The 55,443-nt window shown below is 65.5% G+C and carries 53 protein-coding genes and 1 riboswitch (2 of these 54 running past the window's edge); of the genes, 31 read left to right on the forward strand and 22 right to left on the reverse strand.

From position 1 onward, the window contains the following. The 7 genes from CAG11_RS02710 to gshB all read right to left on the reverse strand — a co-directional run. On the reverse strand, positions 1-1,253 hold the 5' portion of the coding sequence (locus tag CAG11_RS02710; RefSeq protein WP_085594463.1) for a dihydroorotase. 19 nt of this gene lie to the left of the window's left edge; 1,253 of the gene's 1,272 nt are visible here — the first part of the coding sequence; its start codon is at positions 1,251-1,253; its stop codon lies off the left edge, out of view. Next, positions 1,250-2,254 (reverse strand): aspartate carbamoyltransferase catalytic subunit, encoded by a 1,005-nt coding sequence (locus CAG11_RS02715; protein ID WP_022641617.1) that lies wholly within the window; start codon positions 2,252-2,254, stop codon positions 1,250-1,252. The genes CAG11_RS02710 and CAG11_RS02715 overlap by 4 nt, the downstream gene beginning before the upstream one ends. A gap of 27 nt (positions 2,255-2,281) precedes the next feature. Continuing rightward, entirely contained in the window at positions 2,282-2,788 is a 507-nt protein-coding gene (gene pyrR, locus CAG11_RS02720) for a bifunctional pyr operon transcriptional regulator/uracil phosphoribosyltransferase PyrR (protein ID WP_085594466.1), read from the reverse strand. A gap of 260 nt (positions 2,789-3,048) precedes the next feature. Next, on the reverse strand, positions 3,049-3,486 hold the full coding sequence (gene ruvX, locus CAG11_RS02725; protein ID WP_022641615.1) for a Holliday junction resolvase RuvX: 438 nt from the start codon (positions 3,484-3,486) through the stop codon (positions 3,049-3,051). After that, positions 3,486-4,055 carry a YqgE/AlgH family protein gene (locus tag CAG11_RS02730; protein ID WP_085594468.1) on the reverse strand — a complete coding sequence of 190 codons (570 nt, stop codon included), beginning with the start codon at positions 4,053-4,055 and terminating at the stop codon, positions 3,486-3,488. Before CAG11_RS02730 ends, ruvX begins: the two co-directional genes overlap by 1 nt. Positions 4,056-4,136: 81 nt before the next feature. After that, positions 4,137-5,036 (reverse strand): energy transducer TonB, encoded by a 900-nt coding sequence (locus tag CAG11_RS02735; protein WP_085594470.1) that lies wholly within the window; start codon positions 5,034-5,036, stop codon positions 4,137-4,139. A 129-nt stretch (positions 5,037-5,165) separates the two neighbouring features. Continuing rightward, positions 5,166-6,137, reverse strand: a complete 972-nt coding sequence (gene gshB / locus CAG11_RS02740) for a glutathione synthase (RefSeq protein ID WP_053133966.1) — start codon at positions 6,135-6,137, stop codon at positions 5,166-5,168. Between the two features lie 292 nt (positions 6,138-6,429). Here gshB and pilG point away from each other — a divergent pair, with 292 nt between their 5' ends. From pilG to CAG11_RS02770, 6 genes are all read left to right on the forward strand, one after another. Then, positions 6,430-6,834: a twitching motility response regulator PilG gene (pilG, locus tag CAG11_RS02745; protein WP_022641612.1), complete on the forward strand. Its 405-nt coding sequence runs from the start codon at positions 6,430-6,432 to the stop codon at positions 6,832-6,834. Positions 6,835-6,891: 57 nt separating this feature from the next. Next, positions 6,892-7,257 carry a twitching motility response regulator PilH gene (pilH, locus tag CAG11_RS02750; RefSeq protein WP_022641611.1) on the forward strand — a complete coding sequence of 122 codons (366 nt, stop codon included), beginning with the start codon at positions 6,892-6,894 and terminating at the stop codon, positions 7,255-7,257. Positions 7,258-7,268: 11 nt separating this feature from the next. Next, entirely contained in the window at positions 7,269-7,808 is a 540-nt protein-coding gene (locus CAG11_RS02755; protein WP_085594472.1) for a chemotaxis protein CheW, read from the forward strand. A 131-nt stretch (positions 7,809-7,939) separates the two neighbouring features. Beyond that, on the forward strand, positions 7,940-10,003 hold the full coding sequence (locus tag CAG11_RS02760; protein WP_053133969.1) for a methyl-accepting chemotaxis protein: 2,064 nt from the start codon (positions 7,940-7,942) through the stop codon (positions 10,001-10,003). A gap of 28 nt (positions 10,004-10,031) precedes the next feature. Then, the gene (locus CAG11_RS02765) at positions 10,032-15,911 is read left to right on the forward strand and encodes an Hpt domain-containing protein (RefSeq protein WP_085594474.1); all 5,880 of its coding nucleotides are present in this window, start codon (positions 10,032-10,034) and stop codon (positions 15,909-15,911) included. Beyond that, positions 15,904-16,362, forward strand: coding sequence for a chemotaxis protein CheW (locus tag CAG11_RS02770; protein ID WP_022641607.1), 459 nt, complete (start codon positions 15,904-15,906; stop codon positions 16,360-16,362). The genes CAG11_RS02765 and CAG11_RS02770 overlap by 8 nt, the downstream gene beginning before the upstream one ends. On the opposite strand, the gene CAG11_RS02775 is transcribed toward CAG11_RS02770, so the two are convergent. Beyond that, a complete protein-coding gene (locus tag CAG11_RS02775; protein WP_085594476.1) occupies positions 16,359-16,925 on the reverse strand; it encodes an NADAR family protein in 567 nt (188 codons plus the stop codon). The genes CAG11_RS02770 and CAG11_RS02775 overlap by 4 nt on opposite strands. A gap of 246 nt (positions 16,926-17,171) precedes the next feature. Here CAG11_RS02775 and mdcA point away from each other — a divergent pair, with 246 nt between their 5' ends. The 9 genes from mdcA (at position 17,172) to madM (ending at position 24,456) form a co-directional block, all read left to right on the forward strand. Then, complete coding sequence (gene mdcA, locus CAG11_RS02780) at positions 17,172-18,848, forward strand: malonate decarboxylase subunit alpha (protein ID WP_085594478.1); 1,677 nt, start codon at positions 17,172-17,174, stop codon at positions 18,846-18,848. Continuing rightward, positions 18,848-19,717, forward strand: a complete 870-nt coding sequence (locus CAG11_RS02785) for a triphosphoribosyl-dephospho-CoA synthase (protein WP_085594481.1) — start codon at positions 18,848-18,850, stop codon at positions 19,715-19,717. Before mdcA ends, CAG11_RS02785 begins: the two co-directional genes overlap by 1 nt. Continuing rightward, on the forward strand, positions 19,717-20,016 hold the full coding sequence (locus tag CAG11_RS02790; protein ID WP_022641603.1) for a malonate decarboxylase subunit delta: 300 nt from the start codon (positions 19,717-19,719) through the stop codon (positions 20,014-20,016). The genes CAG11_RS02785 and CAG11_RS02790 overlap by 1 nt, the downstream gene beginning before the upstream one ends. Beyond that, complete coding sequence (locus CAG11_RS02795; protein WP_085594483.1) at positions 20,009-20,860, forward strand: biotin-independent malonate decarboxylase subunit beta; 852 nt, start codon at positions 20,009-20,011, stop codon at positions 20,858-20,860. The genes CAG11_RS02790 and CAG11_RS02795 overlap by 8 nt, the downstream gene beginning before the upstream one ends. Next, positions 20,857-21,660, forward strand: a complete 804-nt coding sequence (mdcE, locus tag CAG11_RS02800; protein ID WP_085594485.1) for a biotin-independent malonate decarboxylase subunit gamma — start codon at positions 20,857-20,859, stop codon at positions 21,658-21,660. Before CAG11_RS02795 ends, mdcE begins: the two co-directional genes overlap by 4 nt. Continuing rightward, entirely contained in the window at positions 21,657-22,283 is a 627-nt protein-coding gene (locus CAG11_RS02805) for a malonate decarboxylase holo-ACP synthase (protein WP_085594621.1), read from the forward strand. The genes mdcE and CAG11_RS02805 overlap by 4 nt, the downstream gene beginning before the upstream one ends. Next, complete coding sequence (mdcH, locus tag CAG11_RS02810) at positions 22,280-23,215, forward strand: malonate decarboxylase subunit epsilon (protein ID WP_085594487.1); 936 nt, start codon at positions 22,280-22,282, stop codon at positions 23,213-23,215. The genes CAG11_RS02805 and mdcH overlap by 4 nt, the downstream gene beginning before the upstream one ends. A gap of 67 nt (positions 23,216-23,282) precedes the next feature. Then, positions 23,283-23,690, forward strand: coding sequence for a malonate transporter subunit MadL (gene madL / locus CAG11_RS02815; RefSeq protein ID WP_085594489.1), 408 nt, complete (start codon positions 23,283-23,285; stop codon positions 23,688-23,690). Position 23,691: 1 nt separating this feature from the next. After that, positions 23,692-24,456, forward strand: a complete 765-nt coding sequence (gene madM, locus CAG11_RS02820; RefSeq protein ID WP_022641596.1) for a malonate transporter subunit MadM — start codon at positions 23,692-23,694, stop codon at positions 24,454-24,456. 55 nt (positions 24,457-24,511) lie between these two features. Here madM and CAG11_RS02825 read toward each other — a convergent pair whose 3' ends face one another. Further along, on the reverse strand, positions 24,512-25,423 hold the full coding sequence (locus tag CAG11_RS02825) for a LysR substrate-binding domain-containing protein (RefSeq protein ID WP_022641595.1): 912 nt from the start codon (positions 25,421-25,423) through the stop codon (positions 24,512-24,514). A gap of 199 nt (positions 25,424-25,622) precedes the next feature. On the opposite strand from CAG11_RS02825, the gene CAG11_RS02830 reads away from it, so the two are divergent. Next, a complete protein-coding gene (locus CAG11_RS02830; protein WP_031320660.1) occupies positions 25,623-26,240 on the forward strand; it encodes a hemolysin III family protein in 618 nt (205 codons plus the stop codon). Positions 26,241-26,345: 105 nt separating this feature from the next. Here CAG11_RS02830 and CAG11_RS02835 read toward each other — a convergent pair whose 3' ends face one another. Then, positions 26,346-27,260, reverse strand: coding sequence for a LysR family transcriptional regulator (locus CAG11_RS02835; protein ID WP_085594492.1), 915 nt, complete (start codon positions 27,258-27,260; stop codon positions 26,346-26,348). Positions 27,261-27,366: 106 nt separating this feature from the next. Here CAG11_RS02835 and CAG11_RS02840 point away from each other — a divergent pair, with 106 nt between their 5' ends. From CAG11_RS02840 to CAG11_RS02850, 3 genes are read left to right on the forward strand one after another with little or no spacing between them, the layout of a single operon-like run. Next, entirely contained in the window at positions 27,367-28,608 is a 1,242-nt protein-coding gene (locus CAG11_RS02840) for a D-amino acid dehydrogenase (RefSeq protein ID WP_085594493.1), read from the forward strand. 22 nt (positions 28,609-28,630) lie between these two features. Continuing rightward, positions 28,631-28,981 carry a RidA family protein gene (locus CAG11_RS02845; RefSeq protein WP_085594495.1) on the forward strand — a complete coding sequence of 117 codons (351 nt, stop codon included), beginning with the start codon at positions 28,631-28,633 and terminating at the stop codon, positions 28,979-28,981. Between the two features lie 29 nt (positions 28,982-29,010). Further along, positions 29,011-29,913, forward strand: coding sequence for a transporter substrate-binding domain-containing protein (locus CAG11_RS02850; protein WP_085594497.1), 903 nt, complete (start codon positions 29,011-29,013; stop codon positions 29,911-29,913). Between the two features lie 87 nt (positions 29,914-30,000). Here the strand turns inward: CAG11_RS02850 and CAG11_RS02855 are convergent, their stop codons facing one another. Both CAG11_RS02855 and CAG11_RS02860 read right to left on the reverse strand, forming a co-directional pair. Further along, the gene (locus CAG11_RS02855; RefSeq protein WP_085594499.1) at positions 30,001-30,720 is read right to left on the reverse strand and encodes a 16S rRNA (uracil(1498)-N(3))-methyltransferase; all 720 of its coding nucleotides are present in this window, start codon (positions 30,718-30,720) and stop codon (positions 30,001-30,003) included. Between the two features lie 73 nt (positions 30,721-30,793). Next, the gene (locus CAG11_RS02860; protein WP_085594501.1) at positions 30,794-32,200 is read right to left on the reverse strand and encodes an adenosylmethionine--8-amino-7-oxononanoate transaminase; all 1,407 of its coding nucleotides are present in this window, start codon (positions 32,198-32,200) and stop codon (positions 30,794-30,796) included. A gap of 321 nt (positions 32,201-32,521) precedes the next feature. On the opposite strand from CAG11_RS02860, the gene CAG11_RS02865 reads away from it, so the two are divergent. Both CAG11_RS02865 and CAG11_RS02870 read left to right on the forward strand, forming a co-directional pair. Further along, positions 32,522-33,073, forward strand: a complete 552-nt coding sequence (locus CAG11_RS02865) for a cytochrome b (RefSeq protein ID WP_085594503.1) — start codon at positions 32,522-32,524, stop codon at positions 33,071-33,073. A 32-nt stretch (positions 33,074-33,105) separates the two neighbouring features. Beyond that, the gene (locus CAG11_RS02870; protein WP_031320659.1) at positions 33,106-33,702 is read left to right on the forward strand and encodes a YceI family protein; all 597 of its coding nucleotides are present in this window, start codon (positions 33,106-33,108) and stop codon (positions 33,700-33,702) included. Positions 33,703-33,875: 173 nt separating this feature from the next. Here the strand turns inward: CAG11_RS02870 and CAG11_RS02875 are convergent, their stop codons facing one another. The 4 genes from CAG11_RS02875 to ahcY all read right to left on the reverse strand — a co-directional run bounded on the left by CAG11_RS02875 (position 33,876) and on the right by ahcY (position 39,348). Next, complete coding sequence (locus CAG11_RS02875) at positions 33,876-35,744, reverse strand: DEAD/DEAH box helicase (RefSeq protein WP_085594505.1); 1,869 nt, start codon at positions 35,742-35,744, stop codon at positions 33,876-33,878. 223 nt (positions 35,745-35,967) lie between these two features. Next, positions 35,968-36,783, reverse strand: a complete 816-nt coding sequence (locus CAG11_RS02880; protein WP_085594507.1) for an ABC transporter substrate-binding protein — start codon at positions 36,781-36,783, stop codon at positions 35,968-35,970. 119 nt (positions 36,784-36,902) lie between these two features. After that, complete coding sequence (metF, locus tag CAG11_RS02885; protein WP_085594509.1) at positions 36,903-37,748, reverse strand: methylenetetrahydrofolate reductase [NAD(P)H]; 846 nt, start codon at positions 37,746-37,748, stop codon at positions 36,903-36,905. 190 nt (positions 37,749-37,938) lie between these two features. Further along, a complete protein-coding gene (ahcY, locus tag CAG11_RS02890; protein ID WP_085594511.1) occupies positions 37,939-39,348 on the reverse strand; it encodes an adenosylhomocysteinase in 1,410 nt (469 codons plus the stop codon). Positions 39,349-39,369: 21 nt separating this feature from the next. Further along, positions 39,370-39,476: riboswitch (S-adenosyl-L-homocysteine riboswitch) on the reverse strand. A 199-nt stretch (positions 39,477-39,675) separates the two neighbouring features. Here ahcY and CAG11_RS02895 point away from each other — a divergent pair. After that, positions 39,676-40,080 carry an acyl-CoA thioesterase gene (locus CAG11_RS02895; protein WP_085594513.1) on the forward strand — a complete coding sequence of 135 codons (405 nt, stop codon included), beginning with the start codon at positions 39,676-39,678 and terminating at the stop codon, positions 40,078-40,080. A 57-nt stretch (positions 40,081-40,137) separates the two neighbouring features. Here the strand turns inward: CAG11_RS02895 and CAG11_RS02900 are convergent, their stop codons facing one another. After that, a complete protein-coding gene (locus CAG11_RS02900) occupies positions 40,138-41,397 on the reverse strand; it encodes a sodium:proton antiporter (protein ID WP_085594515.1) in 1,260 nt (419 codons plus the stop codon). A gap of 304 nt (positions 41,398-41,701) precedes the next feature. Between CAG11_RS02900 and CAG11_RS02905 the strand changes: the two genes are divergently transcribed. Together CAG11_RS02905 and CAG11_RS02910 are read left to right on the forward strand one after the other, a co-directional pair. Next, positions 41,702-42,535 carry an EamA family transporter gene (locus CAG11_RS02905; RefSeq protein WP_085594517.1) on the forward strand — a complete coding sequence of 278 codons (834 nt, stop codon included), beginning with the start codon at positions 41,702-41,704 and terminating at the stop codon, positions 42,533-42,535. Between the two features lie 34 nt (positions 42,536-42,569). After that, the gene (locus CAG11_RS02910; protein ID WP_053133995.1) at positions 42,570-42,953 is read left to right on the forward strand and encodes an MAPEG family protein; all 384 of its coding nucleotides are present in this window, start codon (positions 42,570-42,572) and stop codon (positions 42,951-42,953) included. Between the two features lie 54 nt (positions 42,954-43,007). Here the strand turns inward: CAG11_RS02910 and CAG11_RS02915 are convergent, their stop codons facing one another. After that, positions 43,008-44,192 (reverse strand): murein transglycosylase A, encoded by a 1,185-nt coding sequence (locus tag CAG11_RS02915; protein WP_085594519.1) that lies wholly within the window; start codon positions 44,190-44,192, stop codon positions 43,008-43,010. A gap of 130 nt (positions 44,193-44,322) precedes the next feature. On the opposite strand from CAG11_RS02915, the gene CAG11_RS02920 reads away from it, so the two are divergent. Continuing rightward, positions 44,323-44,772, forward strand: coding sequence for a cytochrome c (locus CAG11_RS02920; protein ID WP_085594520.1), 450 nt, complete (start codon positions 44,323-44,325; stop codon positions 44,770-44,772). Positions 44,773-44,838: 66 nt separating this feature from the next. Here the strand turns inward: CAG11_RS02920 and CAG11_RS02925 are convergent, their stop codons facing one another. The 4 genes from CAG11_RS02925 to CAG11_RS02940 form a co-directional block, all read right to left on the reverse strand. After that, positions 44,839-45,234, reverse strand: coding sequence for a DUF1090 domain-containing protein (locus tag CAG11_RS02925; protein WP_085594522.1), 396 nt, complete (start codon positions 45,232-45,234; stop codon positions 44,839-44,841). Positions 45,235-45,354: 120 nt separating this feature from the next. Continuing rightward, a complete protein-coding gene (gene ligB, locus CAG11_RS02930) occupies positions 45,355-47,025 on the reverse strand; it encodes an NAD-dependent DNA ligase LigB (protein ID WP_085594524.1) in 1,671 nt (556 codons plus the stop codon). A 223-nt stretch (positions 47,026-47,248) separates the two neighbouring features. Next, the gene (metK, locus tag CAG11_RS02935) at positions 47,249-48,439 is read right to left on the reverse strand and encodes a methionine adenosyltransferase (protein ID WP_085594526.1); all 1,191 of its coding nucleotides are present in this window, start codon (positions 48,437-48,439) and stop codon (positions 47,249-47,251) included. An 18-nt stretch (positions 48,440-48,457) separates the two neighbouring features. Then, positions 48,458-49,453: a metalloregulator ArsR/SmtB family transcription factor gene (locus CAG11_RS02940; RefSeq protein WP_085594528.1), complete on the reverse strand. Its 996-nt coding sequence runs from the start codon at positions 49,451-49,453 to the stop codon at positions 48,458-48,460. Positions 49,454-49,711: 258 nt separating this feature from the next. Between CAG11_RS02940 and tkt the strand changes: the two genes are divergently transcribed. The 6 genes from tkt to fba all read left to right on the forward strand — a co-directional run. Beyond that, a complete protein-coding gene (gene tkt / locus CAG11_RS02945; protein WP_085594530.1) occupies positions 49,712-51,709 on the forward strand; it encodes a transketolase in 1,998 nt (665 codons plus the stop codon). Positions 51,710-51,820: 111 nt separating this feature from the next. After that, the gene (gene epd / locus CAG11_RS02950) at positions 51,821-52,885 is read left to right on the forward strand and encodes an erythrose-4-phosphate dehydrogenase (protein WP_031320656.1); all 1,065 of its coding nucleotides are present in this window, start codon (positions 51,821-51,823) and stop codon (positions 52,883-52,885) included. A 17-nt stretch (positions 52,886-52,902) separates the two neighbouring features. After that, on the forward strand, positions 52,903-54,066 hold the full coding sequence (locus tag CAG11_RS02955) for a phosphoglycerate kinase (protein ID WP_022641553.1): 1,164 nt from the start codon (positions 52,903-52,905) through the stop codon (positions 54,064-54,066). Positions 54,067-54,098: 32 nt separating this feature from the next. Continuing rightward, positions 54,099-54,320 (forward strand): hypothetical protein, encoded by a 222-nt coding sequence (locus tag CAG11_RS02960; RefSeq protein ID WP_022641552.1) that lies wholly within the window; start codon positions 54,099-54,101, stop codon positions 54,318-54,320. A 57-nt stretch (positions 54,321-54,377) separates the two neighbouring features. Beyond that, complete coding sequence (locus tag CAG11_RS02965) at positions 54,378-54,707, forward strand: MliC family protein (protein ID WP_085594532.1); 330 nt, start codon at positions 54,378-54,380, stop codon at positions 54,705-54,707. Between the two features lie 252 nt (positions 54,708-54,959). Next, a protein-coding gene (fba, locus tag CAG11_RS02970) for a class II fructose-bisphosphate aldolase (RefSeq protein WP_022641550.1) crosses the window boundary here: on the forward strand, positions 54,960-55,443 show its 5' end (the start). The gene runs 581 nt beyond the window's last position; 484 of the gene's 1,065 nt are visible here — the first part of the coding sequence; it begins with the start codon at positions 54,960-54,962; the stop codon falls past the right edge of the window.

Below are 55,443 nucleotides of genomic sequence, written 5' to 3' on the forward strand. Positions count from 1 at the left end.
TGGCCATCCACCAGGGTGTAGCGCACTGCGCCCGGCAGGCTGTGGCCAAGGAACGGGCAGTTCTCGCCACGGGACAGCCAGCGCTCGCCGGCCACGGTGGAGCTGGCCGGGTCGAACAGCACCAGGTCGGCCGGGCCACCCACCGTCAGTTTGCCGGCCGGCAGGCGCAGGGCGTCGGCCGGGCCGGCGCTCAGGCGGGCCATCAGGGTCGGCAGGTCCAGCAGGCCGTCCTGCACCAGGGTCAGGGCCAGCGGCAGCAGCAGCTCGACGCTGCTGATACCTGGCTCGGTAGCGCCGAACGGAGCCAGCTTGGCATCGCGCTCATGGGGCTGGTGATGGCTGGCGATGGCTTGTACCACACCGGATTTAACTGCTGCGCGCAGGGCCTCGCGGTCGGCGTGCGAACGCAGGGGCGGCTGGACGTGATACAGGCTGGAGAAGTCGATCAGCGCCTCATCGGTCAGGATCAGCTGATACAGGGCGACATCGGCGGTGACCGGCAGGCCGCGGGCCTGGGCCTGGGCGATCAGTTCCACGCCGCGGGCGCTGGTCAGCTGGCTGAAGTGCGCGCGCACCCCGCTTTGTTCCACCAGCAGCAGATCCCGGGCCAGGGCCACGGTCTCGGCGCTTTCGGGAATCCCCGGCAGGCCGAGGAAGCTGGCGGTGGCGCCTTCATGGGCCAGGCCGCCTTCGGCCAGATCGCGGTCCTGGGAATGGAAGATCACCGTCAGGTCGAAGGTGGCGGCGTATTCCAGGGCGCGGCACAGGGTGCGGGTGCTGCGAAAACCCTCCAGGCCGTTGCCGAAGGCCACGCAACCAGCATCGCGCAGGGCGATCAGCTCGGCCAGTTGCTCGCCGTCCAGGCCCTTGCTCAGGGCGCCGATCGGGAACACCTTGCTGTTGCCGGCTTCGCGCGCGCGGTCGAGGATCAACTCGGCCACCGCCGAGGTGTCCAGCACCGGCTTGGTGCGTGGCGGGCAGCACAGGCTGGTGACGCCACCGGCAGCGGCGGCGCGGGTTTCGCTGGCGATGCTGCCCTTGCGGCTGTAGCCCGGCTCGCGCAGGGCGACGTTCAGGTCCACCAGGCCGGGGGCGGCCACCAGGCCCTTGCCGTCGATCACGGTGACGGCGTTGAAACCTTCCGGGGCGGCGCCGATGGTGGCGATCTTGCCGGCTTCAAGGTGCAGATCGGTAACTTGATCCAGGCCGCTGCTTGGATCGATGACGCGGGCGCCGAGAATGCTGAGCTTCACTGGGCGTTCTCCTGCTCGAATTGTCGCTGGGCGGTCTGCCCGCTCATGGCCATGGACAGTACGGCCATGCGCACTGCGATGCCGTAGGTCACCTGGTTGAGGATCACCGAGTGCGGACCGTCGGCCACCGCCGACTCGATCTCCACGCCACGGTTGATCGGGCCCGGGTGCATGACGATGGCGTCGGGCTTGGCGCCGGCCAGGCGCGCGGTGGTCAGGCCGAACAGGCGGTAGAACTCGCCCTCGCTGGGCAGCAGGCCGCCCTGCATGCGCTCGCGCTGCAGGCGCAGCATGATCACCACATCGACGTCTTTCAGGCCTTCGGCCATGTCGGTGTAGACCTTCACCCCGTACTGCTCGATGCCGATGGGCAGCAAGGTCTTGGGCGCGATCACGCGGATATCCGGGCAGCCCAGGGTCTTGAGCGCCAGCATGTTGGAGCGCGCGACCCGCGAGTGCAGGATGTCGCCGACGATGGCCACCGAGAGGTTCTCGAAGCCGCCCTTGTGCCGGCGGATGGTCAGCATGTCGAGCATGCCCTGGGTCGGGTGGGCGTGGCGGCCGTCGCCGCCGTTGATGATCGCCACCTGCGGGCACACGTGTTCGGCGATGAAGTGCGCGGCGCCGGAATCGCCGTGGCGCACCACGAACATGTCGGCGGCCATGGCCTCGAGGTTGCGCAGGGTGTCGAGCAGGGTCTCGCCCTTGCTCGCCGAGGAGGTGGACACGTTCAGGGTGATCACGTCCGCCGACAGTCGCTGGGCAGCCAGTTCGAAGGTGGTGCGGGTGCGGGTGGAGTTCTCGAAGAACACGTTGCACACGGTCTTGCCGCGTAGCAGCGGGACTTTCTTCACCGCCCGGGCGCCGACTTCGAGGAAGGAGTCGGCAGTGTCGAGGATTTCCGTCAGCAGCTCGCGGTTCAGGCCGTCGAGGGAGAGGAAGTGGCGCAGCTGGCCCTGATCGTTGAGCTGCAGCGGGCGCTTGGCGTCTAGAGGCGTCATCGCAATGGACTCTTTAAAAGGGCAGGTTTAGAGGGCGAGGTCTTGGAGCTCGAGTTGAAGCGGCGCAGGACCGGACAATTTTACCCGCTCGTGGGTCGCCAGCGACAGGGTCGCACCTACCACATTCGGCCGGATCGGCAGTTCGGCGGCGTTCAGGTCCAGCAGGCAGACCAGGGTCACGCTGGCCGGGCGGCCGTAGTCGAACAGCTCGTTGAGGGCGGCGCGGACGGTCCGGCCGCTCATCAGCACATCGTCGATCAGCACCAGGTGCTGGCCTTCGATCTCGAACGGCAGCTCGGACGGGCGCACTTGAGGATGCAGGCCGTTCTGGCTGAAGTCATCGCGGTAGAAGGAAACGTCCAGGGTACCCAGGGGCGCGTCGCTGCCCAGGGCTTCCAGCAGCGCCTGGGCGACCCAGACACCGCCGGTACGGATACCGATGAAGCGAGGCTCGTTGATGGCGCGCTGGGCCAGGTGGGCTTTGAGATCGATGGCCATCTGGCTGATCAGGGCGGCGGGATTGGGCAGGCTCATGGTGGCTCCTTCGTGGGCTCGCGCCTTGTTGTCCGGTAGCGGGGCGCGGTGACTTGGAACCTGCCCGGGATCTGCTGCGCTTGGCTCGTGGGGCGTTGCAAATGGCTTCGAAATGCTCATTTAGATGCCTAAACTCCGCTTTCTGCGCCATTCCTGACTCGCCCGAGCATCGCTCGCTGGATCGTTGGCAGGTTCTTGTGGCTGGTGTCGGGCCAGGAGGCGCGCAGCCGCAGGCCGCGCATCCTCAGGATTCGGGGTTGCTAGGTATTGAGCAGCGTGGCGTTCTCGTCAAGCCAGCCCTGCAGCAGCAGGGCGGCGGCAATGGCGTCCACCGGATTGTCGCGGTAGCTGCCTTTCTGGCCGCCGCGGGCCAGGCGTTCGCCCTTGGCCTCGAAGGTGGTCAGGCGCTCATCGTGGGTATAGAAGGGCACGTTGAAGCGGCCGTTCAGGCGCCGGGCGAACTTCTCGGCGCGCTGGCACATCTCGCTCGGGGTGCCGTCCATGTTCAGGGGCAGGCCCACCACCACCGCATCGGGTTGCCATTCCTTGAACAGGGCCTCGACCTGGTTCCAGTCCGGCACGCCGTTCTGGGCCTTCAAGGTGCACAGCTCGCGGGCCTGGCCAGTGATGGCCTGGCCCACGGCAACGCCGATTTGCCGGGTGCCGTAGTCGAAGCCCAGGATCAGTCGCAAGGCCATCAGGCGTGGCCCGCCTGGCTGGTGAGCAGGCTGAGGTTGACCCCCAGGTGGCGGGCGGCCGCTTCCAGGCGCAGTTCGCTGCTGGTGTTGAACAGGATGTCGGCGTCGAACGGGCAGGTCAGCCAGGCGTTGTCGGCCAGCTCGGCTTCCAGTTGCCCGGCTTCCCAGCCGGCGTAGCCCAGGGCGATCAGGCTCTTGCTCGGACCCACGCCGTCGGCGATGGCGAACAAGACATCCTGGGAGGTCGACAGCGAGACGCCATCGAGCTCCACCGTGGCCTGGTAGATCGGGCCGCTGGGGTGCAGGACGAAGCCGCGATCGGTCTGCACCGGGCCACCGCTGAAGATCGGCACGTGCTGGCACAGCAGCGACGCGTCTTCGTCAGGGCGCAGTTGCTCCAGGATATCGGCCAGGCTCAGGTCCTGCGGGCGGTTTATCACCAGCCCCATGGCGCCATTGGCGTTGTGCTCGACGATGTAGGTCAAGGTCTGGGCAAAGTTCGGGTCGGCCATGTGCGGCATGGCGATCAGGAAATGATGCTTGAGGTAGCTGGGGCTGACGTTTTTCATGAGCGCTAGTGTGGCGGCGGCGGGCCCGGCTGACAAGCTGGCGATGCGCCCGCAAGCAGGGGCGTGGTGCTGGCCGGACGGTCAGTTGCTGGACAGCTTGTCGCCCCGGGCGAAGCGCCAGGTGCGGATGATTTCCAGGCGGTCGATGTCCGACAGGTCGCCGGTGAAGGGGGCGAATGGCGCGGCCAGGCGCACGATGCGCTGGGCGGCCTGGTCCAGCAGTGGCTGGCCGGAAGACTCCAGTACCAGCACTTCATACAGCGAACCGTCGCGGTTGATCGACACCATCAACCGCAGGTTGCCGTAGATCTGTTTGCGCCGGGCTTCCTCGGGGTAGTTGAGGTTGCCGATGCGCTCGACCTTCTTGCGCCATTCGTCCTTGTACCAGGCGCCCTTGTCGCGCATGGTCGAGGCCGCGCTCAGGCGGTGGATCCGTGGGCGCTTGGCATACAGCTGCTGTTCGTTGGCCAGTTCGGCCTCCAGGCTGGAGATCTCGCTGGACAGCTGCGAGCTGTCGAACGATGGCGCGTCGGCCTTGGGCGTCGGTTCGCGCTTGACCTCTTCGCGTTGGGTCACGGTCTTCTTCGGCTTGGGCGCGGTGGTGGCCACGGCCGCCTTGGGCGCGGCCTCCTTGACTTGCGGCTTGACCGACGGTGGCGGCACGACCTTTTTCACCGAGTTGTCCTGGAAGGGCGCTACCTCGGTGGTCTTGGGAATGGCCTTCTTGTCCAGGGTGCCGCTGCCCTGCTGGTGGTCCTGGGCCAGGAAGTCGGCCTTCTTGGGCTTGGTCTCGCTCTTGAAGGTGGCCAGGGTGATTTCCAGGGTCTTGCTGATCTGCTGGGGCTCGGCGAAGGAAAAGCTCAGGCCGAGGATCAGCACCAGGTGCAGGAGCGCCGCGAGGAACAGGGTGAATCCCAGGCGATCGGCCGCGCGGACGCCACCATGGGCCAGCTCGGGTGGCAGGTCGGACGTAAGGCTCATTGGCAGTTCGACATCACAGCAGGCATTGCACAACCAACATCACGGTTTCACAGGCGGCGCATGATAACGCAATGTTGGTTTCAAGCTGTAAGCCTCAAGCTTCAAGCGACAAGCTGCATGTGACGTACGTCAAGCTTGTGGCTTGTTGCTTGCGGCTTGCAGTTTCTGCTCGATGGCATCCATCAGCATCGCGCCGATGTTGGTGCCGAAGGCGTTGTCGATTTCGCGGATGCAGGTCGGGCTGGTGACGTTGATTTCCGTCAGGTGCTCGCCGATCACGTCGAGGCCGACGAACAGCAAGCCCTTGGCCCGCAGGGTCGGGCCGACCTGGGCGGCGATCCAGCGATCCTTGTCGCTCAGCGGGCGGGCTTCGCCACGACCGCCGGCGGCCAGGTTGCCCCGGGTTTCGCCGGCAGCCGGAATCCGCGCCAGGCAATAGGGTACCGGCTCGCCGTCGATCATCAGGATGCGCTTGTCGCCGTCCTTGATCGCCGGCAGGTAGGCCTGGGCCATGATCTGCTGGCTGCCCAGCACGGTCAGGGTCTCCAGGATCACCGACAGGTTCGGGTCGCCCGCGCGGTGGCGGAAGATCGAGGTGCCGCCCATGCCGTCCAGGGGCTTGAGGATCACGTCGCCATGCTGGGCGGCGAACTCGCGCAGGACGTCGGCGCGGCGGCTGACCACCGTGGGCGGGGTGCACTGCGGGAACAGCGTGGCGAACAGCTTTTCATTGCAGTCGCGCAGGCTCTGGGGCTTGTTGACCACCAGCACGCCGGCGCTCTCGGCCTGCTCCAGCAGGTAGGTGGAGTAGACGAACTCCATGTCGAAGGGCGGATCCTTGCGCATCAGGATCACGTCCAGGTCGCTCAGCGGGCTGTCGATCTCGTCTTCCAGCGCGAACCATTTCTGTGGGTCGGCGAAGACCTGCAATGGGCGCATGCGGGCCCGGGCCACGCCGGCGCCCTGGTAGAGATCGCGCTGCTCCATATAGAAGAGGCTCCAGCCGCGTTCCTGGGCGGCCAGCAACATGGCCAGCGAGCTGTCCTTTTTATAGGAGATGCTGGCGATAGGGTCCATGACAATCCCGACGCGAACGCTCATGGGGCGGATTCCTTCAATCAAATGGGTGGAAGCAGGCTGGGGTCGGTCGCTGTCCGGTGACGGGCCGGCGTTGCCGGGCAACGGGAACAGCTCCTGGAAGTGGCGTCAGAGTGGCGCTGACAGAGACCTGGGTCAAGGAAAAACCACAGCCCTGCGTAGTCCATGGATTGCAGGGGGGAGAGTGTGCTAAAAAGGCTCGCATGCCGGGCCGGGGCCTTGAAGTTCAAGGGTTTGGGGCATTGGCCAGCGGTACCCGATCAAATCGATTCGCTGGGGCGACGGTAGAGCAGACATGGAACAGCAATCCAACGCCTTGAAGGTGATGGTGATCGACGACTCGAAGACGATTCGCCGCACGGCCGAGATGCTGCTGAAGAACGTCGGCTGCGAGGTCATCACCGCGGTGGATGGCTTCGAAGCCCTGGCCAAGATCGTCGACCACCACCCCGGGATCATCTTCGTCGACATCATGATGCCGCGCCTCGACGGTTATCAGACCTGTGCGCTGGTCAAGAACAACAGCGCGTTCAAGTCCACTCCCGTGATCATGCTGTCCTCCAAGGACGGGCTGTTCGACAAGGCCAAGGGCCGCATCGTCGGCTCCGACCAGTTTTTGACCAAACCCTTCAGCAAGGAAGAACTGCTCAGCGCGATCAGGGCCCATGTCCCGGACTTCGTCGCGCTTGCGCCACAGTAGACACGCACAGCGGCGCCCGGTCAGTGGACCGCGCGCCTATACCGTATGGGGAAGACCATGGCTCGTATCCTGATCGTCGATGACTCGCCGACCGAAATGTACAAACTCACCGGCATGCTGGAGAAGCACGGCCACGAAGTGCTCAAGGCCGAGAATGGCGCCGACGGCGTGGCCCTGGCCCGGGAAGAGAAGCCCGATGCTGTGCTGATGGACATCGTCATGCCTGGCCTCAACGGCTTCCAGGCCACCCGCCAGTTGACCAAGGATGCCGAGACCAGCCACATCCCGGTGATCATCATCACCACCAAGGATCAGGAAACCGACAAGGTCTGGGGCACCCGCCAGGGTGCCAGGGACTACCTGACCAAGCCGGTGGAAGAAGAGACCCTGATCAAGACCCTGAACAACGTCCTGGCCGGCTGATCGCCCGCGCCATGAGCGAATCCCGGACCGCCTTCGAGCTGCTGCTGGAGATCGACCAGCGCTGCCGCCTGCTGGCCGCCGACCTGCCATCCCAGGAAACCCGCCAGCACAGCTGGAGCGGCATCGGTTTTCGCCTGGGCAGCCGCTGGTACGTGGCGGCCATGGGCGAGGTCAGCGAAGTCCTGCACGAGCCGCGCCATACCCTGTTGCCGGGGGTCAAGCCCTGGGTCCGGGGCGTGGCCAACCTGCGCGGGCGGCTGCTGCCGATCATTGACCTGTGCGCGTTCCTCGGCCACGAGCTGTCGCCCCTGCGCCTGCAGCGGCGGGTGCTGGTGGTGGAATACAAGGAACTGTTCGTCGGCCTTCTGGTGGATGAAGTGGCGGGCCTCAAGCATTTTGCCCAGGACACCCTGGAGCCTGGCGTCGGCGATTTTGCCGACACCGCGATCAATCCCTACCTGCAGGGGCAGTTTCGCCGCGAGCAGATCTGGCAAGTGTTCAGCCCCTTCGCCCTGGCTCGCTCGCCGGGATTCCTGGAGGTGGCGGCGTGAACGGCGCCCCGGCGCCTGCATTACCCGTTCGCAGTACCACGGGAGGCCCAGGCCTTCCTGGATCAATCCACGCCGCCTGGCTGTCCCGGGCGACCGAATGCGGGAACACCCGCTCGCCACAGGCCTGACCGATGACCAAAGCCAAACCCGGCAAGCCCCAGGAAGGCTCCCGCAGCCGCTCGCAGATCATCGTGCTGTTCATCGCGCTGATCGTGTTCATCATGTTGCTGTTCGCCAACTTCGCCTACCTCAATACCCAGGCCACCTACGACAAGCAGTACATCGGCCATGCCGGCGAGCTGCGGGTGCTGTCCCAGCGCATCGCCAAGAACGCCACCGAGGCCGCGGCCGGCAAGGCGGCCGCGTTCAAGCTGCTGGGCGATGCACGCAATGATTTTGCCCAGCGCTGGGGTTACCTGAAGAAGGGCGACCCGGCCACCGGCCTGCCGGGCGCCCCGGTGGCGCTGCGCCAGGAGATGCACGCGGTGCAGCTGGACTGGGAAAAGCTGCTGAAGAACGCCGACGCGATCCTCGCCAGCGAGCAGACGGTGCTGTCGTTGCACCAGGTGGCCGCGACCCTGGCCGAGACCGTGCCGCAGTTGCAGGTGGAATACGAGAAGGTGGTGGAGATCCTCCTCCAGCGCGGCGCCCCGGCCAGCCAGGTGGCCATGGCCCAGCGCCAGTCGTTGCTGGCCGAGCGGATCCTCGGCGCGGTCAACACCGTGCTGGCCGGGGACGAGAATGCCGTGCAGGCCGCCGATGCCTTCGGCCGCGACGCCGCCCGCTTCGGCCAGGTGCTCAACGGCATGCTGCAAGGCAACCCGGGATTGAAGATCAGCCAGGTCGAGGACCCTGATGCCAGGGCTCGGCTGACGGAGATTTCCGAGCTGTTCGAGTTCGTCTCCGGCTCCGTGGACGAAATCCTCGAGACCTCCCCCGAGCTGTTCCAGGTGCGTGAGTCGGCGAGCAATATCTTCAGCCTGTCCCAGACCCTGCTGGACGAAGCCTCGCGCCTGGCCATCGGTTTCGAGAACCTGGCCGGCAGCCGCAAGCTGGACACCATCGGCGGTTATGTCCTGGGCCTGCTGGCCCTGGCCTCGGTCATCCTCATCGGCCTGGTGATGGTTCGCGAGACCAACCGCCAGCTGCGCGAGACCGCAGAGAAGAACGAGCGCAACCAGAACGCGATCATGCGCCTGCTGGACGAGATCGAGGACCTGGCCGACGGCGACCTGACGGTGACCGCCTCGGTGACCGAGGACTTCACCGGGACCATCGCCGACTCCATCAACTATTCCGTCGACCAGCTGCGCGACCTGGTGGCCACCATCAACCTCACCGCCGGCCAGGTGGCGGGCGCGGTGCAGGAAACCCAGACCACCGCCATGCAGTTGGCCGAAGCCTCCGAGCACCAGGCGCAGCAGATTTCCGAAGCCTCCACGGCGATCAACGAAATGGCCCAATCCATCGACCAGGTATCGGCCAACGCCGCCGAATCCTCGGCGGTGGCCGAGCGTTCGGTGGAGATCGCCAACAAAGGCAACGAGGTGGTGCACAACACCATCCACGGCATGGACAACATCCGCGAGCAGATCCAGGACACCGCCAAGCGGATCAAGCGTCTTGGCGAGTCCTCCCAGGAGATCGGCGATATCGTCAGCCTGATCGACGATATTGCCGATCAGACCAACATCCTGGCCTTGAATGCGGCCATCCAGGCGTCCATGGCCGGTGATGCCGGTCGCGGTTTTGCCGTGGTGGCCGACGAGGTACAGCGGCTGGCGGAACGTTCCTCGGCGGCGACCCGGCAGATCGAGACCCTGGTCCGGGCGATCCAGACCGATACCAACGAAGCGGTGATCTCCATGGAGCAGACCACCACCGAAGTGGTGCGCGGGGCACGCCTGGCGCAGGATGCCGGAGTGGCGCTGGAGGAGATCGAAGGCGTATCCAAGACCCTGGCGGCGCTGATCCAGAGCATCTCCAACGCGGCCCAGCAGCAGACTTCCTCGGCCGGGCAGATTTCCCTGACCATGAACGTGATCCAGCAGATCACCTCGCAGACCTCGTCCGGCTCCACGGCGACCGCCGAAAGCATCGGCAACCTGGCGAAGATGGCCAGCCAGCTGCGCCGCTCGGTTTCCGGCTTCACCCTGCCGGCGACCCGGGCGCCTGCCTCCAATGACAACCGCTGACTGAAACAAGGCTTTGACTGGAGTGGTTATGGTTGATCGGCACGACTACGTGGCCCTGGAATGGGTCAAGGGCGCAATTGCCGAAACCCTGAAGCTGGCGTATCAGGCGCTGGAGCATCTGGCCGAGGATCCCCGGGCGCCAGATGCTCTCGAGCATTGCCTGGAAGGCATCCATCAGGTCCACGGCAGCTTGCAGATGGCGGAGTTCTACGGCGCGGCGCTGCTGGCCGAAGAGATGGAAAAGCTCGCCCTGGCCCTGCAGCAGGAGCGCGTGGCCCAGCGCGACGAAGCCCTGCGCCTGTTGCGCCAGGCCATTGGCCAGTTGCCGCAGTACCTGGACCGGGTGCAGAGCGCGCGTCGCGACCTGCCACTGGTGGTGCTGCCATTGCTCAACGACCTGCGCAGTGCCCGTGGCGAGAGCTTGCTCTCGGAAACCAGCCTGTTCAGCCCGCAGTTGCCCAGCCTGCCGCCGCTGAGCGACAAGGCCCTGGCGGCGCTGGAGCCCCAGGAACTGGCGACCCAGTTGCGCAAGTTGCGGCATATGCTGCAAACCGCCCTGGTGGACCTGCTGCGCGAGCAGGATGACGAAATCAGCCTCGGGCACATGGCCAAGGTCTTCGAGCGCCTGGAAGCCCTGTGCCAGGATGCGCCGCTGGCCCCCTTGTGGCATATCGCCTCGGCGCTGGTGGAAGGCATGCGCCAGGGCGTGGTTGCCAACAGCCCGGCGGTGCGCAGCCTGCTCAAGGATGCCGACAAGGAACTCAAGCGCCTGCAAGAGCAGGGTATGCCCGGGCTCAACCGGGCCGCCCCCGAGGAGCTGCTCAAGAGCCTGCTGTTCTATATCGCCAAGGCGCGCCATCCCACCCCATTGATGCTGACCATGAAAGAACGTTACGGACTGGACGATGCATTGCCCGACAGCGCAGTGGTCGATGAAGAGCGGGCGCGCATGGCCGGCCCCGACCGCGATGCCCTGCGCTCGGTGCTGACCGCAGTGTGCGACGGCCTGGTGCGGGTCAAGGAACGCCTGGACCTGTTCGTGCGCAGCGACCGCCAGCATGCCGATGACCTGGATGGCCTGCTCGCGCCCCTGCGGCAGATCGCCGACACCCTGGCAGTGCTGGGTTTCGGCCAGCCGCGCAAGGTGATCATCGACCAGTTGGCGGTGATCCAGAGCCTGGCCCAGGGCCAGCGCGCCCCCGACGACGCGGTGCTGATGGACGTGGCCGGGGCGCTGCTGTACGTCGAGGCTACCCTGGCAGGCATGGCCGGCACCGTGGAGCCGGAGAGCCGCGAGGAAAGCCGCCTGCCCACCACCGACCTGACCCAGATCCACCAACTGGTGATCAAGGAGTCGCGGGCCTGCCTGCAACAGGCCAAGGAACTGTTGCTCGAGTCCATCGAGGCCGATTGGGAGCATGAGCCATTGTTGGCCCTGCCCGAGCTACTGACCCAGGTGCGCGGAGCCCTGGCGATGATCCCCTTGCCCCGGGCGGCGGGGCTGCTGCAGGCCTGCAATGCTTTTGTCGGCGAGCGGCTGCTGACGGCCAGGGCCCTGCCGGACTGGCAGCAGCTGGATCACCTGGCGGACGTGATCGCCAGCCTGGACTACTACCTGGAACGCTTGAACGAAGACCCTGAGGCACCGGGGGAAAAGATCCTCGACATCGCCCAGCAGGGGCTCTTGGCCCTGGGGTATGCGCCTCAGGTCCAGGCACCGTTGCCGGCGCACGAAGAGCAGGCGCTGACGCTGGCGGACGATCCCCAGGTCGCGCAGTCCCTGGCCGACGCCCTTGCCGCGCCGGTTTCGCTTCTCAATCCGCCGGCCCTGAGCACCCCGGGCAGCCTGCTGCCGCCGCCGGCGGGCGAGGCGCCGGTGGACGACGAGCTGCGCGAAGTCTTCCTCGAGGAAACCGAGGAAGTGCTGGAGATGCTCCGCGAGTACCTGCCGCGCTGGGAGGTCGATCCCCAGGGCCGGTCCGCCCTGAGCGAGTTGCGCCGGGCCTTCCATACCCTCAAGGGCAGCGGGCGGATGGTCCGGGCCCTGGTGCTGGGTGAGCTGGCCTGGGCGGTGGAGAACCTGCTCAACCGGGTGCTGGAGCACAGCGTGGAACCCAGTGTCCAGGTGCGCCAGCTGGTGGGCGATACCCTGGGCCTGCTGCCGGAGCTGATCGCCGAGTACGCCGCCCATGCCCAGCGCCAGCGTGACGATGTCGACCGCCTGGCGGCCCGGGCCCATGCCCTGGCCAGCGGCGCCACGCCCACGGCGCCGCGCGACGATGCCCTGGACCCGCAGTTGCTGGAGATCTTCCGTGCCGAGGCCCAGACCCACCTGGACAGCGTCAACCGTTTCCTCGACCAGGCCGCCGAACAATTGCCGTTGCAGGCCAGCGATGCCCTGCAACGGGCCTTGCACACCCTCAAGGGCAGCGCCTCGATGGCCGGCGTGTGGCCGATCGCCGAGCTGGCCGGCCCTTTCGACCAGCTGGCGCGGGAGTATCGAGCCCACCTGATACCCCTGGACCTGGACGAGGTAGAGCTGCTGCTGGAGGCCGAGGGCTTGCTGCGCAAGGGCCTGCGCCAACTGGACAGCACGCCGCTGGCGCCCATCGACGGCGCCCGGGCCCTGGCCGGACGGGCCCTGGCCCTGCTCGGCGAACGCCTGGAAGCCCTGCTCGATGCTCCGGACAGCGCGCTGCGGGCCAAGCGCGACCCGCAACTGATCAACGACTTCCTGGCCCAGGGCATGGACATCCTGCTGGATGCCGAAACCCTGTTGTTGCGCTGGCAACAACATCCCGGCGAGCGCCAGGAACTCAACGACCTGCTGGATGAGCTGACCACCCTGGGCGAAGGCGCGCACCTGGCCGACCTGCAGCCGGTCGATGAACTGTGCGAAGCCTTGCTCGACCTGTACGGCGCGGTGGAAGAAAGCAGCCTGGCGGTCAGCGAGCGCTTTTTCCACGAGGCCCAGGGCGCCCATGAGGCGCTGATCAACATGCTCGACGAACTGGCCGCGGGCCAGGAAGTCAGCCCGCAGCCCGAGCGGCTCCGGGCCTTGCGTGCGCTGCTGGACGAAAGCCTGGATCCGTCCGCCACCGGCTTGGTCAAGAGCGATGGCAGCCGGGCCCTGAGCATCAGCGAGCTGGGCGCTGCTACCGCGGGCCTTGCGCAACAGGCGTCGCAGGAAGCCGATGACGAGCTGGTGGAAATCTTCCTCGAGGAAGCGGTGGACATCCTCGACAGCGCCGACCAGGCCCTGCAACGCTGGCTGTCCGATCCGGAAAACGGCGCGCCGCTGTCTTCCCTGCAACGGGACATGCACACCCTCAAGGGCGGTGCGCGGATGGCCGAGGTGGCGCCGGTGGCGGAACTGGCCCAGGAGCTGGAGTCGCTGTACGAAGGCTTGGTGGATCGTCGCTACAGCCATGGCCAGCCCCTGGGCCTGCTGCTGCGTGGCAGCCATGAGCAACTGGCGGTACTGCTCCAGCAGCTGCAGGGCCAGCGACCGCTGGACGACTCCCGGGCCCAGGTCGAGGCGCTGCGCAGCTATCGGCAGCAGGCCAGTGGCCCTGGCGAGAGCGTGGCCGAGAGCGAGGAGGCGGATCACTCGGCCCAGGACCCGGAGCTGCTGGAAATCTTCCTCGAGGAAGGCTTCGACATCATCGACAGTTCCGCCGCCGCCCTGAGCCGCTGGCAGGCCGACCCCCAGTCCCGCCAGGAGGTGGAGACCCTGCTGCGCGACCTGCACACCCTCAAGGGCGGCGCGCGGATGGTGGAGATCAGCGCCATCGGCGACCTGGCCCACGAGCTGGAGTTTCTCTTCGAAGGCTTGTCTGCCGGCTTGCTGCAACCCAGCCCGGTACTCTTCACCCTGTTGCAGAAGAGCCACGACCGCCTGGCCCAGATGCTCGACGCCGCCCGGGCCGGGCAACCGATCGAGGCCGCTCGCAAGCTCATCGATGCCATCCACGACCTGAGCCATCCCCGGGTGCCGGCGACCTCGACCCCGGAGCTGGCCGCGCCGCCCGGCAAACCCGAGCCGGTCGCGCCGCAGCCGGAGGTGGCGGCCGGGGCCGACATGGTCAAGGTCTCGGCGGAGCTGCTGGATGACCTGGTGAACCTGGCGGGGGAGACCTCGATCTTTCGCGGCCGCATCGAACAACAGGTCAACGACGCCCGGGTGGCGCTGACCGAGATGGAAACCACCATCGAGCGGATCCGCGACCAGTTGCGCCGCCTGGATACCGAGACCCAGGGCCGGATCCTCAGCCGCCAGCAGGTGGAGGCCGAGCGCCTGGGCTACGAAGAATTCGACCCGCTGGAGATGGACCGCCATTCCCAGCTGCAACAGCTATCCCGGGCCTTGTTCGAGTCGGCCTCGGACCTGCTGGACCTCAAGGACACCCTCGACCGGCGCAACCATGATGCTGCCGACCTGCTGCAACAACAGGGACGCATCAACACCGAGTTGCAAGAAGGCCTGATGCGTACCCGCATGGTGCCGTTCGAACGCATGGTGCCGCGCTTGCGGCGTATCGTGCGCCAGGTGGCCGAAGAGCTGGGCAAGGATGTGGAGTTCGTGGTCGGCAACGCCGAAGGCGAAATGGATCGCAATGTCCTGGAGCGCATGGTCGCGCCCCTCGAGCACATGCTGCGCAACGCCGTCGACCACGGCCTGGAGTCCGCCCTGGCGCGGCGCGCGGCGGGCAAGCCGGAGCAGGGGCGGATCACCCTGGACCTGTCCCGCGAGGGCGGCGATATCGTCTTCGACATGCGTGACGACGGCGCCGGCGTACCCCTGGAGGCCGTGCGCAAGAAGGCCATCAAGCGTGGCCTGCTGGACCCGCAGGCGCAGGTCAGCGACCGCGAGGTGCTGCAGTTCATCATGCAGCCGGGGTTTTCCACCGCCGAGAAGATCACCCAGATCTCCGGGCGTGGCGTGGGCATGGACGTGGTCCACGAGGAAGTGCGCCAGCTGGGCGGCAGCATGAGCATCGACTCGATAGCCGGCAAGGGCGTGCACTTTCGCATCCGCCTGCCGTTCACCGTTTCGGTCAACCGGGCGCTGATGGTCCAGTGCGGCGAGGAGCAATACGCGATCCCGCTCAACACCGTGGACGGCATCGTGCGGGTCATGCCGGGAGAACTGGACGCCTATTACCAGCTCGACCCGCCGCGCTACGAATACGCCGGCCAGTGCTACCAGCTGTGCTACCTGGGCGAACTGCTGCACACCGTGCCGCGGCCCAAGCTGCTGGGCCAGGTCCAGGCGCTGCCGGTGTTGCTGGTGCAATGCAACGAACAGCTGATCGCGGTGCAGGTGGATGCCACCTTCGGTACCCGGGAAATCGTGGTCAAGAGCCTGGGACCGCAGTTCGCCGCGGTCCAGGGGCTGTCCGGGGCGACTATCCTCGGCGATGGCCGGGTGGTGCTGATCCTCGACCTGCTGGCCCATATCCGCGCCCGCCAGGACCAGCCGCCGCAGCCCCGGGCGCCTGGCGGTGATGGTGCCGGCGAGGCGCAGCCGCCCCGGCCGATGCTGGTGCTGGTGGTGGACGACTCGGTGACCGTGCGCAAGGTCACCAGCCGCCTGCTGGAGCGCCATGGCATGAGCGTGCTGACCGCCAAGGATGGGGTCGACGCCATGGCCTTGCTGGCCGAGCACACCCCGGACCTGATGCTGCTGGATATCGAGATGCCGCGCATGGATGGCTTCGAAGTGGCGATCCAGGTGCGCAACGATCCGCGCCTGCAGCACTTGCCGATCATCATGATCACCTCGCGCACCGGCCAGAAACACCGCGACCGGGCCATGGCCATCGGCGTCAACGACTACCTCGGCAAGCCCTATCAAGAGTCGGTGCTGCTGGAAAGCATCGCCCTGTGGAGCAAGAACCATGCTTGACCATCGCGCCAGCACCCTCACCGGGTTATTGCTGCCCCTGGCCGACCGCACCCTGATCCTGCCCAACGTGGCGGTGGCCGAGCTGATCGACTACCAGCAGGGACGCTTCGACCTGGATTCGCCACCCTGGTACCTGGGGCGAGTGCTGTGGCGCGACCGGCAGATCGCGCTGGTCAGCTTCGAGGCGGCCTGTGGCAACCCCACGGTGATCGGCGAGCGAGCGCGAATCGTCGTGCTCAATGCCCTGGGCGGGCGCCCGGAGCTGAAGTTCATCGCCTTGCTGGTGCAGGGCATCCCGCGCTCCTGCAAGCTCGACAGCCAGCTGAGCTATGTCGACGTGCCCCTGGCCTCCCTGGAGAAAGCCGCGGTGCAGGTCGCCGAGCAGGTGGCCAGGGTGCCGGACCTGCCGGCCCTCGAGGAACTGCTGGTGGAGGCCGGGCTGGCGCCTTAGGCCTCGGCCGCCAGCAGGCGGTCGCGAACTTCCATCAGGGCATAACCCAGCAGGTTGAGCCCGCGCCACTGTTCCGGGCGCTCGGCCTTGGCGTCGTCGGCTGCCAGGCCGATGCCCCAGACCCGGTCCACCGGGCTGGCTTCCACCAGCACCTTGTGGCGGGTGCACCGCAGGAAGTGCCCCAGCTCGGGGTGCTGGCTGAACTTGGCCAGGTTGCCCTGGACCACGATGTCGAAGCGGGCGGCCTGCCAGCGGGCGTCGTCGAAATCGCGCACTTCACGACCCAGGTGCTTGGCATAGGCGGGAGGGCCGGCCTGGAGGATGCGGGCATGGGTTTGGTGATCTTCGAACAGCAGCGCCTTGCCGGCCATCATGAAGTGTTCGGCGGTGGGGTAGTGGACGCCTTCGACCTCGAAGCCGGCGTCGAACCACTGGCTGAAGCAGCTCTGGGAAACCCGTCCGTCCCGGGGCGGCTGGTGGCCCCAGAACATCAGGTAGTCGGGCTTGAGGCCGCGTTGTAGTTGCTCCAGCAAGTCCTGGTTGGAGCGAATCGGTGTGTCCATGCTGACTCTCATCATGTGTTCCGGCCATTGAGCGGCCAATCCGACGGGCATTGTGTACCGGGTGCCAGGAGGGATGCCATCGCCGGGTGGTATGAAGATTGTTAAGTCGCGCCAGTAACGCACCGGACCTGGAACAGGCCGGCGAATCGTTACGCTTGGCGTAACTTTCCCACGCCGAGCTTGATTGATGCCCGCCGGGCTTCGCTCCTATGGTGGCTGCCACGACAGCGAACCTGTGGAGCGAGCATGACAACGACACTATCTCCCGACCCGCGCTGGTCGCGGCGGCGCAGCGAGAAGCAGCGCCGCCTCGAGCAGGTGCGGGCCATCGCCGATGGCGTGGTGTTGCCGACCGACAAGATCGTCGCGGCGCTGGAGGCGCTGATCCTGCCCGGCGACCGGGTGGTGCTGGAGGGCAACAACCAGAAGCAGGCGGACTTCCTCTCCCGGTCCCTGGCCAAGGTCGATCCGGCCAGGCTCCACGACCTGCACATGATCATGCCCAGCGTCGGCCGCGCCGAACACCTGGACCTGTTCGAACGCGGTATCGCCCGCAAGCTCGACTTCTCCTTCGCCGGCACCCAGAGCCTGCGCATCAGCCAGTTGCTCGAAGACGGGCTGCTGGAGGTCGGCGCCATCCATACCTACATCGAACTCTATGCCCGGCTGGTGGTGGATCTGACGCCCAACGTGGTGCTGTGCGCCGGTTTCATGGCCGATCGCGCCGGCAACATCTACACCGGCCCGAGCACCGAGGACACCCCGGCGCTGGTGGAGCCAGCGGCCTTCAGCGATGGCATCGTCATCGTCCAGGTCAACCAGCTGGTGGACGACGTCAGCGAGTTGCCCCGGGTGGATATCCCGGCCTCCTGGGTGGACTTCGTGGTGGTGGCCGACCAGCCGTTCTACATCGAGCCGCTGTTCACCCGCGATCCCCGGCACATCAAGCCGGTGCACGTGCTGATGGCGATGATGGCGATCCGTGGCATCTACGAGAAGCACAACGTGCAATCGCTGAACCACGGCATCGGCTTCAATACCGCGGCCATCGAGCTGATCCTGCCCACCTACGGCGAGTCCCTGGGGCTCAAGGGCAAGATCTGCCGCAACTGGACCCTCAATCCCCATCCCACCCTGATCCCGGCCATCGAAAGCGGCTGGGTGGACAGCGTGCACTGCTTCGGCACCGAACTGGGCATGGAAAACTACATCGCCGCCCGTCCCGATGTGTTCTTCACCGGCCGCGACGGCTCCCTGCGCTCCAACCGGATGTTCTGCCAGCTGGCCGGGCAATACGCGGTGGACCTGTTCATCGGCGCCACCTTGCAGGTGGATGGCGACGGCCATTCCTCCACCGTGACCCGTGGCCGCCTGGCCGGTTTCGGCGGAGCGCCGAACATGGGCCACGATCCCCGGGGCCGCCGCCATGGCACCCCGGCCTGGCTGGACATGCGCCTGGACCAGGGCGCGGCGCCGCAGGCCCTGCTGGAGCGGGGCAAGAAGCTGGTGGTGCAGATGGTCGAGACCTTCCAGGAGGGCGGCAAACCGACCTTCGTCGACACCCTGGACGCGGTGGACGTGGCGAAGAAAAGCGGCATGCCCCTGGCGCCGATCATGATCTATGGCGACGACGTCACCCACCTGCTCACCGAAGAAGGCATCGCCTACCTGTACAAGGCCCGCACCCTGGAGGAGCGCCGGGCGATGATCGCCGCCGTGGCCGGAGTCACCGCCATCGGCCTGCGGCATGACCCCAGGGACACCCAGCGCATGCGCCGCGAGGGCCTGGTCGCCTTGCCCGAGGACCTGGGCATTCGCCGCACCGACGCCAGCCGCGAGTTGCTGGCGGCCAAGAGCATCGCCGACCTGGTGCAGTGGTCTGGCGGCCTGTATCACCCACCTGCCAAGTTCAGGAGCTGGTAATGCACGCATTCAACCTGCAATCCCGACCCCTGGGGCTGGCCGAGCGCCTGGCGGACCTGGCGGTGGACGCGCTGATCGACGAGGCCGACCTCTCGCCCAAGCCGGCCCTGGTGGACCGCCGTGGCAGTGGTGCCCACAGTGACCTGCACCTGGGCCTGATGCACGCCTCGGCCCTGAGCCTGTGGCCGGCCTTCAAGGATATGGCCGAGGCCGCGCAACAACTCGCCCGTATCGACTTGCCGCTGCGCGAAGCCTTGGGGCGCAGCGGTCGCGAAGGCGAGCGGGCGATGCTGGTCACCACCGGCGGGGTCAACACCCATCGCGGGGCGATCTGGGCCCTGGGCCTGCTGGTGGCCGCCGCCGCCCTGGAACCTGGCTCCAGGGCGGCCGGCAGCGTCGCCTGGCGCGCCGCGCGCCTGGCGCTGCTGGAAGACCGGCATGCGCCACGGCCCTTGAGCCATGGTGCCCAGGTGGCGCAGCGCTACGGCGTAGGCGGCGCCCGGGAAGAGGCCCAGCAGGGCTTTCCTGCGGTGCTGCAATGGGGCCTGCCGCAGTTGCGGCGCAGTCGTGCCCGGGGCCATGGCGAGCAGAACGCCCGGCTCGATGCGCTGCTCGCGATCATGACCCGGCTGGCCGACACCTGCGTGCTCTACCGCGCGGGCGAAGCGGGCCTGCGGGCCATGCAGGATGGCGCCCGGGCGGTGCTGGAGGCCGGTGGCAGCGCCAGCCTCGCCGGACGCCGGCGCCTGCACCAGCTGGACCTGCAACTTCTGACCTTGAATGCCTCGCCCGGTGGCGCCGCCGACCTGCTGGCCGCCTGCTTGCTGCTCGACCGGATCGAGGCCGCCGCCGACCAGGGAGCGAACTGATGGAAACCTTGTCCTTTGAATTTCCCGCCGGCCCTTCTGGCCGCGGCCGTGCGCTGGTGGGCTGTGTCGGTTCCGGCGACCTCGAAGTACTGCTGGAACCGGCGCCGGCCGGCACCTTGAAGATCCAGGTCCAGACCTCGGTCAACGGCAGCGCCGCACGCTGGCAGCACCTGTTCCAACGCATGTTCGCCGGACAGACGCCACCGGCGCTGCTGATCGACATCCATGACTTCGGCGCCACCCCGGGGGTGGTGCGCCTACGCCTTGAACAGGGCCTGGAGGAAATCGCCCATGACTGACAGCGCACGCTTGCTCGACCAGCACAGCTTCGTCGAACTGGGAGCCCGGCAGCGGGCGCGGGCGTTGCTGGACGCCGGCACCTTTCGCGAACTGCTCGACCCTTTCCAGCGCGTCATGTCGCCCTGGCTGCCGCGCCAGGGCGTGGTGCCCCAGGCCGATGATGGGGTGGTGATCGCCAAGGGCAGCATCGCCGGGTTGCCGGTGGTGATCGCCGCCATCGAAGGCGCATTCCAGGGCGGCAGCCTCGGCGAGGTGGGCGGGGCGAAGATCGCCGGTGCCCTTGAGCTGGCGGCCGAGGACAACCGCCAGGGCATCGCCACCCGCGCCGTGTTGCTGCTGGAAACCGGCGGCGTGCGGTTGCAGGAGGCCAACCTGGGGTTGGCGGCGATCGCCGATATCCATGCCGCGATCGTCGACCTGCGCCAATACCAACCCGTGATCGGCGTAGTGGCTGGCAGCGTTGGCTGCTTCGGTGGCATGTCGATCGCCGCCGGCCTGTGCAGCTCCCTGCTGGTGACCCAAGAAGCGCGGCTGGGCCTGAACGGGCCGCAGGTGATCGAGCAGGAAGCCGGGATCGAGGAGTACGACTCCCGCGACCGGCCTTTCATCTGGAGCCTGACCGGCGGTGAGCAGCGTTTCGCCAGCGGCCTGGTGGATCGCTATGTGGCCGATGACGTGGCGCAGATCCAGGCCCAGGTTCGCGAATTGCTGGCCCTCGGCCTGCCCGAGCGGCAACGCAGCCACCAGGCCGAACACTATCTGCAATGTCTGGCCCGCCTGGACACGGCGGCGCAAATCGATGCGGCAACGGTTCGCGATCTGTATCAAGGAGACCGCTCATGAGTGCAAGTTCTTTGCGGGGCCTGAACTGGTTCAACGCCCTGGTTGGCGGCGCCGCTTCGGTGGCCGGCCTGCCGCCGTCGCTGCGGGTGGCCGACGGTGAACTGGCGGGGCAATCGGCTCGTTTTATCGCTGTGGTGGCCGACCCGGAGAATCGTTTTCCCCGCGCCCGCCAGGGCGAGGTCGGCCTGCTGGAGGGCTGGGGCCTGGCCAAAGCGGTGGATGAAGTGATCGAGGCCGACCGCGATCGGCCCCGCAAGCGAGCACTGATCGCCATTGTCGATGTGCCGAGCCAGGCCTATGGCCGGCGCGAAGAAGCCCTGGGCATCCACCAGGCCCTGGCCGGCGCTGCCGACAGCTACGCCCGGGCCCGCCTGGCGGGGCATCCGGTGATCGGCTTGCTGGTGGGCAAGGCCATGTCCGGAGCGTTCCTGGCCCACGGCTACCAGGCCAACCGGCTGATCGCCCTGCGCGACCCGGGCGTGATGGTGCACGCCATGGGCAAGGCCTCGGCGGCGCGGGTCACCCTGCGCAGCGTCGAGGAGCTGGAAGCCCTGGCTGCCAGCGTGCCGCCCATGGCCTACGACATCGACAGCTATGCCGGCCTGGGCCTCTTGTGGAAAACCCTGCCGGTGGAGCGCATCGAACAACCGACCCCCCAGGACCTGGACCAGGTCAGCGGGTGCCTGCTGCAGGCCATTGCCGATGTACGGGCTGGTGGCGTTGGGCTTGAGGGGCGCCTGGGGGCGGCGAACCGTGAGGCCTCGAGCCGGGTCCGCCAACTGCTGCGGGAGCAATGGTGAGCGCTTGCTCCCCCTGGCTGCCCCATGACCTGCTGTGGGGCATGGAGCCCGGGCAACTGGCGGCCGATGCGCCGGAGTGGGCGCGGCAGGTGCTGGAGCAGGGGCAGCCGGTGGTGGTGCGTCGGGCAGTGAGCGCTGCCGGTTCGATCGCCGTGGGGCTGCGTGGCCCGTCCCGGGAGCAGCGCTACCCGGCGTTGCTGGCGCTGGACGCGGTGCAGCGCGGAACCAGCCCGGAGGCGTTGCGCCACGTGCCGTCGAGCCGTGCCTGGCCAGCGCTCCAGGCCCTGGACCAGTTGCGTGGCCCGCTGGACGCCCTGGGGCTGGCCTGGGGCGTGGGCGGCAGCGCCGGCTTCGAGCTGGCCAGCGGAGTTGGTGCATTGCACCAAGGCAGCGACCTGGACTTGATTCTCCGGGCGCCTGAGCCGCTGTCCCGGGCCCAGGCCCGGGAGCTGCTGGCACTGCTCGATGGCGCCGTGTGCCAGGTCGACCTGCAATTGCAACTGCCGGCCGGGGGCCTGGCCTTGCGTGAGTGGGCCGGGAGCGCCTCGCGGGTACTGCTCAAGAGCGCTAGCGGAGCGCGGCTGGTGCGCGATCCCTGGTGCTCAGGGGAGTTGGCGGCATGAGCAGCTTGCTGGTATTCCCGGGCCAGGGGGCGCAGCAGCCGGGGATGCTCCAGCGACTGCCCGAGCGGCCGGAAGTCGTGGCCTGCCTGCGCGAGGCCAGCGATGTGCTGGGGCAGGACGTACTGGGCCTGGACTCGCCCCAGGCCCTGGCCGGGACCCGGGCGGTGCAGCTGTGCCTGCTGATTGCCGGGGTGGCCTGTGCCCGGACCCTGTTGCACGCGGATTGTCCGGTGGACTACGTAGCGGGCCTGTCCATCGGCGCCTATCCGGCGGCGGTGGTGGCCGGGGCCCTGGATTTCGCCGATGCCCTGCGCCTGGTGAGCTTGCGCGGGGAGCTGATGCAGCAGGCTTATCCACAGGGCTACGGCATGACCGCGCTGATGGGCCTGGACCAGGGCACGGTGGAGGCGTTGCTGGCCCGGGTCCATGGCCGCGAATCGCCGGTGTACCTGGCCAATATCAACGCCGACACCCAGGTGGTGATCGCCGGCAGCGAGGCGGCGATGCAGGCCGTGGCCGAACTGGCCCGGGCATGTGGCGCCGGGGTGGCCAGGCGCCTGGCGGTCAGCGTGCCGTCCCATTGCCCATTGCTGGAGCAGCCGGCCCAGCGGCTGGCCGAGGCGTTCGCCAGGGTGCCGATGGAGCCGCCCCGGCTGGGGTACCTGAGCGGTAGCCGCGCGCGGCCATTGCGCACGGTGGAGCAATTGCGCGACGACCTGGCCTTCAACATGTGCCGGCTGGTGGATTGGCGCGGCACCGTGCAGGGCGCCTATGAGCGCGGCGTACGGTTGCAGATCGAACTGCCGCCCGGGGCGGTGCTCAGCGGCTTGGCGCGCCGGGTGTTCGAGCAGGGCTCGGTGATCGCCTTCGATGGCGCCCGCCCGGACACCTTGCAGGCGCTATTGCGCCAGGAGGGCCGCCGCGACCGATAGAACCGCGACCCAGGCTGGCGAAGCACAAGAACAACAACTTCGACGATGCACTGCGAGGACAACGACAATGATTATCTATGGTGTGGCATTGCTGGCGATCTGCACGCTGGCGGGAGTGATTATCGGCGACATGCTCGGCGTGTTGCTGGGGGTGAAGTCCAACGTCGGCGGGGTCGGCATCGCCATGATCCTGCTGATCTGCGCGCGCTTGTGGATGCAGCGCCATGGCGGCATGACCAAGGACTGTGAAATGGGCGTCGGCTTCTGGGGCGCCCTGTACATCCCGGTGGTGGTGGCCATGGCTGCCCAGCAGAACGTGGTCACCGCGCTGCATGGCGGACCGGTGGCGGTGCTGGCGGCCATCGGCTCGGTGCTGGTGTGCGGCTGCACCATCGCCCTGATCAGCCGGACCCACAAGGGCGATCCGCTACCGCAGGAATCGGGCATCGAAGCCGCACCGGCGGGAGGGCGCTGAAATGTGGGACTTGATCGAGAAAGGCCTGGAGCACAACGGCCTGGTCACCGCCTTCGCCTTCGTTGGCGTGATCATGTGGGTCTCGGTGCTGCTGTCCCGGCACCTGACCTTCGGTCGCGTGCATGGATCGGCCATCGCCATCGTGATTGGCCTGGCCCTGGCCTGGGTCGGCGGCACCCTGACCGGCGGCCAGAAAGGCCTGGCGGACCTGGCGCTGTTTTCCGGCATCGGCCTGATGGGCGGCGCCATGCTGCGGGATTTCGCCATCGTCGCCACGGCCTTCGAAGTCCAGGCCACCGAGGCCCGCAAGGCCGGGTTGATCGGCGCGGTGGCGCTGCTGCTGGGCACGGTGCTGCCGTTCATCGTCGGGGCGAGCATCGCCTGGAGCTTTGGCTATCGCGATGCGGTGAGCATGACCACCATCGGTGCCGGCGCCGTGACCTACATCGTCGGCCCGGTGACCGGCGCGGCTATCGGCGCCAGCTCCGATGTGGTGGCGCTGTCGATCGCCACCGGCCTGATCAAGGCGATCCTGGTGATGGTGGGCACGCCCATGGCGGCCCGCTGGATGGGCCTGGACAACCCGCGTTCGGCCATGGTGTTCGGTGGCTTGGCCGGGACCGTCAGTGGGGTCACCGCCGGGCTTGCGGCCACCGATCGGCGCCTGGTGCCCTATGGGGCGCTGACGGCGACCTTCCACACCGGGTTGGGGTGCCTGCTGGGGCCGTCGTTGCTGTTTTTCATCGTGCGCGGGCTGGTGGGCTGATCTGACCTGGCGTCATCGCGGGCAAGTTGGATCGCCGCTTGCCCGCGATTGCGTCTCATGACCCCCGCGAATACATCCGGCATTCGGCCAGCAGCGCCAGCAGGTTCGGGTCGCGCTCCTTGGCCCTGAGGAATACCACGCCGATATGTTGCTGCAGGCGGTAGCGCGCCTGCAGCGGTATCAGCTTCACGCGGTTCTCGTAGACCGCGGCGATCCTGCCCGGCAGCAGCGCATAACCCACCCCTGAGCTGACCATGCTCAGCAGGGTGAAGATATCGTTGACCTGCATCGCCACCTTCGGCTCGAACCCCGCCTGCTTGAACACCCGCACGCCGTCCTGGTGGGTGGCGAAACCCTGGGTCAGGGTGATGAACGTGGCGTCGCGCACAGCCGCCAGGTCCACTTCGCGCTCTTGGGCGAAGGGCGAGTCGGCCGGGGTGGCGAGGAAGATATCGTCGGAGAACAACGGCAGCTGTTCGCAGTCCGGATCGCTGACGCTGTCGTCCAGGGATACCAGGATCGCATCCACTTCCATGTTCTTGAGCTTGTATAACAGGTCGATGTTGGAGCCCAGGATCAGGTCGATATTCAGCTCGCTGCGCCGCAGCTTCAGGCCCATGATCAGTTGCGGCACGGTTTTCACGGTCAGGGAATAAAGTGCGCCGAGCTTGAAACGTTCTGCCGAGAAGCCAGCGGCTTCACGGGTCAGGCGCACGCTCTCGACCACATCCTGCACCAGCTTCTGCGCTCGCTCTTCCAGCACGTAGGCGCTTTCCAGCGGAGTCAGGTTGCGTCCCTCGTGCTTGAACAGCGGGCAGCGCAGGGCGTTTTCCAGGGAGTGGATGGCCCGGTGCACGCTGACATTGCTGGTCTGCAGTTCGCTGGCGGCGCGAGCCAGGTTGCCGGTGCGCATGAAGGCCAGAAACACTTCGAGTTTCTTGAGGGTCAACTCTTCGTCGATGAGCATGGTCCGGACTCTGGTGGCGAGGGTCCGATGATGCCCGATGAGTCGTCATGTGACCGCTGGTTTTTTCAGCGGCGCGCCCCAATGGACATATTGCGCTTGCACACTGCGGCGCGGGCCCGTCGCTGGCCTTGCGGTCGAACGCAGCGGCCCGCATAGGGTCTGCTGGAATGGTTGTGGATGTTTTCAGGGTGACTGATCGATGTATCACGGAGAAAGACTCAACGCCTGGACCCACCTCTTGGGGGCGGTCGCGGCGTTTATCGGCGGTATCTGGCTGGTGGTGCTGGCCAGCCTCGACGGCAGCCCGTGGAAGATCGTCGGGGTGGCGATCTATGCCTTCACCTTACTGGTGCTCTATAGCGTGTCCACGGTCTACCACAGCGTGCGCGGGCGGGCGAAGAACATCATGCAGAAGGTCGATCACTTCTCGATCTACCTGCTGATCGCCGGCAGCTATACGCCGTTCTGCCTGGTGACCTTGCGCGGGCCCTGGGGCTGGACCCTGTTCGGCATCGTCTGGGGCCTGGCCTTGATCGGCATCCTGCAGGAGATCAAGCCGCGCTCCGAAGCGCGGGTCCTGTCCATCGTGATCTACGCGGTGATGGGCTGGATCGTGCTGGTGGCGGTCAAGCCGCTGCTGGCGGCCCTGGGACCGGCGGGTTTCACCTGGCTGGCGGCGGGCGGGGTGCTGTACACCGTGGGGATCATCTTCTTCGCGCTCGACAACCGCCTGCGCCACGCCCACGGCATCTGGCACCTGTTCGTCATCGCCGGCAGCCTGCTGCACTTCGTCGCCATCCTGTTCTATGTGTTGTGATCGGCGCGCGCCTCATCGTTCCGCGCGGGTAGCCTTGTTCCTGCAGGTACGGTGATCCCTGTGTGGGAGCGAAGCTGGCTTGCGATGAGGTCCTGACCGGCCGCCTCAGTCGGCGGCCATCAACCGATCCAGTTGCTCCTGGGCCTGCCCGCCAAAGATCTCCAGCAAGCTGCTCAAGGTATGGGGCGGCGGTTCGGCGGCCCGGCTCACGGCATACAGGGTGATGGGCAGCGACGGGCTCAGGGGGCGGATCGCGGTGCTGGCCGAGGAGGCGCCCAGGGCGGTGAAAGGATCGATCAGCGCCAGGCCGGCGCCGGATTCCACCATGGCCCGGGCCAGGGAGTAGGTCTGCACCGCGATGCTCACCCGTGGCGGTGGTTCCACGGCCTTGAGATAACCATCGAGCCGGGCCGATAGCGGGTCGGCGCTGCTCAGGCCGATCAGCGGTGCGTCCGCCAGCTCTTGCAGCGCCAGGGGCTGGCCCAGGCTGCCATCGGGCCAATAGCCGCGTGGGGCCAGGGCCACCAGCACGCCCTGGGCCAGGGCCTGGTCGTTCAGGCCGGGGTGATCCGGCCGTTGCAGGGTCAGGGCCACATCGATTTCGCGCATCAGCAGGTTCTGCACCAGTTCGCGGCTGTGGGCGCTGGACAGCTCGCAGAGGCTGTCCGGGTAGCGCCGGGTCCATTCGCTGATGGCCGGCGGCAGCAAGGCCAGGGCCAGGGCCGGGGTGGCGCCGATGCGCAGGCTGTGGCCCGGCGCCCGGCGCAGGTTCTGGGCCAGGCGCCGCACGCCCTGCAGACTCTCGCTGACCTTGTCCACTTCCCGTTCCAGCTCCAGGGCTTCCGGGGTCGGTTGCAGCTTGCCGCGTACCCGCAGGAACAGCGGGAAACCCAGCTGCAGCTCGGCGTGCTGCAATATCTTGGTCACCGCCGGCTGCGAGACGTGCAGCAGTTGCGCGGCACCGCTGATGGAGCCGGTCTGGCGGATAGCCTGGAAGATCTCGATATGGCGAAGGCGCATGGCAAGTCCATAACCTTTGTTTATGGGTGGTCCATCTTTATTCATTGTCCGGCGCCTGTCACCTGCCCCTAACCTTGGGCCATCGAACATCAGCTCAGGGGCAGTCATGGGTCAGCGGGTTTGCATCATCGGTGGTGGCGTCATCGGCCTGGCCAGCGCCTATGCCCTGGTCCGCCAGGGCCTGGAGGTGACCCTGGTGGAAGCCCAGGACAGCCTGGGCAGCCAGACCAGCTTCGCCAACGGCGGCCAGCTGTCCTATCGCTACGTGGCGCCGCTGGCCGATGCCGGCGTGCCCTGGCAGGCCCTGGGCTGGATGCTCAAGGGCGATTCGCCGCTGCGCCTGCGGCCACGCCTGGACCCGGCGCAGTGGCGCTGGCTGGCGGGGTTCCTGGGGGCTTGCCGGCACTCGGTGAACCAGCGCAATGGCGCCCATTTGCTGCGCCTGGCGCTGCTCAGCCAGGAGACCCTCAAGACCTGGCGCGAAGCCGACGGCCTGACGGACTTCGACTGGCGGCGCAACGGCAAGCTGGTGACCTTCCGTGACGCCGGCAGTTTCGAGCACGCCCGGCACAACCTGTCCGACCCGCGCCAGCAGCAGGTGCTGACGGGGGCCGAATGCGCCAGCCTGGAGCCGGCCCTGGGCGATGCGCCCTTCATCGGTGGCATCTATACCCCGGACGAAGAGGTGGCCGACTGTCATGCCTTCTGCCAGCAGCTGGCGGCGCGCCTGCAGGCGTCCGGGCGTTGCGAGATCCTCCTCGGGCAGCGAGTGCGCGGCATCCGGCACCAGGGCGCCCAGGTACAGGCCATCGACCTGGGCGAGCGCCAGCTGGCGGTGGACCACCTGGTGCTGGCTGCCGGGCACCGCAGCCCCGAGTTGCAGCTGCCCGGGCTCAAGTTGCCGCTGTACCCGCTCAAGGGCTACAGCCTCAGCGCGCCCATCGGCCCGCAGCACCGAGCGCCGGAAATCAGCATCACCGACTACAACCGCAAGATCGTCTACGCGCGGATCGGCCAACAGCTACGGGTGGCGGCCATGGTCGATATCGTCGGCTTCGACCCGGCCCCGGACCCCGGGCGCCTGGGCCTGCTGCGGCGCCAGGCGGCGCAGACCTTCGCCCATGCCGGCGATTACCAGGCCGCCGTGGAATGGGCTGGCATGCGCCCGGCGACCCCCAGCGGCGTGCCGCTGGTGGGAGGCACCGCCTACCGCAACCTGTGGCTCAACCTCGGCCATGGCGCGCTGGGTTTCACCCTGGCCTGTGGCAGCGGCCAGTTGCTGGGCGAACTGATCGGCCAGCGTCCCACCAGTATCGACATGCAGGGCCTGGCGCCACGCGCCGCCTGAGTCATCACCAGGAGTGTTTCCAATGAGTATCCAGCGTCTGCATAGCAACAACCGCCTGAGTGGCGCCGTGACCTTCGCCGGACTGGTGTTCCTTTCCGGCCAGGTGCCGGGGGCCAGCCAGGACATCGCCGGGCAGACCCGCGAGGTCCTGGAGAAGATCGATGCACTGCTGGCCGAGGTCGGCAGCGACAAGGACCACCTGCTCAACGCCACCATCTACCTCAAGGACATCCAGGCGGATTTCGCCGGCATGAACGAGGTGTGGTCGGCCTGGCTGTCCCCCGGACAGGCACCGGCGCGCACCACTTTGCAGGCGGCCCTGGCGCGCCCGGAAATCCTCGTCGAAATCAGTATCATCGCCACCCGTCGCTGAAGCGCCTTCAACCCCAACGGAGAATAACAATGCACAAGATCACGTTGCTCGGCTGCACCCTGGGCCTGCTGTTCAGCGCCATGGCCCAGGCCAATGAGGCACCCCTGGAGGGAACCCTGGCCAAGATCGCCAACAGCGCCAGTATTACCTTGGGTTATCGCGATGCCTCGGTGCCGTTTTCCTACGTGGGGGACAACAGCGGCAAGCCCATGGGTTATTCCGTGGAGCTGGCGGGCAAGGTGGTGGAGCGCATCCAGCAGCAGCTGCAGCTGCCCAAGCTGGCGGTGAAGTACAACCTGGTGACCTCCCAGACCCGCATCCCGCTGGTGCAGAACGGCACCGTGGACCTGGAGTGCGGCTCCACCGGGGTGATGGCCGAGCGCCAGAAGCAGGTGGCCTTCTCCTATGGCTTCATCTACGTCAAGGGCCAGTTGCTGACCGCCAAGGACAGCGGGATCAAGAGCTTCGCCGACCTGCGGGGCAAGAACGTGGTGACCACCGCCGGCACCACCAACGAGCGCTTTCTCAAGAGCTACAACGTCGAGCACAAGATCGATATGTTCGTGATCAGCGCCAAGGACCACGGCGAAGCCTTCCAGATGCTCCAGTCGGGGCGCGCGGCGGCGTTCTACATGGACGATGCGCTGCTCTACGGCGAACGGGCCAAGGCCCGTGATCCGCACAACTGGATCGTGGTGGGCGAGGAGCAGTCGCGGGAGATCTACAGCTGCATGGTGCGCAAGGACGACCCGCAGTTCCTGGCCCTGGTCAACACCGCCCTGGCGGACCTGTATCGCTCCGGCGAGATCAACGGGATCTACCAGCGCTGGTTCGAGCAGCCGATCCCGCCCAAGGGGCTGAACCTGGAATTCCCCATGACCAGCGAGCTGAAGGCGATCATCGCCAAGCCCACCAGCGATCCGGTGCAGTAAACGCCGTCCCGCGGCCTGCCGGCTGTTGTAGGAGCCAGGCTTGCCGGCGATGGGCGCCACGGTGTGCCAGGCAAAGGCGGAGACGGGCTAGAAGTCGCCCCAGAGCTGCTGGGCCACGGCCAGGGCCACCACCGGCGCGGTTTCCGTACGCAGTACCCGTGGACCCAGGCGCGCCGGCAGGAAACCGGCGCCCTGGGCCTGTTCGACTTCGGCGTCGGACAGGCCGCCCTCGGGGCCGATCAGGAAGGCCAGGCTCCCCGGGCGGGCGTGGCTTTCCAGTGGCTGGGCCACCGGGTGCAGCACCAGCTTGAGGTCGGCGGCGGTCTGCTTGAGCCAGTCCGCCAGCAACAGTGGCGGGTGGATCACCGGGACCTTGGAGCGCCCGCACTGCTCGCAGGCGCTGATGGCCACCTGGCGCCAATGCAGCAGGCGCTTGTCGGCCCGTTCATCCTTGAGGCGCACCTCGCAGCGCTCGCTGAAGATCGGGGTGATCTGGTCGACACCCAGCTCGGTGGCTTTCTGGATCGCCCAATCCATGCGTTCGCCACGGGACAGGCCCTGGCCCAGGTGGATGCGCAGCGGCGACTCGGGCTGGCCGGCGAAGCTCTCGTCGAGGCTGATCCGCACGCGCTTCTTGCCCACCTCCACCAGGGTGCCGCGAAACTCCTGCCCCGAACCGTCGAACACCTGCAACGCATCGCCCTCGGCCATGCGCAGTACCCGTGCGATGTAGTGGGCCTGGGCTTCGGGCAGCTCGTGCTCGCCAAGGCTCAGGGGGGTGTCGATAAAGAAGCGGGACAATCTCATCTGCGGTCTCTGTTGAAGTCGGATCGATGGGGGGTGCGGGTGCGTGGCCTATGCGGCCACGCTCGGGCGGGCCTCAGCCCGGATCGCGAAAACCCGGGTGGAAGTCCTTGGGCACCGCCATGCTGACGCTGTCCCGGGTGGCGATGTCGATGCCTTCGCTGGCCACTTCGGCGAGGAAGTCGATCTGCTCCGGGGTGATCACATAGGGCGGCAGGAAATACACCACGCTGCCCAGCGGACGCAGCAGGGCGCCACGGCTCAGGGCGTGCTCGAAGACCTTCAGGCCACGGCGTTCCTGCCAGGGATAGGCGGCCTTGCTGGCCTTGTCCTGGACCATCTCGATGGCCAGCGCCATGCCGGTCTGGCGGATCTCGGCGACGTGGGCGTGGTCGGCCAGGTGTGCGGTGGCGCTGGCCATGCGCGCGGCCAGGGCCTGGTTGGCCTGGATCACGTTGTCCTGTTCGAAGATATCCAGGGTCGCCAGCGCCGCGGCACAGGCCAGCGGGTTGCCGGTGTAGCTGTGGGAGTGGAGGAAGGCCCGCAGGGTCGGGTAGTCGTCGTAGAACGCCTGGTACACCTTGTTGGTGGTCAGGCAGGCGGCCAGGGGCAGGTAGCCGCCGGTCAGGGCCTTGGACAGGCACAGGAAGTCCGGGCGGATGCCGGCTTGCTCGCAGGCGAACATGGTGCCGGTGCGGCCAAAACCCACGGCGATCTCGTCGTGGATCAGGTGCACGTCGTAGCGATCGCAGGCCTCGCGCAGCAGCTTGAGGTACACCGGGTGGTACATGCGCATGCCGCCAGCGCCTTGGATCAGCGGCTCGACGATCACTGCCGAGATCGTCTCGTGGTGTTCGGCCAGGGTCTGTTCCATGGCGGCGAACATGTTGCGCGAGTGTTCTTCCCAGCCCATGCCTTCGGGGCGGTGGTAGCAGTCGGGGCTGGGCACCTTGATGGTGTCCAGCAGCAGGGCCTTGTAGGTCTCGGTGAACAGCGGCACGTCGCCCACCGACATGGCGGCGATGGTCTCGCCGTGGTAGCTGTTGGTCAGGGTGACGAAGCGCTTCTTCGCCGGTTTGCCGGTGTTCTGCCAGTAGTGGAAGCTCATCTTCAGCGCCACTTCGATGCACGACGAGCCGTTGTCGGCGTAGAACACCCGGTCCAGCCCGGCGGGGGTCATGGCCACCAGGCGTTCGGACAGCTCGATCACCGGCTGGTGGCTGAAGCCGGCCAGGATCACATGCTCCAGCTGGTCGACCTGGTCCTTGATGCGCTGGTTGATGCGCGGGTTGGCGTGGCCGAACACGTTGACCCACCAGGAACTGACCGCATCCAGGTAGCGCTTGCCCTCGAAATCTTCCAGCCAGACACCTTCACCCCGCCGGATCGGGATCAACGGCAGTTGTTCGTGGTCTTTCATCTGGGTGCAGGGATGCCACAACACCGCGAGATCGCGTTGCATCCACTGGTTATTCAGGCCCATGTAAAGTCTCCTGGAGGTGCTCGCAAAAAGGCGCGGGCAAACGATCGGGCAAGCCTATGCAATGCATGGCCGTGGGACAACCTATTGTGCGAGGTGGCGCCGCAGGGGTGGCGCACCCTGGGCAAAGACGCCGGGGAAGGAGGTCAAGGCACTGGGATGGGGGACCGGACCGCAGAGGAACTAGAGGGACTTAATCTTTACTTAACTCGCTCGGTACAGACTATCGATCGTATTTCTCGATATTTCAAAGCGAAAATTTCCGCTTTAATTCGATAGGTAAATCGATAGTCTTGGCCAGCGTTTCTTACAGGATGCAACACAATGCAGTTACGTAATTCTTCTTCGCGCTACGGCTGGGTAAGCATTGTTCTGCACTGGGGCGTGGCCCTGGCGGTATTCGGACTGTTTGCCCTGGGCCTGTGGATGGTCGGCCTGGACTACTACAGCACCTGGCGCAAAGACGCGCCGGACCTGCACAAGAGCATTGGCCTGACGCTGTTTGCGATCATGCTGCTGCGGGTGCTGTGGCGGTTCGTCAGCCCACCGCCGCCGGCCCCGGCCAATCATGGCCGCCTGACCCGACTGAGCGCCAAGCTGGGACATGCGTTCCTCTACCTGGGCCTGTTCGCGGTGATGATCGCCGGTTACCTGATCTCCACCGCAGATGGCGTGGGTATCCCGGTATTCGGCTTGTTCGAAGTTCCTGCCCTGGTATCCGGACTGCCGGACCAGGCAGATGTGGCAGGTGTGGTGCATTTGTACCTGGCCTGGGTGCTGGTAGTCTTTGCCGGCATCCATGGACTGGCTGCATTGAAGCACCACTTTATCGATCGTGATGCGACCCTCACCCGTATGCTGGGCCGCAAAGCCTGATGTTCAACCTTGACTCGAAAGGAATAGAAAGCATGTTGAAAAAGACTCTCGCCGCTCTGGCAATCGGATCTGCTGTATTGGCGGCCGGTCAGGTAATGGCAGCGGACTACGTGATCGACAAAGAAGGCCAGCACGCCTTCGTCGACTTCAAGATCAGCCACCTGGGCTACAGCTTCATCACCGGTACCTTCAAGGACCTGGACGGCAAGTTCAGCTTCGATGCGGCCAAGCCGGAAGACGCCAAGATCGAAGTCAACGTGCGCACCGCCAGCGTGTTCACCAACCACGCCGAGCGTGACAAGCACATCACCAGCAAGGACTTCCTGGACGCTGGCAAGTTTGCCGACGCCAAGTTCGTCTCCACCAGCGTCAAGCCAACCGGCAAGAACGCCGATGGCAAGCTGACCGCTGACGTGGCCGGCGACCTGACCCTGCACGGCGTGACCAAGCCTGTAGTGGTCAAGGCCACCTTCCTGGGTGAAGGCAAGGATCCATGGGGCGGCTACCGCGCTGGCTTCGAAGGCACCACCAGCATCAATCGCCAGGACTTCGGCAAGATGATGGACCTGGGCCCGGCGTCCAACAATGTCGACCTGTACATCACCTTCGAAGGTGTGAAGGCCAAGTAATGCTTCGCCTGTAGCTGTTGCCGCCGTGGGCGCGACCGCACCCATGGCACGCACAAGAAAACGCCCCTGGCCCAAGAACCAGGGGCGTTTTCTTATGGTTGGCCGCAGTTTCCCGGACACCAGCAAAAACGCCCCGGATCTCAGGATCCGGGGCGTTTTGCATTACAGCTCGCTTAGCGGTTGCGCGTCAGCAGGGCCGGTTTTTCGCCCCGTGGGCGGCTTGGCAACTGCTCCAGTTGCTCAGGCGTCGGGAAACGATCGACCTTGGACTCCTTGTGCATGATCTTCGGCTGGTTGCTCCGTGGATTCTGCACTGCGGGTTCCTGGCGGCCTTGATCGTCACGGCCCGGACGGCGATTGCGCGACTCGTCGCGACGACCCTGGCCATCACGGGAAGCACCACTGCGCTGGCCGTTGCGTTTGGCCGGCGTGCCACCGTTGCTGTTGCTGGCTGCGCCACCACTGCGCGGGTTGCCATTGCGACCCTGGCCGCCGTTGCGCTGCCCACTGCCAGCAGTGCCTTGGCCCTGGCCCGGGGTTCCGGGGCGGCGGCCGCGACCTTGCTGGTTGCCCTTGTTCTGGTATGGGCTGACGTAGTCGGCGCGGTTGCCGAAGTTGTCCACGTCGTCATCGAGGAACTCGTCCGGCGCCCGTTCTGGGCGTGGGGCAGGTTGACGCTGTTCACGCGGCGCGGCGTTCTCGCGAGGCTTCTGCTCGCGAGCCTGGCGTTCGCCACGGGCCGGCTTGTCCTTGCCGCCCTTGTCCTTGCCCTTGTCCTTGCGACCACCGCCGCCACCGCCGCCGTTGGGGTTGTCGCCACGGGGTGCGCGGGCGTTGCGCGAGTTGCGGGTGTCCGGACGCTCGCGCACTTCCGGTTTCTCGGCTTCCACCGCGCTGGCATCGAAGCCCATCAGGTCGCCGTCGGCGATCTTCTGCTTGGTCATGCGCTCGATGCTCTTGAGCAGCTTCTCTTCGTCGGGGGCTACCAGGGAGATGGCCTCGCCCGAACGACCGGCCCGGCCAGTACGGCCGATGCGGTGCACGTAGTCTTCATCGACGTTGGGCAGTTCGAAGTTGACCACATGGGGCAGTTGGTCGATGTCCAGGCCACGGGCGGCGATGTCGGTCGCCACCAGGATCCGTACTTCGCCGGCCTTGAAGTCGGCCAGGGCCTTGGTACGGGCGTTCTGGCTCTTGTTGCCGTGGATCGCCATGGCGCTCAGGCCATGTTTGTCCAGGTATTCGGCCAGGCGGTTGGCACCGTGCTTGGTGCGGGTGAACACCAGGACCTGTTCCCAGGCGCCAGCGGTGATCAGGTGCGCCAGCAGCGCGCGCTTGTGGCTGGCCGGCAGGCGGAACACCCGCTGCTCGATGCGCTCCACCGTGGTGTTCGGCGGGGTGACCTCGATGCGCTCGGGGTCGTGCAGCAGCTTGCTGGCCAGGTCCGTGATGTCCTTGGAGAAGGTCGCGGAGAACAGCAGGTTCTGGCGCTTGGCCGGGAGGCGGGCGAGGACCTTCTTGACGTCATGGACGAAGCCCATGTCGAGCATGCGGTCGGCTTCGTCCAGGACCAGGATTTCCACGTGGGACAGGTCGATGCTGCCCTGGCCGGCCAGGTCCAGCAGGCGGCCGGGGCAGGCCACCAGCACGTCGACGCCACGGGCCATGGCCTGGACCTGCGGGTTCATGCCGACGCCGCCGAAGATGCAGGCGCTGACGAACTTCAGGTCGCGGGCGTACAGCTTGAAGCTGTCGTGCACCTGCGCGGCCAGTTCGCGAGTCGGGGTCAGGACCAGGACGCGAGGCTGGCGCGGGCCGTGACGCTGGGATTTGTCCGGATGACCATTGGGAAACAGCCGCTCCAGGATCGGGAGGGCGAAACCGCCGGTTTTACCAGTACCTGTCTGTGCCGCGACCATCAGATCGCGACCTTGCAACACGGCGGGAATGGCCCGCTGTTGCACCGGAGTAGGCTGGGTATAGCCGGCTGCTTCGATAGCGCCGACTAAAGCCTCGGAGAGACCGAGGGAAGCAAAGGACATGAGTAATCCTGTTTTAGTGAGGGCTTGGCCCAAAGGGATGATCTTGCCGGGCGCGAATGGCGTTCAAGAGGACGCAATCCCGTCCGGTCCTGCTGGCCTGGGAAAACATCCACCAAGGGCTCGCGCGGGCCGGTCGGCTGCGCCGTAGCGGGGTGGAGGTGCCTTGAACAGGGTCCAGCGTCCGGGCGTGAGCCTGGCGGGAGGCCGGAGTATAACAGAGCATTCAGTGTGCGCTGCTTTCCTGCTGCTCAACGGTTTTTTCTGATTCACGGGTCGAAGACGACCTGACAGGCGGCAGGGTGGGTTCCGCCCCGTACCTGGCGCTCAGCGCGGCATAGGCCGGTTCGCGCTTGAAACGCTTGAGTTCTGCGGCGAAGCGCTGCACCAGCAGGTCCATGCCAGCCTGGCGGCGTACTGCCAGGTATTGCTGCTGGCGGCTGATGACCAGGGGGTTCTGGCTGATCTGGTCGCGGATGCCGAGGGTGTCCAGCAGATGCTGGCCGACCCGTTTGTCGGTGATCAGCAGGTCGATCCGGCCCAACAGCAATTTGCCGAAATTGGCCTCGTGGGTGGGGGCGGGTTCGCGATTGAACAGCGTGGAGTTGCTGAAGTCTTCGCTGTACAGGTAGCCAGGGGAGGTGCCGATGGTCAGGCCCTTGAGCTCGTCCAGATGCTTGAACGGATGGGGCCGGCGGTTGGCGTAGAACATCACGAACTCGACTTCCGATAGCGCCTCGCTGGGGTAGAGCAGGGTGCTGTCGCGCTCGTCGCTGTGGAAGATATCCAGGGCGCCGTCGGCCTGGCCGGTTTCCAGCATCGCCAGGCAGCGCTTCCAGGGCAGGAATTGCCACTGCACCTCGATGCCCAGGCGTTGAAAGACGATGGCGGTGGTCTCGTAGTCCAGTCCCAGGGACTTGCCGTTTTCCTCGTAGACATAGGGGGCCCAGGGTTCGGTGACGATGCGCAGCGTCTCGCCATGGGCGGCGAGGCTCAGGCAAGCGCAGAGAAGGGCTGTCAGCAACCGGGCAATGACGGACATTGCTGGAGAGTACGCCGAGAGATCATGCAAATGCTAGGGGCAGTTCCAGGCGCTCTAGATCAGGCCTGGCGCGGGTAGGGAGGCCCCAGTTGGCACCGGGGCCGGTGTTGCCTTGCCGGTCAGCGCGCCAGCTTCAGGTTGTTCCAGATCGCCAGGCTCGGTTCCGCCTGGTTCAGGGTGTAGAAGTGCAGCCCTGGGGCGCCGCCTTGCAGCAGGCGTTCGCACATCTCGCTGATGACCTGTGTACCGAAGGCCTGGATGCTGGCGCTGTCGTCACCATAGGCTTCCAGTTGCTTGCGGATCCAGCGTGGGATCTCGGCGCCACAGGCGTCGGAGAAGCGCGCCAGCTTGCTGTAGTTGGTGATCGGCATGATGCCCGGCACGATCGGGATGTTCACGCCCAGTTTCTGCACGCGCTCGACGAAGTAGAAGTAGCTGTCGGCGTTGAAGAAGTACTGGGTGATCGCGCTGTCGGCACCGGCGTTGGCCTTGCGTACGAAGTTCTGCAGGTCATCCTCGAAATTGCGCGCTTGCGGGTGCATTTCCGGGTAGGCGGCGACTTCGATGTGGAAATGGCTTCCGGCTTCTTCACGAATGAAGTTCACCAGGTCATTGGCGTGACGCAGTTCGCCGCTGGCCATGCCCATGCCCGAAGGCAGGTCGCCGCGCAGGGCGACGATACGCTTGATGCCGGCTGCCTGGTATTGCTGCAGCAGGCCGCGCAGGTCGTCCTTGCTGTCGCCGACGCAGGACAGGTGCGGTGCCGAAGGGACTTTCACTTCGCTCTCCAGCTGCAGCACGGTGTTGACCGTACGATCACGGGTCGAGCCGCCGGCGCCGTAGGTGCAGGAGAAGAAATCGGGATTGCAGCTGGCCAGCTGGCGAGCAGTGGCGAGCAGTTTTTCATGCCCAGCATCGGTCTTGGTGGGGAAGAACTCGAAGCTGTAACGACGGTCTTGGGACATGGAGGAAACCTCCAGCTACAAGCCGCAAGCTTGCAGGCTGCAAGAGAAGCGGAGGTGCGCTCGTCTCTTGTGCCTGGAGCCTGGAGCCTGAGGCTGTTTTGGCAAATTGGGGCGAAGCCGCGAGCTTCGTGCGGCAAGGTCGGCTTTTGGCCTTTACTTGCCGCTTGAAGCTCAAGGCTTGCAGATGCTCTTAGTACCGGTAAGCGTGCGGCTTGAACGGGCCTTCGACGGTCACGCCGATGTAGTCGGCCTGTTGCTTGGTCAGTTGAGTGACCACGCCACCGAAGCCGCGGACCATTTCCAGGGCCACTTCTTCGTCGAGTTTCTTGGGCAGCACTTCAACGGTCAGGCGCTCGGCTTTCTGGGCTGGCGACAGGTCGGCGTACTTCTGGCCGAACAGGAAGATCTGGGCCAGGACCTGGTTGGCGAACGAACCGTCCATGATGCGGCTTGGGTGACCGGTGGCGTTGCCCAGGTTCACCAGGCGGCCTTCGGCCAGCAGGATCAGGTAGTCGTCGTTCTGCGGGTCGAAATCGCCGTGGCCGGTACGGTGGATCTTGTGTACCTGAGGCTTCACTTCTTCCCATGCCCAGTTCTTGCGCATGAAGGCGGTGTCGATTTCGTTGTCGAAGTGACCGATGTTGCAGACCACGGCGCGCTTTTTCAGGGCCTTGAGCATGTTGGCGTCGCAAACATTGACGTTGCCGGTGGTGGTCACGATCAGGTCGATCTTGCCCAGCAGGTCCTTGTTGATGCTCGCTTCGGTACCGTCGTTGATACCGTCGATGAACGGCGAGACCAGCTCGAAACCGTCCATGCAGGCCTGCATGGCGCAGATCGGGTCGACTTCGGTGACCTTGACGATCATGCCTTCCTGGCGCAGCGACTGGGCCGAGCCCTTGCCCACGTCACCGTAGCCGATCACCAGGGCTTGCTTGCCGGACAGCAGGTGGTCGGTACCACGCTTGATGGCGTCGTTCAGGCTGTGACGGCAGCCGTACTTGTTGTCGTTCTTGCTCTTGGTCACCGAGTCGTTGACGTTGATCGCAGGAACCTTCAGCTCGCCCTTGGCCAGCATGTCCAGCAGGCGGTGCACGCCAGTGGTGGTTTCTTCGGTCACGCCGTGGACGCGTTCCAGGACGGCAGGGTATTTCTTGTGCAGCAGTTCGGTCAGGTCACCGCCGTCGTCGAGGATCATGTTGGCGTCCCAAGGCTTGCCGTCCTTGAGGATGGTTTGCTCCAGGCACCACTCGTACTCTTGCTCGGTCTCGCCTTTCCAGGCGAAGACCGGGATGCCGGCGGCGGCGATGGAAGCAGCGGCCTGGTCCTGGGTCGAGAAGATGTTGCAGGACGACCAGCGAACCTCGGCGCCCAGGGCAACCAGGGTCTCGATCAGTACGGCGGTCTGGATGGTCATGTGGATGCAGCCGAGGATCTTCGCGCCCTTGAGCGGTTGTTCGGCCAGGTACTTGCGACGCAGACCCATCAGGGCTGGCATTTCCGATTCAGCGATGATGGTTTCGCGGCGGCCCCAGGCAGCCAGGGAAATGTCGGCGACTTTGTAATCGGTAAAATCTGCAGGCGTGTTGACAGCGCTCATGAAGAGCCTCCATTCGTAATGTGCGAATGGGCGCCGTTGTGCGTTTAGTGTCCGTATGGGAAGTCCCGTACCGACAACGCCCCATCCGAGCCTGACAGGCCGAGCCTGCTGCAGCGCCCCTCGGACAGGTGGCGGGAAAACGGTATCAAGGGTCGATGACCGTTTCGAAACGGTGGCGATTATAGCGACCTGAGCCAGACTTCCCAAAGTGTTTCTGTCGCCCGGATGAAGTTCCTCAATCGAGACCATAGTCGAGGTTATATAGAGCGAGGTGGCCTGGTCTGCGATCATGCCGGGCATCAAATGGCAGGACGGTCAGGAGTGAACATGAATTTCCACACCCGCAAGTGGGTAAAACCCGAAGACCTCAACCCCAATGGCACGCTGTTCGGCGGCAGCCTGCTGCGCTGGATCGACGAAGAAGCGGCGATCTACGCCATCGTCCAGCTGGGCAACCAGCGCGTGGTCACCAAGTACATTTCGGAAATCAACTTCGTCAGCGCCTCGCGCCAGGGCGACATCATCGAACTGGGCATCACCGCCACCGAGTTCGGGCGAACCTCTATCACCCTGACTTGCGAAGTGCGCAACAAGATCACCCGCAAGTCGATCCTCACGGTGGAGAAAATGGTCTTCGTCAACCTGGGAGAGGACGGCTTGCCGGCCCCCCACGGTCGCACCGAGATCAAGTACGTCAAGGATCAGTTCAAGGACGACGAGCTCGGCGCCTGAGCCGGCTCGGGCGTACGCGGCAGGCAGATTGGCCTGCCGCGTGCGACGGCCCGTGGATCAGTGGGCTTCGGCCTTGCCTGCCGGCGCCTCGTTGGTGACGTGGCGCACCAGCTTGCCGATGGTCAGGCCCTGCAGCAGGATCGACGACAACACCACGATGTAGGTGATGCTCAGCACCAGGTCCCGCTCCGGCCCCAGGGGCAGGGCCAGGGCCAGCGCCACCGAGACGCCGCCGCGCAGGCCGCCCCAGGTCAGCACGCGGATAGTGCCCCGGGGCACGCTGCGCCAGCGGCGCAACAGCAGGATCGCCGGGGCCACGGTAAGCAGGCGCGAGGCCACGATGGCCAACGCCAAAAGGCTGGCCGCCGCCAGGTGCAGCCAGTTGAATGGCAGCAGCAACAGCTCCAGGCCGATCAGGGCGAACAGCAGCGCGTTGAGCATGTCGTCGAGCAATTCCCAGAAACCATCCAGGTAGCGCCGGGTCATGTCGTTCATCGCCAGGTTGCGTCCCAGGTTACCGATGATCAGGCCCGCCACCACCATCGCGATGGGTGCCGAGACATGGATCTCGCTGGCCATGGCCGACCCACCGATCACCAGGGCCAGGGTCAGCATCACTTCGATCTGGTGCTGCTCGATGCTCTTGATCATCAGGTACACCAGGTAGCCGATCAGGCCGCCGAACAGCACGCCGCCAATGGCCTCATGCACGAACAGCCAGGCAGTGGCGCCTACGGTGGGGGTTTCGCCCAGTTGCGCGATGCCCAGCAGCACGGTGAACACCACGACCGCCGTACCGTCGTTGAACAGCGATTCGCCGACGATGGTGGTCTTCAACGGCTTGGAGGCATTGGCGGTACGCAGCACGCCCAGCACCGCGATCGGATCGGTTGGCGAGATCAGCGCGCCGAACAGCAGGCAGTAGAGGAAGCTCACGTGCCAGCCGAACAGGCCGAAGATCCAGTAGGCCAGGCTGCCGATGACGAAGGTGGCGATCAGCACCCCGACCGTCGCCAGCAGGCCGATGGGCCAGCGATAGCTGCGCAGGTCGTTGAGGTTGACGTGCAGGGCGCCGGCGAACAGCAGGAACGACAGCATCCAGTTCATCAGCAGGTCGCCGAAGTCGATCTTGCCGATCAGTTCTTCGACATGTTCTTCCAGGCCGGGGTAGCCCAGGTAGGTCAGCCCCTGCAGCAGCAGGGAGAACAGCAGGGCGGTGACCATCACGCCAATGGTCGGTGGCAGGCCGATGAAACGGAAATTGACGTAGGTCAGCAGGGTCGTCAGGCAGATAAAGGCAGCGACAAGTTCAAGCATCCGGACTCCTTTGGATGATCGTGGAAAACAGCCTGAAGTCGTTCAGGCCAAGGGTTTGATGTCCCGGTGCCATCCAGGGGCACAGTGGTCGACGAGGCAAGTTGCCATCAGGCATGGCGGTAATCGACACATTGACCACGCCGAAGCGACGATGTTGCAGGCCCGGGGACAAACTCGGACTCATGCCCATGCGGACGAACTCGCCGCCTACCCGGCCAAAAGTGCCGATGCTCCGTGCAACCGAGGCGGGCGGCATGCGAGGATCGCCGCTTCGCGATGATGTTCAGGCAGACAGGGAGGCGAGGTGCTGGCGACAACTCTGGTTCTGATGGCGGCACTGTTGCATGCGGCATGGAACACGCTGATCAAGTTCAGTGGCGAGCGCCTGCTGGTGGTGGCCTGCATGGACAGCGTGGCCTTGCTGTTCGTGGCCGGCATGCTGTTCTTCCTGCAATGGCCGCCCCAGGCACTCTGGCCCTGGATCTTCGCTTCCGCGGCTTTCGAACTCTTGTATCGCTACCTGTTGATCCAGGCTTACCGAGTGGGGGACCTGGGATTGGTCTACCCGCTGATGCGTGGCCTTTCGCCCCTGGTGGTGCTGGCGCTGACCCTGGGGTTCGGTGGCGAAGCCCTGAGCACCCAGCAGATCCTCGGCATCTTGCTGATTCCCTTCGGCATGCTGTGCCTGCTCTGGCAGGGCGGAGGCGGGGCGCGCCTGCCCTGGAGCATGCTGCCGGTGGTGGCCCTGATCGGCCTGTGCATCGGTTGCTACACCTTCATCGACGGCCAGGCCCTGCGCCGCTGGGCACATCCGTTGGACTACCTGACCTGGGTCACGCTGCTCAGCGCCTGGCCTTTTCCCCTGGTGGCGGTGGTCTGGAAGCGCCCGGCCTTCGCCCTGTTCTGGCGTGAACAATGGCGCCTGGGGCTGAGCGTCGGCTTCTGCGTGCTGTTCAGCTACGCTCTGGTGCTTTGGGCCATGCAGTTGGGCTCTATCGCCGAAGCGGCGGCCTTGCGTGAAATCAGTGTGATTCTGGTGGTGCTGTTCGGCATGCGCTACCTGAAGGAACCTTTCGGCCGGCCAAGGCTGATGGCCTGTGGCCTGGTGCTGATCGGCATGTTGGTGATGAAGCTGTGAGTACTCCCTAAAACTCTAAAAAAGGATTTACGTTATGACTGTCGCGTTCTGGTGTGTATTGATCGCAATCGCCCTGCCATACCTGTGCACCGCCATCGCCAAGGGCGCTGGCAACTACGGGCTCCGGCACAACCATGATCCACGGGGCTTCCTGAGTACCCTGGAGGGGCTGCCAAAGCGTGCGCATTGTGCACAGCTCAATGGCTTCGAGGTGACTCCGGCCTTCGCCGCCGCAGTGATCATTGCCCATGTGGCGGGCAACGCCGAGCTGGTGACCATCAACGTGCTGGCGGTGCTGTTCATCACCAGCCGCCTGCTGTACATGATCTGCTACCTGGCGGATTGGGCGGTGCTGCGTTCTTTGGTGTGGTTCGTGGGCATGGGGCTGATCGCCAGCTTCTTCTTCGTCTCGATCTGAAGTTGGCCAGGCTTGTCGACGCCCAGGTCGACAAGCCGGTTCCGGCTGGAGGCGTTACGGGGTATTGGCGACTTGCGGCACCTGGGGCAGCGGCATGTCCTTGGGCCAGAGCATCCAGATCTGGCCTGGTTGCTTCATATCGCCGGCCAGTTGCCCGGCTGCATCGCCAGTTCCCCAGAACAGGTCGGCGCGCACTTCCCCGGTGATCGCGCCGCCGGTGTCCTGGGCCGCAACCGGGCGTACCAGGCTGCTGCCGTCGGGGCGGGTGGTGGATAACCACAGCAGGCTGCCCAGGGGAATCACCTTGCGGTCCACGGCGACGCTGTAGCCCGAGGTCAGGGGGACGTTCAGCGAGCCGCGCGGCCCTTCGTTGCTGTCCGGGTTGCGGTTGAAGAACACATAGCTCGGGTTGCTGCCCAGCAGCTCGGGAATCCGCGCTGGGTGGGCCTTGGCCCAGGCAGCGATGGTGCCCATGGTCACTTCTTCCTTCTTCAGTTGGCCTTGCTCCACCAGCCAGCGACCGATAGGCCGGTACGGGTGGCCGTTCTGGTCGGCATAACCGATACGCAGTTGGCGACCATCGTCCAGCTGGATCCTGCCCGAACCCTGGATCTGCAGGAATTGCAGGTCCATGGGGTCGGTCAGCCAGGCGATCACCGGCGCCTTGACGCCCTGGGCCTCGATGGTCGCGGCATCGTCGTAGGGCTTGAGCACCCGACCTTCGAGCCGTCCTCGCAGGCGCTTGCCCTTGAGTTCGGGATAGAGGCTGTCCAGGGCGACCACGATCATGTCGTCCGGCACGCCATACACCGGTACATTGGCCGTCTTGGTCTGGGCCAGGCTGCCGGGATACACCGGCTCGTAGTAGCCCGTGATCAGGCCCGTGGTGCTGCCGCTGCCCGAGCGCAGGCCGTAGACCTGCAGGCGTTCCTTGAGAAAACCACGGATCGCCTCGGGGCTCTGGGGCACGTTGGCCGCGGCGGCGCAGGTGGCGCCCCACACCGGATCGGCCTTGAGCCGGGTGCAGGCGCTGCGCCAGGAGCCGAAGCCAGCCAGCAGATCGTTGTCGGCTACTGCGGGCAGCGCCTCCCAGGCGGCGCTGTTGTAGGTGGCCAGGGCGTGGGTCTGTGGCTGAGAGGGGGGCTGTTCAGTGTCGCCGCCGTTGCAACCGGCGAGCAGCGCCAGGGCCGGGACGGTCCAGAACCAGTGGCGGCACCAGCGGGGAAAACTCGGGTTCATGCTGTGTTTCCTTGGGGGACGTCCCGCATTCATGGCGGAGGACAACCCATATTATTAATAGGGCTATTGGTCTTTGTCCGGGAGGCGAGGATACTGGCCGCCGTTTTCCGTGACCTGACCTGAAGCCACCATGACGTTAAAAAGACTCTCTGTTGTATTGCTGGCCTGCCTCACGCTTTCCGCCTGCGGTGGGGTCGATCCCAATTCTCCCCTGGGCCAGCGCAAGGCGATCTTCAAGCAGATGCTCAAGACCGGCGAAGACCTGGGAGGCATGCTCCGCGGACGCATCCCGTTCGACGGTGCGCGTTTCGCCGAGGGCGCAGTGAAGCTCGACAACCTGTCCCACGAGCCCTGGAAGCACTTCCCTGCGGTCAAGGAAGAAGACCATACCAGCGCCACCGATGATGTCTGGCGCCGACAGGCACGCTTCCAGGAGCTGGCCCGGGCCCTGGAGGCAGCCACCGGTGAGCTGGTGGTCGCCAGCCAGGTCCAGCCCTACAAGGCCAGCAACCTTGGCCCGGCGGTGCAGAAGGTCGAGGACGCCTGTAGCGCCTGTCACAAAGAGTTTCGTAATCACTGATCCCGGCCGGGCAAAGCCCTGGCAGGGATGCCGGAGCTCCTCGTCATGTCGGGGGTAGTGGCCGACCTACTTGTCCAGATCGTCCAGGGCTTGCTGCAGTTCCTTGCGGGATTCGGCGAGCTTGTCCTTGCGCTTGTTGATCTTCTCCGAGTCGCCCTTCTTCATGGCCTTTTCCAGGTCGGCCTGGCGGCGGCTGACTTCGTGCTTGGCGTCGAGCACCTTGTTTTCCCGCTCTTTCTTCAGCGAGGCGTCGGTGCAATGGGTGGTGACTTCATTCAGGGCGCGTTCCAGGCCGGCCTGCTGATCGCTGTTGCCGTGAGCCTTGGCTTGTTCGATCTGGGTCATGATGGCCTGGCGCTTGGCGGCGCAGCCGGTCAGTTCGGGTGTTTGCTCGTTGGCCAACAGTGGCGCGCTCATCAAGCCGCATAGGGTCAGGGCTGTGAGCGAAGGAAAGATGTTCATTGACGGCTCCAGGTGAAAAAGATCAAAAAATAACCAATGAAGTAATACTGGGGCGTGCTGGAATGGGCTGTTGGAGCCCATTTCGGACCAGGTGGTTCAATACCCGCCCCAGGTGAGCGATTAAAAACCTTCGACGCCGGCGGCATTCAGGGTGGCACGCAAGGCCAGTACCTGCGGGTCGCGAAAGAACGCTGCCAGTCGCTCCGCGCGTTCCACCCCAACCTCGGCTTCTTGCTGCCAGTCCAGGCTGCTCTTGAGTGCCAGCGCCTGCCATGCCCCGCCCAGGTCGGCCGCGCCACTGGGCGGCAAGCCCAGGGCCTTCAGCCAAAGTGCGAAGGGTCGCCGCCTGGCGTTGTGCAGGCTTTCGAGCAGGCGTGCGCTGCTGCGTTCGCCGAAGCCGGCCATGTTAACAAGCTCTGCCTGGTCGAGGGTCAACCAATCCAGCAGGCTCTTGATTCGCCCCGCTTGCATCAGGCGTACCCAGGTTTGCTCGCCGACATGCTCCAGATCCAGGGCCTGCTTGCCACTGAGCCAGGTCAGGCGCGCCAGGAACTGGCTTTCGCATCCGGGGGAGGGTTGCCAGCAGCTCAGCGCGTGGAAGTCGCTCTGCACCGGCGCCTGGAGCGGTGCACGCTGCGGTGCCCTGAGGGCCACGCCATCCAGGCGGGGAATGGTCAGGCCGGCGAGACTGACGGCCACCTGGTCGCCGGGGAGGATGTCCAGCTCGCGCCAGCGGCGTAGCGAGCCAGCGCTGACCCGGCGGATCTGCCGATCGTCGAGAGTGACCGGTTCGATGTGCAGCAGTGGCGTGATGCGCCCGGTGCGACCGACGCGAAACTCTACCTCGCGGACATTGGCCAAGGCCTGGATGTAGGGGTACTTCCAGGCGGCGATCCAGTGCGGATTCCGAGCTTGCCATCGTTCGGCCGCGGGGCGTCGGCCCAGGCGCAGGATGATTCCGTCGCTGGCGAACGGCAGCGCCGAGCGGTACCAGTGTTCGCGCCAATGCCGGGCCGCGTCGAAGTTGGCGATCCTGCGGCTGTATTCGCGGCCTTCGGTAAAACCCAGCTTGGCCAACTGCTCCAGGCGTTCATCCATCGCCTGTGGCCCTTGTGGCCAATCCCAGACGAACAAGCCGATTTGTGCCGCGGCATCGGGCTCCAGGTGTTTGCGGGCCATCCAGCCCGCCACTCGGCTACGGGCATTGCGGCTGCCGGCCCGGGCCTGCACGTGGCCCTCCAGGCGCTGGTACAGCTCACCCTGGAGCAACAGGTCCACGGGCTGCGGTAATTGTTGGGGAATGGCCGGGATCTGCCGGGCCACGCTGCTCCAGTCGTGGCCCAGCAGGCCATCGCCCCGACTCAGTGCCTGGTGCAAGCGGCCCTTGCGGTAGATCAGGCTCACGGCCACGCCGTCGATCTTGGGCTGCACCCAGACTTCCCGACGGTTGCGCAACCAGAGTCGCACGGCGTCGGCGCCCGGGAGCTTTTCCACACCGGTATGGGCCACCGGGTGAGCGATATTGCCGCGGGCAGTGGCTAGCGGACGGGCTCTGGCCTGGGGCACGAGTGGGAAGCAGCCTTGCAGCGTATCCAGGCGCTGGCGGGCCTGATCGTAGAGTTCATCGGCCACCAACGCCTGGCCGTCCCGGTGATAGCTGGTATCCCAGCGCTGGAGCTGTTGGTGCAGGGTGGTGATTTCCACGTCGGCCCGGGTTGCCGGCCAGTCCGGGCAATGGGCCTGGGCCGACAGCGGGATGAAGATCGTCAGCAGGAGCAGTCTTGGCAGCATGGCGAGCGTCCTTGCCCGGAAAGGTCATGCTCAAAGGTTAGGTGTGGTGACGCGGGGCGGGCGTGGCAGGTGTTTGCCGGTTGTTTCGCGGTCGGTCCGACAGGTGGTCCGGACGGCGACTTTGCTTGTAAGGCAGGGAATATAGAGGCAGGAGGGAGAAATCCGTGGGTACAAAAAAGCCCCGCCAGCATAGCCGGGCGGGGCCTTGGTGAGGCGGGAAGGCTTACAGGCCGGCGGCGGCGCGCAGGGCCTCGGCGCGGTCGGTTTTTTCCCAGGTGAAGGTGGAGAAGGTGTCTTCGCCCACGGTCTTGGTTTCCGGAGTGCGGCCGAAGTGGCCGTAGGCTGCGGTTTCCTGGTACATCGGGTGCAGCAGGTCGAGCATGGTGGTGATCGCGTAAGGACGCAGGTCGAAGTGCTCGCGTACCAGCTTGATGATCTTGTCATCGCTGATCTTGCCGGTGCCGAAGGTGTTCAGCGAGATCGAAGTCGGCTGGGCGACGCCGATGGCGTAGGACACCTGGATCTCGCAACGCTCGGCCAGGCCGGCGGCGACGATGTTCTTGGCCACGTAGCGACCGGCGTAGGCTGCCGAACGGTCGACCTTGGATGGGTCCTTGCCGGAGAACGCGCCGCCGCCGTGGCGAGCCATGCCGCCGTAGCTGTCGACGATGATCTTGCGGCCGGTCAGGCCACAGTCGCCCACTGGGCCGCCGATGATGAACTGGCCGGTCGGGTTGATGTGGAACTGGGTGTCCTTGTGCAGCAGCTCGGCTGGCAGCACGTGCTTGACGATCAGTTCCATCACGCCTTCGCGCAGGTCGTTGTAGGAGACTTCCGGGTTGTGCTGGGTCGACAGCACCACCGCGTCGATGCCGACCACGATGCCGTTTTCATAGCGGCAGGTGACCTGGGACTTGGCGTCCGGGCGTAGCCATGGCAGCAGGCCCGATTTGCGGGCTTCGGCCTGGCGCTGCACCAGCTGGTGGGAGAATGCGATCGGGGCTGGCATCAGTGCCGGGGTTTCGTTGCTGGCATAGCCGAACATCAGGCCCTGGTCACCGGCGCCCTGGTCTTCAGGCTTGGCGCGGTCGACGCCCTGGTTGATGTCAGGGGACTGCTTGCCGATGATGTTCATCACGCCGCAGGTGGCGCCGTCGAAGCCGACGTCGGAGCTGGTGTAGCCGATGTCGCAGATGACGTCGCGGACGATCTGCTCCAGGTCGACCCAGGCGCTGGTGGTCACTTCGCCGGCAACGATGGCAACGCCAGTCTTGACCAGGGTTTCAACCGCTACGCGGGCGTGCTTGTCCTGGGTAATGATGGCGTCCAGCACCGCATCGGAAATCTGGTCAGCGATTTTATCCGGATGCCCTTCGGACACGGACTCGGAGGTGAAAAGGGAGTATTCGCTCATCTCGACGGTTTCCTAAATTTACCGATGGTGAGTGTCGCCAGCCGGTCGCTGAAAATGGCGGACCTGGATCTGGAAACCATTACGTAAGCCTACATAGAGGCTTTCCCCGGGAGTCAGTCCCGCAGCGGTGGCCCAACGGGCCAGATCATCTTGCTCGAACCCCAGCCAGAGATCGCCACAGGCGTCTTTGGCCCAGCTCTGGTTATGGCTGCACAAGTCTGTCACCAGCAGGCTACCGCCTGCCTGCAATAATTGCCCCAACTGCTTGAGTGCCTCGGCTGGCGCCGCGAAATGGTGCAGGACCATGTTCAGCACCACGCAGTCGGCCTTGAGTGGCATGCCCTTCAAGGCATCGGCCAGTTGCAGGCTGACGTTAGCCAGCGCTTCGCGTTCGCACAACTGGCGAGCCAGCTCCAGCATCGCCGGGCTGTTGTCCAGGGCTGTCACCTGGGCAAAGCGCCGGGCCAGTTCGGGGAGGAATCCGCCGTCGCCGGGGCCGACCTCGATGGCTGTGGCTTCTGGCTTGAAGCTCAATTTGTCCAATAGTGCCAACACGCTTTCGCGGTACTGCGCCAGTCCTGCGATCAGGTCCTGTTGGGCGCGGAATTTCTCCGCCACCCGGGAAAAGAAGTCTTCGCTGGCAGCGGCCCGTTGTCCGTGGACCAGGCCGATCCGCGACTGGACTTCGACCGGCAAGGGCAATTGGTCGACCTCGTCCAGCAACGCCACATGCAACTTGCCGCCCAGCAGTTCGGTGTGGGGCAAGGCGCGGCGGTAGAAGATCGCATTGCCTTCGCGGCGCGTGGCCACCAGCCCGGCCTGGGCCAGGACCTTCAGGTGATGGCTCATGCCCGACTGGCCGATGGCGAAGATCTGCGCCAGCTCCAGCACGCCGAAGGAGTCGTTGCTCAGGGCACGCAATACGTTCAGCCGTAACGGATCGCCGCCGGCTTTGCACAGGGCGGCCAGGTCGTCGCAATCGTCATGGCGAATGTTGGATGCATGCAGGTTCATGGGAGCGCAGTCTAGTGGTGCCCGAAACAGCTCGCAAGGCCAATATCAAAAAGTTTTGATATTGAACTGTGCGAGGGCGATTCAGGGCTGTCGCCAGCCAGGATGGGGAACGGTGTCGGGGTTTGCCTGGTCGATTGAGTGGTTAGCCGTAGGAAAAACGTGCTTGAGTAACTATCTGTCATTGCCCCCGCCAGACGCCTGAGGGAAAATGCAGGCCTTTTTTCCGTTTTGTTTTGTCCAATCTTCAGGAGATCAGCGATGCCAAGCCGTCGTGAGCGTGCCAACGCCATTCGTGCCCTCAGCATGGATGCCGTGCAAAAAGCCAACAGCGGCCATCCGGGTGCCCCGATGGGTATGGCGGATATCGCCGAAGTACTTTGGCGTGACTACCTCAAGCACAACCCGAGCAATCCATCCTTCGCCGACCGTGACCGCTTCGTGCTGTCCAACGGTCATGGCTCGATGCTGATCTACTCGCTGCTGCACCTGACCGGCTACGATCTTTCGATCGACGACCTGAAGAATTTCCGCCAACTGCACAGCCGTACCCCGGGCCACCCGGAATTCGGCTACACCCCGGGTGTGGAGACCACCACTGGCCCGCTGGGTCAGGGCCTGGCCAATGCCGTGGGCTTCGCCCTGGCGGAAAAAGTCCTGGCGGCGCAGTTCAACCGTCCCGGTCACAATATCGTCGACCACCACACCTATGTGTTCCTGGGTGATGGCTGCATGATGGAAGGCATTTCCCACGAAGTCGCGTCCCTGGCCGGCACCCTGGGCCTGGGCAAGCTGATCGCCTTCTACGATGACAACGGCATTTCCATCGACGGTGAAGTCGAAGGCTGGTTCACCGACGACACGCCCAAGCGCTTCGAAGCCTACAACTGGCAAGTGATCCGCAACGTCGACGGCCACGATCCGGAAGAAATCAAGACCGCGATCGAGACCGCGCGCAAGAGCCCGCTGCCAACCCTGATCTGCTGCAAGACCACCATCGGTTTCGGTTCGCCGAACAAGCAGGGCAAGGAAGACTGCCACGGCGCGCCACTGGGCGCCGAGGAAATCGCCCTGACCCGCGAAGCCCTGAAGTGGACCCACGGTCCGTTCGAAATCCCTGCCGACATCTATGCCGAGTGGGATGCCAAGGAAGCCGGTCGCGCTGTCGAAGCCGAGTGGGACCAGCGTTTCGCCGCTTACTCCGCTGCCTTCCCGACCGAGGCCAACGAACTGGTACGGCGCCTGGCCGGTGACCTGCCGGCGGACTTCGCCGCCAAGGCCGACGCCTATATCGCCGAAGTGGCGGCCAAGGGCGAGACCATCGCCAGCCGCAAGGCCAGCCAGAACACCCTGAACGCCTTCGGTCCATTGCTGCCTGAGTTCCTCGGCGGTTCGGCGGACCTGGCCGGCTCCAACCTGACCCTGTGGAAAGGCTGCAAGGGCGTCAGTGCCGAGGATGCCAGCGGCAACTACATGTACTACGGCGTACGCGAATTCGGCATGACCGCCATCATGAACGGCGTTGCCCTGCACGGTGGCCTGGTGCCTTACGGCGCGACCTTCCTGATGTTCATGGAGTACGCCCGCAACGCGGTGCGCATGTCGGCGCTGATGAAGCAACGGGTGATCCACGTCTACACCCACGACTCCATCGGCCTGGGCGAGGATGGCCCGACCCACCAGCCTATCGAGCAACTGACCAGCCTGCGCAGCACGCCGAACCTCGACACCTGGCGTCCAGCCGACGCCGTGGAATCGGCGGTGTCCTGGAAGTACGCGCTGGAGCGCAAGGACGGTCCTTCGGCGTTGATCTTCTCGCGCCAGAACTTGCAGCACCAAACCCGTGATGCCGGTCAGATCGCCGATATCAGCCGCGGTGGTTATGTGTTGAAGGACTGCGCAGGCGAGCCTGAGCTGATCCTGATCGCCACCGGTTCGGAAGTGGGCCTTGCGGTGCAGGCTTTCGACAAGCTGACCGAGCAGGGCCGCAAGGTGCGTGTGGTATCCATGCCGTGCACCAGCGTGTTCGATGCCCAGGATGCAGGCTACAAGCAGTCGGTCCTGCCGCTGCAGGTCGGTGCGCGGATCGCCATCGAAGCCGCCCATGCCGACTTCTGGTACAAGTACGTGGGCCTGGAAGGCCGCGTGATCGGCATGACCACCTACGGTGAGTCGGCGCCTGCGCCTGCACTGTTCGAAGAGTTCGGCTTCACCCTGGACAACATCCTGGGCCAGGCCGAAGAGCTGCTGGAAGACTGAGAAAAGCACGTGGTGGCCTGTCCACCACAGTCGCAAGCGGGGGCTGGTTTACCGGCCCCCGCTTGCGAGTGCGTATAACAAGTTCGTCTGCCGTGCCTGATCGAGAACCCCATGTCCCAACCGCGTCCTTATAAAGTTGCACTCAACGGCTACGGCCGGATTGGTCGTTGCGTCTTGCGTGCTCTGTTCGAGCGAGGGGCTGCGGCCGGGTTCGAGATCGTGGCCATCAACGACCTGGCCGACATGGCCAGCGTCGAATACCTGACACGCTTCGACTCCACCCATGGCCGGTTTCCCGGCGAGGTGACCGTCGATGGCGATTGTCTGCATATCAATGGCAACTGCGTGAAGGTGTTGCGCAGCGCCACTCCCGAAGGCATCGACTGGGCAGCCCTGGACATCGACCTGGTGCTGGAATGCTCCGGTGCCTACCACACCCGTGAGGATGGCCAGCGCTTCCTTGCTGCCGGCGCGCCGCGGGTGTTGTTCTCCCAGCCGATGGCCAGCGAGGCGGATGTCGACGCCACCATCGTCTACGGGGTGAACCAGGATTGCCTGAGCGGCGACGAGTTGCTGGTGTCCAACGCGTCTTGCACCACCAACTGCGGCGTGCCCTTGCTGCGCCTGCTGGACCAGGCCATCGGCCTGGAGTACGTGTCCATCACCACTATCCACTCGGCGATGAACGACCAGCCGGTGATCGATGCCTATCATCACGAGGACCTGCGCCGCACCCGCTCGGCGTTCCAGTCGGTGATCCCTGTGTCCACTGGCCTGGCCCGGGGCATCGAGCGCCTGCTGCCGGAACTTGCCGGGCGAATCCAGGCCAAAGCGGTACGGGTACCGACGGTCAACGTGTCCTGCCTGGATATCACCATGCAGACGGTCAGCGACACCGATGCCGCCGAGGTCAACCGGATCCTGCGCGAGGCCGCCACCAGCGGTCCGCTCAAGGGCCTGCTGGCCTATACCGAATTGCCGCACGCCAGCTGCGATTTCAACCATGACCCCCATTCGGCGATCGTCGATGCCAGTCAGACCCGCGTTTCCGGCCCCCGGCTGGTAAACATCCTGGCCTGGTTCGACAACGAATGGGGTTTTGCCAACCGGATGCTGGACGTTGCGGGCCATTACCTGCAAACAGCCGCTCCACTCTCTGCTTCTAATATTCAGTAACCCAGGAATTGCGACCCATGACCGTGTTGAAGATGACCGACCTCGATCTGCAAGGTAAGCGCGTGCTGATCCGCGAAGACCTCAACGTCCCAGTCAAGGACGGTGTAGTCACCAGCGACGCGCGGATCCTGGCTTCGCTGCCGACCATCAAGCTGGCCCTGGAGAAAGGCGCGGCGGTGATGGTCTGCTCGCACCTGGGCCGTCCGACCGAAGGCGAGTTCTCGGCTGAGAACAGCCTCAAGCCGGTGGCCGATTACCTGAGTCGCGCCCTGGGCCGCGAAGTGCCGCTGGTGGCCGACTACCTGGGTGGTGTCGAGGTCAAGGCCGGCGACGTCGTGCTGTTCGAGAACGTACGTTTCAACAAGGGCGAGAAAAAGAACGCCGATGAGCTGGCCCAGCAATACGCCGCCCTGTGCGACGTGTTCGTGATGGATGCCTTCGGTACCGCCCACCGGGCCGAGGGTTCGACCCACGGCGTGGCCAAGTTCGCCAAGGTGGCGGCGGCAGGCCCGTTGCTGGCGGCCGAGCTGGATGCACTGGGCAAGGCCCTGGATACCCCGGCCAAGCCGATGGCGGCGATCGTCGCCGGTTCCAAGGTGTCCACCAAGCTGGACGTGCTCAACAGCCTGAGCGAGGTCTGCGACCAGCTGATCGTCGGTGGCGGCATCGCCAATACCTTCCTGGCCGCTGCCGGCCATCCGGTGGGCAAGTCGCTGTACGAGCCTGACCTGCTGGACACCGCCCGCGCCATCGCCGCCAAGGTCAGCGTGCCACTGCCAGTGGACGTGGTGGTGGCCAAGGAGTTCGCCGAGAGCGCCGCGGCCACGGTCAAGGCGATCGCCGACGTGGCGGCCGACGACATGATCCTGGACATCGGCCCGCAAACCGCTGCGCAATTCGCGCAACTGCTCAAGTCGTCCAAGACCATCCTCTGGAACGGCCCGGTGGGTGTGTTCGAGTTCGACCAGTTCGGCAATGGCACCAAGGTCCTGGCCCAGGCGATCGCCGATAGCACGGCGTTCTCCATCGCTGGCGGTGGCGACACCCTGGCGGCCATCGACAAGTATGGCGTGGCCCAGCAGATCTCCTACATTTCTACCGGTGGTGGCGCCTTCCTCGAATTCGTCGAGGGCAAGGTGCTGCCGGCGGTCGAAGTCCTGGAAGCCCGGGCCAAGGCCTGAGACTGCCATTGGCCGGGCAAAGGAGTGTTCTGATGGTCAAGACGTTGCCATTGCTGCTTGCCGCAGCCTGGCTCGCGGGGTGCTCCGGCACTTCGCCGGGCCAGCCTGCGGATGCGGCCCAAAGGCCAGGGCAAGGTTGCTACCAGGCCGACTGGCAGGCCGAGACGGCACCGGTGATCAACAAGCGCCTGGGGCCTGAAGGCTTGGAGAAATACGAGACTCCGACAAGGACCCGGGAACAGGGTTGCCCTTGACGGGTCAGATTGGATAACGCGACGCGCCGGGCCCCGGGGTCCGGCCGAGGAACATCGATGAAAGCTTTGATCGCCGTGGCGATGCTGGGGCTGCTTGGCGGTTGCGCCGACTTGCACTTGCTCAAGTCGCCGAGCACCGACAACTGGACCACCTGGGTCTGCGACAGCCAGGCCCAGGTGCTCTGGCGCTACACCGACGACAGCCGCAAGGCCGTCGACGTGCGCCTGGGAGGCGACGACCAGGTACGCCGCTTGAAACTCGAGCCTAGCGGTTCGGGGTCGTTGTACAGCGACGACATGCTGGCGTTTCACGTCAAGGGTGAGGAAGGCCTGGTCTACTGGGTCGCCACCAACGACCTGATCGGCCGCGGCTGTAAAGCGCCGTAGGCCGGGAACCGATGCTGAACCTGTAGGAGCGAAGCTTGCTCGCGGTGCTACCCGGACATTGATCATGGATGTCGCCAGGCCGACCGCCATCGCGGGCAAGCCTCGTTCCTGCGGGGATGCAGGGCTCTTGAAATTGATGAAGTAACGAATCCGCAGGCCGGGCTGACCCCCGATCTGCAATCACTTGAATAGCAGTCGCCGCTACGGCAGGCTTGCACGATTAACGACCCTCGACCGGGAGAGACACACACAATGGCACTCATCAGCATGCGCCAGATGCTGGACCACGCAGCCGAGTTCGGCTATGGCGTTCCAGCCTTCAACGTCAACAACCTTGAGCAGATGCGCGCCATCATGGAAGCCGCTGACAAGACTGACTCCCCGGTGATCGTCCAGGCTTCCGCCGGTGCTCGCAAATACGCTGGCGCCCCGTTCCTGCGCCACCTGATCCTGGCTGCCATCGAAGAGTTCCCGCACATTCCGGTGTGCATGCACCAGGACCACGGCACCAGCCCTGACGTCTGCCAGCGCTCGATCCAGCTGGGCTTCAGCTCGGTGATGATGGACGGTTCCCTGGGTGAAGACGGCAAGACCCCGACCGACTACGAGTACAACGTCCGCGTGACCCAGCAGACCGTCGCCATGGCCCACGCCTGTGGCGTGTCGGTAGAGGGCGAGCTGGGCTGCCTGGGTTCCCTGGAAACCGGCATGGCCGGTGAAGAAGACGGTATCGGCG

The sequence above is a fragment of the Pseudomonas sp. B6(2017) genome (genome assembly GCF_002112765.1).
Classification (GTDB): domain Bacteria; phylum Pseudomonadota; class Gammaproteobacteria; order Pseudomonadales; family Pseudomonadaceae; genus Aquipseudomonas; species Aquipseudomonas piscis.

What these genes read in the sequence shown, in the direction of transcription:
- CAG11_RS02795 (WP_085594483.1), top strand. Translation starts at nt 20,009, where the DNA reads ATGACTGACAGCGCACGCTTGCTCGACCAGCACAGCTTCGTCGAACTG.
- CAG11_RS02925 (WP_085594522.1), bottom strand. Translation starts at nt 45,234, where the DNA reads ATGAACATCTTTCCTTCGCTCACAGCCCTGACCCTATGCGGCTTGATG.
- CAG11_RS02865 (WP_085594503.1), top strand. Translation starts at nt 32,522, where the DNA reads ATGCAGTTACGTAATTCTTCTTCGCGCTACGGCTGGGTAAGCATTGTT.
- mdcH (WP_085594487.1), top strand. Translation starts at nt 22,280, where the DNA reads ATGAGCAGCTTGCTGGTATTCCCGGGCCAGGGGGCGCAGCAGCCGGGG.
- CAG11_RS02755 (WP_085594472.1), top strand. Translation starts at nt 7,269, where the DNA reads ATGAGCGAATCCCGGACCGCCTTCGAGCTGCTGCTGGAGATCGACCAG.
- CAG11_RS02715 (WP_022641617.1), bottom strand. Translation starts at nt 2,254, where the DNA reads ATGACGCCTCTAGACGCCAAGCGCCCGCTGCAGCTCAACGATCAGGGC.
- CAG11_RS02875 (WP_085594505.1), bottom strand. Translation starts at nt 35,744, where the DNA reads ATGTCCTTTGCTTCCCTCGGTCTCTCCGAGGCTTTAGTCGGCGCTATC.
- CAG11_RS02835 (WP_085594492.1), bottom strand. Translation starts at nt 27,260, where the DNA reads ATGCGCCTTCGCCATATCGAGATCTTCCAGGCTATCCGCCAGACCGGC.
- CAG11_RS02965 (WP_085594532.1), top strand. Translation starts at nt 54,378, where the DNA reads ATGAAAGCTTTGATCGCCGTGGCGATGCTGGGGCTGCTTGGCGGTTGC.
- CAG11_RS02770 (WP_022641607.1), top strand. Translation starts at nt 15,904, where the DNA reads ATGCTTGACCATCGCGCCAGCACCCTCACCGGGTTATTGCTGCCCCTG.
- CAG11_RS02735 (WP_085594470.1), bottom strand. Translation starts at nt 5,036, where the DNA reads ATGAGCCTTACGTCCGACCTGCCACCCGAGCTGGCCCATGGTGGCGTC.
- pilG (WP_022641612.1), top strand. Translation starts at nt 6,430, where the DNA reads ATGGAACAGCAATCCAACGCCTTGAAGGTGATGGTGATCGACGACTCG.
- CAG11_RS02785 (WP_085594481.1), top strand. Translation starts at nt 18,848, where the DNA reads ATGCACGCATTCAACCTGCAATCCCGACCCCTGGGGCTGGCCGAGCGC.
- metF (WP_085594509.1), bottom strand. Translation starts at nt 37,748, where the DNA reads ATGTCCCAAGACCGTCGTTACAGCTTCGAGTTCTTCCCCACCAAGACC.
- CAG11_RS02730 (WP_085594468.1), bottom strand. Translation starts at nt 4,055, where the DNA reads ATGAAAAACGTCAGCCCCAGCTACCTCAAGCATCATTTCCTGATCGCC.
- CAG11_RS02955 (WP_022641553.1), top strand. Translation starts at nt 52,903, where the DNA reads ATGACCGTGTTGAAGATGACCGACCTCGATCTGCAAGGTAAGCGCGTG.
- ruvX (WP_022641615.1), bottom strand. Translation starts at nt 3,486, where the DNA reads ATGGCCTTGCGACTGATCCTGGGCTTCGACTACGGCACCCGGCAAATC.
- CAG11_RS02775 (WP_085594476.1), bottom strand. Translation starts at nt 16,925, where the DNA reads ATGGACACACCGATTCGCTCCAACCAGGACTTGCTGGAGCAACTACAA.
- CAG11_RS02870 (WP_031320659.1), top strand. Translation starts at nt 33,106, where the DNA reads ATGTTGAAAAAGACTCTCGCCGCTCTGGCAATCGGATCTGCTGTATTG.
- epd (WP_031320656.1), top strand. Translation starts at nt 51,821, where the DNA reads ATGTCCCAACCGCGTCCTTATAAAGTTGCACTCAACGGCTACGGCCGG.
- pyrR (WP_085594466.1), bottom strand. Translation starts at nt 2,788, where the DNA reads ATGAGCCTGCCCAATCCCGCCGCCCTGATCAGCCAGATGGCCATCGAT.
- CAG11_RS02860 (WP_085594501.1), bottom strand. Translation starts at nt 32,200, where the DNA reads ATGGGCCTGAATAACCAGTGGATGCAACGCGATCTCGCGGTGTTGTGG.
- tkt (WP_085594530.1), top strand. Translation starts at nt 49,712, where the DNA reads ATGCCAAGCCGTCGTGAGCGTGCCAACGCCATTCGTGCCCTCAGCATG.
- madL (WP_085594489.1), top strand. Translation starts at nt 23,283, where the DNA reads ATGATTATCTATGGTGTGGCATTGCTGGCGATCTGCACGCTGGCGGGA.
- CAG11_RS02840 (WP_085594493.1), top strand. Translation starts at nt 27,367, where the DNA reads ATGGGTCAGCGGGTTTGCATCATCGGTGGTGGCGTCATCGGCCTGGCC.
- CAG11_RS02940 (WP_085594528.1), bottom strand. Translation starts at nt 49,453, where the DNA reads ATGAACCTGCATGCATCCAACATTCGCCATGACGATTGCGACGACCTG.
- CAG11_RS02880 (WP_085594507.1), bottom strand. Translation starts at nt 36,783, where the DNA reads ATGTCCGTCATTGCCCGGTTGCTGACAGCCCTTCTCTGCGCTTGCCTG.
- CAG11_RS02845 (WP_085594495.1), top strand. Translation starts at nt 28,631, where the DNA reads ATGAGTATCCAGCGTCTGCATAGCAACAACCGCCTGAGTGGCGCCGTG.
- CAG11_RS02850 (WP_085594497.1), top strand. Translation starts at nt 29,011, where the DNA reads ATGCACAAGATCACGTTGCTCGGCTGCACCCTGGGCCTGCTGTTCAGC.
- metK (WP_085594526.1), bottom strand. Translation starts at nt 48,439, where the DNA reads ATGAGCGAATACTCCCTTTTCACCTCCGAGTCCGTGTCCGAAGGGCAT.
- mdcA (WP_085594478.1), top strand. Translation starts at nt 17,172, where the DNA reads ATGACAACGACACTATCTCCCGACCCGCGCTGGTCGCGGCGGCGCAGC.
- ahcY (WP_085594511.1), bottom strand. Translation starts at nt 39,348, where the DNA reads ATGAGCGCTGTCAACACGCCTGCAGATTTTACCGATTACAAAGTCGCC.
- CAG11_RS02825 (WP_022641595.1), bottom strand. Translation starts at nt 25,423, where the DNA reads ATGCTCATCGACGAAGAGTTGACCCTCAAGAAACTCGAAGTGTTTCTG.
- CAG11_RS02760 (WP_053133969.1), top strand. Translation starts at nt 7,940, where the DNA reads ATGACCAAAGCCAAACCCGGCAAGCCCCAGGAAGGCTCCCGCAGCCGC.
- CAG11_RS02855 (WP_085594499.1), bottom strand. Translation starts at nt 30,720, where the DNA reads ATGAGATTGTCCCGCTTCTTTATCGACACCCCCCTGAGCCTTGGCGAG.
- CAG11_RS02765 (WP_085594474.1), top strand. Translation starts at nt 10,032, where the DNA reads ATGGTTGATCGGCACGACTACGTGGCCCTGGAATGGGTCAAGGGCGCA.
- CAG11_RS02830 (WP_031320660.1), top strand. Translation starts at nt 25,623, where the DNA reads ATGTATCACGGAGAAAGACTCAACGCCTGGACCCACCTCTTGGGGGCG.
- pilH (WP_022641611.1), top strand. Translation starts at nt 6,892, where the DNA reads ATGGCTCGTATCCTGATCGTCGATGACTCGCCGACCGAAATGTACAAA.
- CAG11_RS02960 (WP_022641552.1), top strand. Translation starts at nt 54,099, where the DNA reads ATGGTCAAGACGTTGCCATTGCTGCTTGCCGCAGCCTGGCTCGCGGGG.
- CAG11_RS02895 (WP_085594513.1), top strand. Translation starts at nt 39,676, where the DNA reads ATGAATTTCCACACCCGCAAGTGGGTAAAACCCGAAGACCTCAACCCC.
- gshB (WP_053133966.1), bottom strand. Translation starts at nt 6,137, where the DNA reads ATGAGCGTTCGCGTCGGGATTGTCATGGACCCTATCGCCAGCATCTCC.
- CAG11_RS02920 (WP_085594520.1), top strand. Translation starts at nt 44,323, where the DNA reads ATGACGTTAAAAAGACTCTCTGTTGTATTGCTGGCCTGCCTCACGCTT.
- CAG11_RS02900 (WP_085594515.1), bottom strand. Translation starts at nt 41,397, where the DNA reads ATGCTTGAACTTGTCGCTGCCTTTATCTGCCTGACGACCCTGCTGACC.
- CAG11_RS02915 (WP_085594519.1), bottom strand. Translation starts at nt 44,192, where the DNA reads ATGAACCCGAGTTTTCCCCGCTGGTGCCGCCACTGGTTCTGGACCGTC.
- CAG11_RS02790 (WP_022641603.1), top strand. Translation starts at nt 19,717, where the DNA reads ATGGAAACCTTGTCCTTTGAATTTCCCGCCGGCCCTTCTGGCCGCGGC.
- mdcE (WP_085594485.1), top strand. Translation starts at nt 20,857, where the DNA reads ATGAGTGCAAGTTCTTTGCGGGGCCTGAACTGGTTCAACGCCCTGGTT.
- ligB (WP_085594524.1), bottom strand. Translation starts at nt 47,025, where the DNA reads ATGCTGCCAAGACTGCTCCTGCTGACGATCTTCATCCCGCTGTCGGCC.
- CAG11_RS02910 (WP_053133995.1), top strand. Translation starts at nt 42,570, where the DNA reads ATGACTGTCGCGTTCTGGTGTGTATTGATCGCAATCGCCCTGCCATAC.
- madM (WP_022641596.1), top strand. Translation starts at nt 23,692, where the DNA reads ATGTGGGACTTGATCGAGAAAGGCCTGGAGCACAACGGCCTGGTCACC.